Here is a 56,161-nt window from a genome sequence, read left to right as displayed (position 1 = left end):
GCAATAAGGCGCAGTTGTTCATGGAGGCCGTTCATCACTACGAGACCGTCTTTTGGGACGCGACGTGGGATGGGATGGATCAAGGGGCTGATGTCACGGAGGCTATAAGTGGCTTCTTCCATGACGCGGCCCGCATCCTGACCTCTCAAGATGCGCCATGTGGTTGCCTTGTCATTCTCGCGGCCACGAACGTGTCGGCTGAAGGCCGGGAAGTGAACGAGGCCCTAAAGGCGCTTCGCCATGAAGGTCGTAACTGCTTCCTCACACGGCTTGAGCGTGCAGTTGCAGACGGGCAATTGCCAAAGGCTACAGACACTGATGCGCTGGCGTCCACTCTCAACGCGATGTTGGAGGGGATGTCGCTGCTGGCGCGAGATGGAGCGTCGCGAGAGGAGCTGGATCGCATTGCGGCCACTGCGATGGTCTTGCTCCCGGCATCGCCCAGGCACTAACGCTCTTAGGAAACGCGAAGCAGGGACCAGCTTCCCTGCCGGACGGAACATTGGTTCTTGTGCCTCGCAGGCGCAGGACCAGCTGCCGTCGGCTTAGTCAGGTTCAAAATCTGGACTGGCCGGCTTGCGCCAGTCTCGAACGGCCAGATTTGGCGCCGTTCGCAATGGGAAATTGCATTTCACCTTCTCCCTCCGCTGAGTTTCTCCTCCCGTCGCCGTTTAAGGCTTGACTGTCAGTATCGTTCGCTACACAAATGAACTGTAGCAATCGCTACGGTTTGGGAGGTTCCGCGCGGCCTGGCTGACACCCGATTCGGGGAACTGGCTTTCAAAGCCCGTTTCGCGATCGGACGTGGACGGCTTTGTCCGAAGTGGGGTTCGGATGTGTAGGGGATGGAGATGGAGTTGAAAGACCAGGTAGCGGTGATCACCGGTGCCGCCAGCGGCTTCGGCGAGGCGATCGCTCGCAGGTTCGCTGTCTTGGGAGCCAAGGTGGTGGTAGCCGATATCAATGGCGACAAGGCGCGGGAGGTTGCCGCCTCCATCGGCCGATCCGCGATTGGCGTGAAGGTCGACGTTACGTCAAGCCAGGACATCGAGGCGATGGTTGGCCAGACAACCGCGCACTTCGGCGTTCCTGACGTGGTTGTCAACAATGCGGGCTACACACACCGCACCTGCTCGGTGCTTGATGTCGACGAAGCCAGTTTCGATCGCGTGTTCGATGTCAATGTGAAATCGATCTTTCACATGGTTCGCGCGGTCGTGCCTCTGATGCGCGACAATGGCGGCGGCGTGATGCTGAACATAGGTTCGACGGCAGGCATCCGTCCTCGACCTGGCACCACCTGGTACAACGCTTCGAAAGGTGCGACCAACCTGGCCTCCAAGGCACTGGCGATTGAGTTGGCGCCTTGGAAAATTCGGGTGAACGCCATCTGCCCGGTAATTGGCGCCACTGCCATGCTGGAGCAATTCCTGGGCGCTCCGGACACGCCGGAAAACCGAAAAAAATTCATCGACACCATTCCGATGGGGCGCCTGAGCGAACCGAGCGATGTCGCCGAGGCAGCCGTTTATCTCGCGACCGCGGACTTCATCACGGGCGTGCTGCTGCCGGTGGATGGCGGCCGCACCATCTGAGACCATGTCGCGTCTGGCGGAAATCGCCGCGCTACCGCTTTCCAGCAACGAGACTAACGAGGAGACCCATCATGGATACATTGCAAACATCGGCGACAGCCGATTTCGCTGCTCCCTATGGCCTGCTGATCGACGGCAAGATCGTCGTATCCAACGATACTTTCGATGTCCTCAATCCGGCCAACAACGAAGTCCTGGCCAAGGCGCCCGACGCCAGCACCGATCAGTTGAATGCCGCCGTCGCCGCGGCCAAGCGTGCTTTCCCAGCCTGGGCCGCGCTGAGTTGGGAGCAGCGCGAGGCCTTCCTCGTCAGGCTTTACGAAGCACTGGACGCCCAGAAGGAAGAGTTCATCACGCTGCTGTCGCTGGAGCAGGGGAAACCGCGCCACAGTCAGGCGGATTTCGAGGTCAATCTGGCAAACCCGTGGATCCCCAAGACGGTGAAGAGCAGGCTTGATGTTGAGGTTATCGAAGATACCGATGAGCACCGTGTCGAGGTCCGGCGTACGCCGCTTGGCGTGGTCGGAGCCATCATTCCCTGGAACTATCCGTACCTCCATGTGCTTTGGAAGTCGGTTCCAGCACTGATCACGGGCAATACGGTCGTGTTGAAACCTTCACCCTATACGCCTCTGTGCGCCCTCAAGATCGGCGAAATCGCGGCAAAGATCCTGCCGCCAGGTGTCTTCAACATCGTCACCGGGGGCAATGATCTCGGTAAGCTGCTTACCGAGCATCCAGATGTCGGCATGATTACGTTCACGGGTTCGACTGAAACGGGCAGGCGCATCATGGCTTCGGGCGCAGGCACCGTTAAACGGATTACGCTTGAGCTCGGGGGCAACGATCCCGCGATTCTTCTTCCTGACGCGGATTGGAAATCGATCGTGCCGAACGTGTTTTGGACCGCATTCGGCAATTCGGGCCAGTGGTGCATTGCCGCCAAGCGCATCTATGCGCATCGGTCCTTCCACGACGATTTCGTCAAGGCGTTCGCCGAATATGCCAGCCAGCAAAAGGTGGGCGACGGCATGGATCCGAGCAGCGCGCTTGGCCCGGTGAACAACCGGATGCAGTTCAACAAGCTGGTCGACATGTTCGCGGATGTGAAGGCCAATGGCTACAAGATCGCGGTCGGCGGCGACATCGACCCTAACTCGAAAGGGAATTTCGTCCCCGTTACCGTAATCGACAATCCTCCCGAAAACAGCCGCATCGTCCAGGAAGAGCCTTTCGGTCCGATTGTGCCGATCATCGCCTACGAGAGCGTTGAGGAGGTCATTGCCAAGGCCAACGACACGCCTTTTGGCCTGGGTGCCACCATCTGGGGCCGGGACCGCGTACAGGCGCAGGCCGTCGCCAATCGGATCGACGCGGGCAATGTCTGGGTCAACGAGGGGCAGAACCACCCGATCAACGCGCCATTCGGCGGCCATAAGCAATCCGGTCTCAGTGTCGAGCACGGTGGCGAAGGGCTTGCCTCCCACACCAACAGCAAGACCGTGATGATCCACAAATAGGGCGGTTGCGGCCGCCAGATCCAGGATCGGGCTACGCCGCTGCCCAGGTGAGACGATAGTTTTCCAGCGAAATCCAGACAAGGGAGAGAGTTATGCATCTGGAAGGGCAATGTAACTGCGAGGGGGTTCATTATCACTATGATGGTGAGCCGGATGTTGTCGGCTTTTGCCACTGCAAGGCCTGCCAACGCCAGGCCGGCGGCAGCGGCTCGATTTTTGTCTGCGTTGACGATGACGATCTGAAGATTGTCGGCGATACCATCAAGAAGTACATCACGCGCGCCGACAGCGGGCTCGACGTCAATCGCTTCTTCTGCGGGCGGTGCGGTTCGCCAATCGTCAGCCGTTGCGTTGGATTCCCTGGCAAGGCTTTCATCAAGGCAGGCACGCTAAACGACACCAGCATGCTCAAACCCACCGTGGAGGTGTGGTGTGAAGAAGCACAGCCATGGATGCCGCAGATTTCTGGCGTCGAACGCTTCGAGCGTGGCCCAGGCTGATCAACGTTTTCGCGGGCGGCGTCCACCCAGGGACGCCGCCTTAGGATAGCTGCCAAATCAGTTCGCTGATGCCGCGAGCCTGTCGCTGATTGTCAGATCAGCGAACAGGCCCTTGGTTCAGCCACGGGACGTCCGGACATTATGCAGCGAGCAATCGTTTTCCCCGCAATAGCGTGAAAAAAGCAATGAGTGGGTTCCAGAAGCGGCAGATCGGGACAACCGGTGTCGAAGTGACGTCGATAGGGCTGGGCACCGTGCCGCTGTCGGGATTCAAGACAAAAGTCAGCTATGCCGAATTCGAAGACGTCGTTGACACGGCTTTCAGGGGCGGCGTCAGGTATTTCGACTGCGCTCCGATGTATGGTTTCGGCAAGGCCGAATACTATCTCGGTCATGCGCTGCGGGAGCTGGGCGTCAGGAACGACGTCGTCATCAGCACCAAGGTCGGTCGCGTTTTGAAGCCGGTCAGCCGGGTCAAGAAGGTTGACACGGTCTACGGCATCGAGTGGATCGATCCGCTGCCCTTCCTTGATACTTACGACTACACCTATGACGGCTTCATGCGTTCGTTCGAGGATAGTCAGCAACGGTTGGGGGTCGATTATATCGACATCCTGCTCGTGCACGACCTCGGCCGCGCCTGGCACGGAGACAATGCTGACACTTACTGGCGTCAGATCCGCGACAGTGGCTACAGAGCGTTGGAGGAGTTGCGCCGCACCGGCGCAGTTTCGGCCGTGGGCCTGGGGGTGAACGAGACCGAATCGGTGGTAACGGTCGCCCGGGAATTCCGGATCGACTGTACGCTCATCGCCGGGCGTTACACGCTCCTCAACCAGGTCCCGCTGCTTGCCGATTTTGCCGAGTTGCAGGAAAGGCAGGTGTCCGTCCTGGCTGCCGGCGTTTTCAATTCGGGAATTCTTGCCGCCGGAACGAAGGGAAGCGGCAACACCTATGACTACCAGGCCGCACCCGCGCCGGTGCTGGACAAGGTCAAGGCAATTGAAGCGGTCTGCGACAGGCATGGCGTCGATCTTGCCTCCGCCGCGATCGACTTCGTCAGCATGCATCCAGCTGTCACGACCGTTGTGCTCGGCGCGCAAGGCGTGAAGGAGATCACCCAGAATTTAGCGACGGCATCGAAGAAGCCGCCGAGAGAGTTCTGGGTCGATCTGAAGGCCGCAGGCATCTTGCCGCAAAACGCGCCGGTTGACGCGCGCTGACTTCTGCCGGGGGCTGCTCTGGGGCAGAGCGAACGCCCAAGCGGAAAAGTGGACTCCTGTTCGGCGGGCATGGCTGAGTCAGTTTTATGATTGACAGATTGTCTGATAGGTGTTGAGTCTGGCGCTGAGGATCATAAGCGGCCCCCGCGCCTGGCGCTGGGAAAATGGCATGGATGAAAAACTGATGGATTTGCGGGGTAAGGTTTGCATCGTGACCGGGGGCGCGAGTGGCATCGGGCTCGCCACTTCGATGCTGTTCGCCAAGAACGGCGCCAAGGTCGCCATTGCCGACGTCAATCTGGAGACCGCCAACGATGCCGCCCGGCAAATCGGCGGCGATGCGTCCGCCTTTGCCTGCGACGTGTCGCAATCCGGGCAGGTGTCGGCGATGGTCGATGGCGTACTCGCCAGGTGGGGACGTATCGACGTCCTGGTCAACAATGCCGGTTTCGGCTTCACGGGCACCGTGGTGTCGATCGCGGAGGAGGATTGGGATCGCCTGATGGCGGTCAACCTCAAGGGCATGTTTCTGTGCAGCAAGTTTGTCGTGCCGATCATGCAGCGGCAAGGCGGCGGTACAATCGTCAACACCACGTCGTATACGGCGGTTTCCGCCATCGCCAACCGCGCCGCTTACGTGGCGTCGAAGGGTGGTGTTTCCGCACTGACGCGCGCAATGGCGCTCGATCACGCCAGGGACAATATCAGGGTCAACGCGGTCGCGCCCGGAACGATAGACTCGCCCTATTTCACCAAGATATTCCAGCAGGCCTCGGATCCGGAAGGCCTGAGGAAGCAATACGACGCGCGCGCCGCAATGCAGCGCATGGGTCAGGCGGACGAGGTCGCCGAAGCCATCTTGTTCCTGGCCAGTGATCGTTCGCGCTTCGCGACTGGAAGCATTTTAACAGTGGATGGCGGCTCCTCAATCGGCAATCATTTCGTCGCTTGATGCCCGGGTTGCCATCAAGAGCCTGCTCGTTTGAAACAGCCATCAAGGCGCTTCTATCCTCCCCAACTCAGGCGCAGGCGCAAGCCTGCGCCTTTTTTCTTTATCCGGCAGGGGACGAGGATACGTTTCGGCTGGGATCCGCGGTGCGCTGGTGGGAAGGTGCGAAATGACTTCGAAATGGCGCGTTGTGGCGATCAGATATGCAACCGCGCAGCTGTCGGCAGCGCATCTGGAGCTTGACCCCGATATTCACGATGCGATCGGCGCGCTCGACTACTTTATCTGGGTCGCTACCAAGGATGACAAACATGTCATCGTCGATACGGGCTTTGAGCCGGAGGAGGGAGCCCGTCGCGGCCGCAGGCTGATAATGCACCCCGTCGATTGCCTGCGGGAACTCGGCATCGATCCAAAAGCTGTGTCTGACGTGATCCTCACGCATCTTCACTACGACCACGCCGGCAATCTCGATGCGTTTCCGAATGCCAGGTTCCATCTGCAGGATGCGGAAATGCGCTATGCGACCGGGCGGTGCATGTGTCACCCCCGGATGCGCCGGCCCTTTTCGGTCAATGACGTCACCCGGGCCATTCGCCTCGTATATGACGACCGCATGGTTTTCCATGACGGCGATTTCCAGTTTTCCGCCGGCCTCAGCGTCCACAAGATCGGGGGACATTCGCGTGGACTGCAAGTGGTTCGCGTCGAAAGCAAGTCACGGGCTATCGTCATCGCCTCGGACGCCCTGCACCTAGAGCGTTATCTCGATGACGGCAAGGTCTTCCCGATGTTCGCCGACTATGAGGACGTCCTGGAGGGCTATCGCAGCCTGCGGCAACTCGCCGGTGCGACCGGCCTTATCCTGCCCGGCCACGATCCAGGTGTGATCTCCCGTTTTGTTCCCGTTCGCCGGGGCTGGGCCGACGCGGTGGAGATCGTCTGACGGGCGCTGCTTACAGACACGGTGATCGCGCAGGCCCATCCAGCAACGCGTGAATCCCAACTGAGGCAGATCCTAAAAAGGCTAGGCCGTCGATACCGACATTGACGCGGTCTGTAGTATACGATACAGAAAATTGTCGGATTAGCAGTCAATCTTACTAAGTCATTCTTCTCGCCCGCGATTGCGGGTCGGGACGGGCTCTGCTTACCGCCAGGGATGGAGATGTCTTTCGCGCCGCCGGCTGCGAAGGCAAAAAAGGAGGAATTTCAGATGAAGAACATGATCCGGGTGGTGCTCCTGGGCGCCGGTGCAGCGCTGCTTGCGGCACAAGCCAGCGCCGGTACTCTGGATGAGGTCAAGAAGAAGGGCTTCGTGCAATGTGGTGTCAGCCAAGGCACTGCAGGCTTCTCGCTACCGGATGCGCAGAACAACTGGGTTGGGCTCGATGTCGACTTTTGCCGTGCCGTGGCGGCCGGGATTTTTGGCGACGCGACGAAGGTAAAGTTCACGCCTTTGTCCGCCAAGGACCGCTTCACCGCATTGCAATCTGGCGAGATCGATATTCTCTCGCGCACGACGACCTGGACGATGAGCCGGGACACCTCGATGGGGTTCCTCTTCGCCGGCACGACCTTTTACGACGGCCAGGGCTTTATGGTGCGCAAGTCTTTGGGTGTGGATTCGGCGCTGAAGCTCGACGGCGCCGCGGTCTGTGTTGCGCCCGGCACGACGACGGAACTCAACGTCACCGACTATTTCAAGGCACATCACATGAACTACAAGGGCGTTGTCATCGAGGATCAGAACCAACTGCGCCAGGCCTATGACGAAGGCCGCTGCGACGTCCTTACCACCGACAGTTCGGTCCTCTACTCAGAGCGCAGTGCGCTGAAGTCTCCTGACGAGCATATCATCCTGCCTGAGATCATCTCGAAGGAGCCACTGGGGCCGGTGGTGCGACAGGGTGACGACGCCTGGTTCAGCGTCGTGAAATGGACCTATTTCGCACTGCTCGATGCCGAAGAGTTCGGCATCACTCAGGCCAATGTCGAAGACATGAAGAAGTCCGAAAATCCGGAAATCCGCCGCGTTCTCGGCGTTGCCGACGAGGGTGGCTCAGCGCCGGGCTTTGGTCCGGGAATCGGGCTCGAAGAAGATTGGGTCGCCCGCATCGTGAAGGGCGCCGGCAACTACGGCGAGATATTCGCGCGTAATGTCGGCCCCGGCACGCCGCTCAACATTGCACGCGGCGTAAACGCCCTGTGGAAGGATGGCGGCCTGCAATACGCCCCGCCAATCCGCTGAGAAACCATTCTGCGAACCCGAAGGGCGGGCCCTTGGTCTCGCCCTTCGTTCCGCACGCCGGCGGTACCCGGCGGCATGAGCCTTGGACATAGCCGGGGAGGGATCGAAAAATGGCGGATGTGGTCGAGGCTGATCGTCCTGGCGAAAAAGTACCGATCTGGAACGATCCGAAGGCAAGGGCCTTCCTGATCCAACTCGCCGTCGTCGCCGCCCTGTTGATACTGGGCTGGGGAATCGTCCAGAATACGATCTCGAACCTTTCACGCATGAACCAGGGCTTCGGATTCTCGTTTCTGGGCAGGAGTTCCGGATTCGACATCGTGCAGACGCTGGTGTCCTATTCCAGCAGTGCGAGCTACGGCCGGGCGCTTTTTGTCGGGTTTCTGAACACCGCCCTGATCGCTATCCTTTGCATCGTCGCATCGACGATTCTCGGCTTCGTGGTCGGCATCATGCGCCTGTCGAAAAACCGGCTCGCGGCACGCGTGGCGACGGTCTATATCGAATTCTTTCGCAACGTTCCCCTGCTGCTGCAGATATTCGTCTGGTACTCGCTTGTCGTCCTGCAGGTACTGCCGGCACCGCGCAATGCCTACGGCGTCGCCGATCTCTTTTATCTGTCCAACCGCGGCCTGATGCTGCCGCGGCCGATCTTCGGGGAGGGGGCGTCCTACGGACTGATCGGCCTGATCCTCGCTGCGGTCGCCATCCTGGTGCTGCGGCGCTGGGCGCTCGGACGCCAGGACGAAACGGGGCGACCCTTTCCGGTCTTCTGGACGTCCATGGCGGCTCTTGTTGTGCTGCCGCTCATCGGGCTCCTGGTAGCCGGCTTTCCCGTGACCTTCGAATTTCCGACCAAGACCGCCTTCAACTTCTCGGGCGGTCTCGTCGTCATGCCAGAACTCATTGCGCTCTTCCTGGCGCTATCCATCTACCAGGCGACCTACATCGCCGAGGCAGTGCGCGCCGGCATCAAGGCTGTGAAGCAGGGGCAGACGGAGGCCGCGGAAGCGCTTGGTCTGAGCCGACACCATACGCTGTCTCGCGTGGTCGTACCGCAGGCCATGCGCGTCATCATTCCCCCGCTCGCGACGATCTACATGGGCGTGATCAAGAACTCTTCGCTGGCCGTTGCGATCGGCTATCCCGATCTGGTCGCGGTGGGCGGCACGGTGCTCAACCAGACCGGGAAGGCTGTCGAGGTCGTGTCGATCTGGATGCTGGTCTATCTGTCCATGAGCCTCGTCACGTCGGCATTCATGAATTGGTTCAATGCTCGCGTGAAGCTGGTGGAGCGATAGTCATGGACAGACCTCACGGCCCGCCTGCGTTCGTGCGCACCGAAGAGGCGCCGCGCCTGCCACCGCCTGGCGAGATGACAGGCAAGTGGCGACAGCTTCAGCAGAACTATTTCAGCTCGGTTGGTAGCGGCATCGTCACAGTGCTGCTGGGTGGGCTGATCCTTCTGCTTGCCTGGCGCACAATCGAATTCGCGCTGATCGATGCTGCCTGGTCTGGAACAGACCGCTCGGCCTGCCTGCCCAACGAGGGCGGAGCCGCCGGCGCTTGTTGGCCTTTCGTCGCGGAGAAGATCGGCCAGTGGATCTACGGGTTCTATCCGATCCCGGAACGTTGGCGCATCAATGTATGCATGTTGGTCGGCGCGATCCTGCTCGTCCCCATGCTGATGCCAAACCTGCCCTACAAGTTGGCAAACGCGCTGGTCCTTTTGATCGCGTTCCCTCTGTTCACGTTCGTGATGCTAACGGGGGGGAATTTTGACTTCGCGCCGGCGAGCTACGCATCTGTGGTGGCCGTCATGCTTCTGGCCGCCGCCTTGATCCCGTTTTCCGCGTTGGGAATCGAAAAAGGCTTTGCCTCCAACAGGCTCGGCCTGTTGTTCGCGGGGATCGCCGCGCTCGTGTGGCTTGCCTCATACTTTGCCGGGCCGGCTTCGACATCTGGTGTGTCAGGGGCGGTGTCGCGATGGTCCGTATTTGCCTTGCTGAGCACATCCGCGTTCTTTTCGATCCGGGCGGCGATAGCGGCAGGCGGACGTCCCGGCAAAGCCCGATCCATCGGCTGGGGCATGCTGCTTGTCGGCGTCCTGGCGGCCATGCTGGTGCTTGAGCTGGATTTCGGACTGCTACCGGTCGGGACGTCGGAGTGGGGCGGCCTCTCGCTGACACTCGTGGTCTCAGTCACGGGTATCACAGCCTCGCTGCCTCTCGGTATCTTGCTGGCATTGGGGCGGCAATCCAGAATACCGATCCTGAGGATCGTCTCGGTCACCTTCATCGAGCTCGTGCGCGGCGTGCCGCTGATCACCGTCCTGTTCATGGCCAGTGTCATGCTTCCGCTGTTCCTTCCACCTGGGGTGAACTTCGACAAACTCCTGAGAGCGTTGGTTGGCGTGGCATTGTTCTCCGCAGCCTACATGGCCGAGGTGATACGCGGCGGGCTCCAGGCCATCCCCAAGGGACAGGAGGAAGGCGCCATGGCCCTCGGCATGTCCTATTGGCAGACGATGACCCACATCACCTTGCCGCAGGCCCTTCGGATCGCCATTCCCAACATCGTTGGCAACTTCATCGCGTTGTTCAAAGACACGACCCTGGTGCTGATCATCGGTCTGTTCGACCTTCTCGGCAACGCCCAGGCCTCATTGCGCGATGCCGCATGGGCGACGCCGGCGACCGCCCCGACCGGCTATCTTGTGCTGGCGCTGATCTACTGGGCGATCTGCTTCGGCATGTCACGCTATGCGATTTTCACGGAGCGCAGGCTCCACACCGGTCACAGGACGTAGAAAGTCATGGCAGAGCCAACCAAAGTCATTGTCGAGGGCGGCGACATCGCGGTTCAAATCTCTGGAATGAACAAGTGGTACGGCGCTTTTCATGTCCTGCGGGACATCAATCTCACTGTCAATCGGGGACAACGCATCGTGGTCTGCGGGCCGTCTGGCTCGGGCAAGTCTACGCTGATCCGCTGCATGAACCGTTTGGAAGAGCACCAGCGGGGAAGCATAGTGGTCGACGGCATTGCGCTGACCAACGATGTCAAACGCATCGACGAGGTTCGTCGCGAAGCCGGCATGGTCTTCCAACACTTCAACCTCTTTCCGCATCTGACGGTGCTCGAGAACTGCACGCTTGCCCCCATGCTGGTGCGCAAGATGCCGAGGAAGGAAGCTGAGAACACCGCGATGGGCTTTCTGTCGCGCGTGAAGATCCCGGACCATGCGCGGAAGTATCCTGGCCAGCTTTCGGGTGGCCAGCAGCAGCGCGTCGCCATCGCTCGGGCACTGTGCATGAACCCCAAGATCATGCTCTTTGACGAGCCGACATCGGCGCTTGATCCCGAAATGGTCAAGGAAGTTCTGGAAACCATGGTCGATCTCGCGCAGACGGGGATGACCATGCTCTGCGTTACGCACGAGATGGGCTTCGCGCGGCAGGTGGCGGACCGCGTCATCTTCATGGACCAAGGCCAAATCGTCGAGGAGAACGCCCCGGACGCTTTCTTCCGCAATCCCGGGACGGAACGTGCCAAGCTGTTCCTTAGCCAGATCCTGCATTGAGTCTGGCATCCGCTGAACAGCCATCATGAAACGAGCTCTCGTTCTACAGCATGCGACCTGCGACCATCCCGGCCGCTTCCTGGACTTCTTTGCGGAGGATGGAATCCTCCCGGAAACGGTCCGCCTTTGGGAAGGGCAGCAAATCCCCGGCTTGGCCTCGTACGATCTCCTCTTTGTGCTCGGTGGCCCGCAGGATACATGGCAGACAGCCGAATACCCCTGGCTCGCGGCGGAAAAGCAGGCCATCCGTGAATGGATTCTGGATCGAGCCAACCCCTTTATCGGCGTCTGCCTCGGCTATCAGCTCATGTGCGACGCGCTGGGCGGGCAGGTCGCCCTTGCCAGCGAGTCTGAAATCGGAGTTTTCGACATCGAGTTGACTGAGGCTGGCCTCGCTCATCCGCTCATGCGCGGCGTTCCGCAGAAACAAAAGGTAATTCAGTGGCATCTGGCCGAGGTCACTCGACTGCCCCCTGCTGCCGTTGGGCTTGCTTCGTCCCCCCGATCGGCCGTGCAGGCGGCGGCCGTCGGCAATCATGCGATCGGGACGCAGTTCCATGCCGAAGTCTCGCCTCAGACAATGGCCACCTGGGCGTCCATCCCGAATTATGCCGCGCTTCTAGAGAACTATGGCGGCCCGGACTTTTACCGGCAGTTTCTTGCCCAGGCTTATCCTCAGATGCCGCAGATGAATGCAGTGAGCAGGCGCATCTACGACAATCTCCTCAATGCCTGCGGTTTGAGAAAATAGCGCCGCAGGCAAACCTGCCCGATCAACAAGCGCGGCGCCGGGCCCATGCAACGGCCCGGCAATCCAGACCAAAGTGCGGGGTGCCCGCCGTCAGGGGTTGCCGTGAGGAAGCAGGATCTGCCGGATGACCTCCGCCCGATCGAGTCGATCGAACACGGCGTTGATATCCTCCAGCGGACTCGTGCCCGACAAGAGTTTTTGCACAGGGAGCCTGCCAGCCTTGAACATGCCGATATAGCGCGGGATATCGCGCGATGGGACGCAGGACCCCATATAGCTTCCCTTGATCGTGCGTTCTTCGCCGACAAGCGGCAGGGGTGATATCTCGAACCGGGAATTGACGTTGGCGAGGCCGGCGGTTGTCGTCATGCCGCCGCGGCCGGTAAGCCGGTAGGCAAGATCGAAGGCCCGGGCCGAGCCCGCCATCTCCAGGACATAGCGCCCCCCTCCCCGCGTGGCCTCCTTGACCTTCTCGACAATGTCCGGATCCGAGGCGAGAAAGGCGTGCGTGGCGCCAAGCTCCCTGGCGAGATCGAGCTTCGCCGGCAACATGTCGACTGCTACCAGCGGGGATGCACCGATTGCTGCGGCGCCCAGGATTGCCGCCAAACCCACGCCGCCCAGACCGACCACCACGGTGCTGTCGCCAGGCCTGATCTGACAGGTGTTCATCACCGCGCCAACCCCGGTCATGACAGCGCAACCGAACAGAGCGGCGTGCACCAGATCCAGATCCGGATCGATCTTGACGACTGATTTTCGAGACACGACAGCGTATTCGGCGAAGGCGGAGACACCGGAATGATGGTTGATCTCCACGCCTTCGCAGACGATGTGGCGCCGACCTGACAGAAGTGTGCCGGCCGCATTCGCCGCGTAGCCTGGTCCACACAGGCTGGCTCGGCCTTCGGCGCAGGCGGAGCACTCGCCGCAGATCGGCAAGAAGGACATCACGACGTGGTCGCCAGGCGCGACCGAGGTGACGCCCGGGCCGACTTCCTCGACAATGCCGGAGGCTTCATGGCCAAGGGCGACGGGGAGGGGCCGCGGCCGATCACCGTTGATGGCTGACAGGTCCGAGTGGCATACGCCGGCCGCCATGATTTTCACCAGCACCTCGTCGGGGCCGGGGGCGGTAAGCTCGACCTCGACGAGCTCGAGCGGGCGGGAGTCGGCATAGGGCTTGGCTAGGCCGGATTGGCGAAGGATGGCGGAGCGAATTTTCACGTCAAAAATCCTGTAGTGGCCGTCAAGCGGCGATCAGCTGCATTGAAGAGGGGAAGTAGCGGAAGCCGTCGCCTTCCTTGGCGACGTGGCCGGCCCCCGGCCAGGCGAAGTGATACGACATCACCTGGATGCCGTCGGTCGCCAGCATATCCAGCACGCGTGTACGCGACCGCGCCGATAATTTGGGGTCCATGTCGTATTTGAACTCCATCCACGGCCGCTCGAACAGCAGCACGTGATGGTGCGTGAGATCGCCCAGGAAACAAAACTGCTCGCGCCCGGATGTCACCAGGAAGCAATGGTGGCCCATGGTGTGACCGGGGGCATGGATGGCCTGCACGCCTGGCAGGAACTCCTCCGCATCTTGATAAAAGACGATACGATCACGAACGGGAAGCAGATTGCGTCTTGCATTTTCGACCTGGACGCGAAAGCCATCGCCCAGGGAGGAGCCGTCGGTCCAGTCCTCGAAATCGCGCTGGCTGATGTAGATTTGCGCGTTCGGGAAATTGGGCGTGCCGTCCTCTGCACAAACGCCACCGCAATGATCGATGTGGGCGTGAGACAGGACCACGGCGTCGATCTCGGCTGGATCTATGCCCGCTTCCCGCATGCTCCTCAGCAGGCGGCCCGTCGTCTGGCCGAAAATCTTGGACGTTCCCATTCCGGTTTCGAACAAAATGGTCCTGCCGTTCATCTTGATGATGGGCGCATTCTGTTCGAGCACGACGGTGTCGGTTCTGAGAAAGTTGCGCTTGAGCATGTCCTTGACGGTTGACGACGTCACACCGAGGAAGTTTTGCCCGGGGTCGCCAAGCTCCAGCGGCCCGTCTGAAACGACGGTGACTTCGGCGTCTCCGAACTGGAACGGATAGTAGTAGGGCAGCTTCGCTGCGTGCGGATCGCTATGTTCAGGTGGCAATTCTTCCTCCTCCTCAGACTAACCGAGCGTTGGCGAGTTCAGTTCATTGCCGAAACGGGAATTGAGCTCCTCGGCGGCTTTCGAAATTTTGACTCTCAGCCCGTCGCTGAGATTTTCGGGCGATTGAAAATCGGCGTCGGTCGCGAAAATGCCGGTAGGCACAATCCAGGAGCCGAAGAATGCAAAAAGCGGCCTGAATTGGTGATCGATCATCAGTGCATGGTGCGGCGCCTTGCCCGTGGCGCAGACAATGATGGGCTTGCCCGTCAAAAGCGTTGGTTCGAGCAAATCGAAGAAATGCTTCAAAAGCCCGGTGTAGCTGGCCTTGTAGACAGGAGAGCCGACGACGATCGCATCGCAAGCGGCAATCTTGTCCCAGATCGAGCGGTGCTCGGGCGCGGCGACCTCCTTGGAAAAGGTAGCGCCAAGTGCGGGGCCGGCGTCCAGCACGTCGAAACATTCGCTGCGCCAACCGCCGCGCGATACGACTTGCGAAGCGATGGCTTCGACCAGGACGCGCGTCCGGGACGGTCTATTGAGGTTGCCGCTCAGGCCCACGAGCAATCGCACTAAGAGTTCCTCCCAATTGGTAGGATTGTCTGATTATCGACCGAAAGGCAAGAGTCTTGTGGGCGTATGGTGTTGTCCTGGTCTAACAGTGTCGACCAGCGGACGGCCCCTGAGGCTTGCGCTGCAACTCGACAAGACCTCCTGGCACCTGGCGCGAAAGCCAGGTTCAAGATATCCCGCAGTCCCGGGGGGCGGGCCAGCCGGCTTTGCGATCGCCGTGCTTGCCGCCATCAGTTTCCAGGATTGGCGAGATATTCAATCAACGCTTTGCGATCATCGTCCTTCTTCACGCCAGGAAACGCCATCATTGTCCCCGGCACCATCGACGCTGGCCGCGTGAGGAACCTGTCCAGATTCTCCGGCGTCCAAGCCACGCCAAGCCCTTTCATTGCGGAGGAATAGCTGAAGTTGTCGATCGACGCAGAGTGTCGACCGACGACGCCAGCGAGGCTTGGTCCGATCTTGTTCTTTCCTTCTTCGACACTGTGGCAGACGCTGCAGTAGCGTTTGAAGATGGCAGAGCCGGAATCCGCGAAAGCGGCCGGGACAAACATGAAGCAGGCTAGCGTCGCCAACATGGGCGATGTCAACGAACGAGAATTGCGAAGGGACATCAGAAGCACTCCATTCCATCAAAGAACTCCGCCGGTGCAAAGCAGCAACCGGCGGAGGGGTCATCAATAAGAGATCCTAGTTCGGCAGCGCCAACACTATGACCGTGGGGTCGCCCAATTCACCGAAGGTGAGGCGGGAAACGTTGCCCGAGGTGAAGGCAACATACTGCTTCCCTTTGATGGAATAGGTGATGACGCCACCGGCGATCATCCCGGGAGTTTCCTGCGTGTAGAGCGGTTTGCCGTTTTCGCTATCGAATGCGAAAAATTTGCCCGACGTGTCGCCGGCGAAAACCAGGCCGCCGGCTGTGGGCGTGATGCCACTGACAACGGGCTTCTCGGTCTTGTACTTCCATTTGACCTTGCCATTGCTCGCGTCGACGGCGGTGACCCAGCCGGCTGCGGCTTCGTCCATGACTGCCTCGCCGCCGAAAAACAGGTCACCCTGAATGTATTTGGCTGGTCCCTTCTTGAAAACGGAACACCAGTCCACGGCGCCCGCGAACAACGTGTTCTGCTTCGGGTCGTAGCCGAGGCCATTCCATTCGACGCCGCCGTTGAGACCGGGGCAGACATGGACACCCTTCTCGGTAGCCACCGCGTCGATGTTCTCAACGGTGGTTACCGGGGTGGTGTAGATTTTCTCCTTTGTATTGCGATCGAGCGCGACCAGCTGCCCATCCTTGCCGGCATAGGCGATGATGTCACGAATGTTGGGATCGCGGAAGACTGTCGGTGCGGCACTCATGTCGTGATCGATACTGTCGTTCTTTTTGTGCTGGTGATGCCAAAGGAGTTTTCCGGTCCGGGCATCCAGCGACACGATCGAGTTCGTGAAAAGGTTGTCGCCGGGTCGATACTCGGCATTCATATCCGGAGCAGGGTTGCCGACCGGGACAAGAAGTTCGCCCGTGCCGACATCGAGCGTCATGGTTGACCACACGCCACCCCCGCCGGTCAGGGCCGATTTGCCGTTCTTCCAGGTGTCGGCGCCGAACTCGGAGCCAGTGGGGATGGTGTTGAAACGCCAGACCTCGCGGCCGGTTTCGGCATCGAATGCCATGATACGTCCGCGCACGCCCCAGTCGCCACCCGCGATGGCCGTGAACACCAATCCGCCCCAGGCTACCGGAGCAGCCGATACGAATTCGCCAATCTTGGAATTGCCGATCTGATCGATCCAGAGCTGCTTTCCTGTTTCGGCATCAATCGCGAAGAAAGCCCCTGTCGTTGTCCCCCGAAAGAGGCGGCCATTAGCGTAGGCGACGCCTCGATTGTTGGGAAAAACATCGTCGTCGGCCGAAAGGAACTTGTTGCGCCATTTCTCTTTGCAGGTTGCGGGATCAATCGCGACGGTGTCGCGCGCCGTCGTCACGTACATCGTGCCGTTCACAACGATTGGCGAGGCCTGAAACGCCCCACCTTCCTGGACTTTGATGGAGCAAACCTCCTTCAGGTTCGCCGCATTGGTCTTGTTTATCTCCTTCAAGGGCGAGAAACGCTGACCGAGCAAATCGTTGTTGTAGAACGGCCAGTCACGATCGACAGTCACCTCGTCTTGCGCCATCGCCGGCGCAGCCAAGCCGGACATCAAAAATATGAGCCCGGCGCTGAAGCCAAGAAAACTCTCTATTCGCCTAGAGTGCATCGGAATTCCTCCCTGTTGGATAATGGATGCTGGCAGTTTTTGTCCATCAAAGGTCATTTAATACAGCGGCGACGAACATAGATTCGACGAATACTGGACTGAATGCACTCAGCATACAGGCCAATCGCGGATCTTTTGCAGGTGTGTAGAATTGAACTGAGAGCAGGTCTCGTTTGCTTTGTGAACTGCCGACAGAGACTCCCCCGTTCGTTGACGCTGGGCGCAAAATGGATTATGTCTGATTTGCTGTCAATCTGATTGGCTGTGAATCAGACAATCTCAAAAGTTGACCACTGAAGTACGTCCTTAAGGAGGAGAAAACATGAAGCGTTGGACCAAGCCCACTGTCTGTCCCGTAGCCGCGGGATTTGAAATTTCGCGCTATCTGCCGGCTGAGCTTCCCGTTCGCCGATAGCTTTGCAATTACCCGCCCCCTCTATCGGGGCGGGTAATCTGCTCGGTGCCGCAGGCGCACAGTGCCTTCTGYGGCACCGTGAGAGTGCGTGGCGGCATTCCAAGCTTGGCTTCATCGACATCACACATGTTCGAGATGGCCGCGAGGCTGGTCTCGGTTGTCACCCCAGCCAATGTGCCAGACCAGCGGGGTCTGCGATGCCGCTCAACCCTTCCGCCGATGGTTCAAGATGGAGGACTGCGATGTTTCGGCTGTTTCTCGCGCTGCTGCTGACTCTAATCCCAGTTGCAGAAGGTTGGGCTGCCGAGACTATCCGCGTCGGCACATTGAAGTTCGGAACCGTCAACTGGGAGCTTGACACGATCAAGAAGAATGGTCTCGACGCCAAATACGGCATCGACCTCGAAATTATCCCGTTCGCCGGTGAAGACGCCTCAAGCATAGCGTTGCAGGCCGGTGCGGTGGACATGACGGTATCGGACTGGCTGTTTGTCTCGCGCCAGCGCAGTTCTGGTGATGATCTTGCGTTTGTGCCCTACTCGTCTTCAGTCGGCGCCATTATGGTGTCGCCCAATTCCAGCATCGAGAGCCTCGCGGATATCACCAAGAAGAAAATCGGAGTTGCCGGCGGCCCGCTGGACAAGAACTGGCTGCTTATCCAGGCGTGGGCAAAACGGGATGGATTGGATCTGGCGGCCGCCAATGAAGTCGTCTACGGGGCACCACCGCTGCTTGCCGAAAAACTCAGGCAAGGTGAACTCGATGCAGTGCTGAATTACTGGCAATTCAACGCTCGCCTCCAGGCTGAGGGATATCGCCAGGTCGTCAGCGCCCAGGACGCCGCCAATGCCTTGGGAGCAAGTGGGCCAGTCTCGGCGATAGGCTATGTCTTCCATGAAGCCTGGGCGAAGCAGCACAAGGACGCGGTGCTTGGATTCGTCAGAGCATCGCGCGATGCCAAGGCTCTTCTGAAAAATTCGGACGAGCAATGGCAGCGGCTGCACGCCGACGGCTTAATCCAAGATGAAGGCAAGTCGCTCGAGGCGCTGCGCGAAAACTATCGCAAGGGTATCCCATTCCGCCCGATCGCGGAGGAGGAGGGGGATGCGGCCAAACTCTACCGGGTGCTCGCCGCACTGGGCGGCGAAAAGCTCGTGGGCAGCGCCAAGGCCATGGCGCCCGGCACATACTGGGTAGAGCTGAAGCATGGCCTTTGAGCACCCCAAGCCTGAATCTAAGGCTTCGACGGGTGCTTTCGGGCCATCGTTGGTCGTCTTGCTTGCAGTTTGGTTTGTCGCCGCCCGTCTCGTGGATTCGCGCGCCCTTCCCGGACCGGAAGATGTCGCTTCTTTCCTCGTGCACGAGGCGATTGCCGGCCCGTTGTTCTCGGAATTGGGAGTGACGCTGCTTCGTGTCGCCGTTTCATTCGCCATATCGATGGTGATCGGCTCGGCTCTAGGGATCCTGCTCGGCCTCTTTCCCGCGGTCAATCTTTTCTTTGACCCGTGGCTGACGGTGCTGCTGAACATACCGGCCGTCGTTTTCATCGTACTGGCCTACATCTGGCTCGGCCTGAACGAGACCGCGGCCATATGCGCGGTCGTGTTGAACAAGTTTCCGAATGTTGCCGTCACCTTGCGCGAAGGGGCTTGTGCGCTCGATACCTCCTACTCTGATATGGCAACAGTGTTCCGCTTTTCGCGGCTCAAGACGCTGAAGCACGTCATCCTTCCGCAGCTCGAGCCGTTCTTCGCCGCCGCTACACGCTCCGGCATAGCGTTGATCTGGAAGATCGTTCTGGTCGTTGAACTGCTCGGCCGATCGAACGGCGTTGGATTTGAGATCCATCTCCATTTTCAGATGTTCGACCTGTCAGCCATTCTCGGCTACACGATCGCCTTTGCCGTCGTCATCCTAGCAATCGAATTCTGGGCAGTCAAACCCATGGAGCGCCGCAGCCGGCGTTGGCGTGGACGGCATGCTTGATGTCGACATCCGCGAAAAAACATTCGCCACCGCGCACGGCGTGTCCTTGCCTGTCATCCGCGATCTTGCTTTCCGAGTTGAAACGGCTCGCTTTACCTGTCTCGTTGGCCCGTCCGGTTGCGGCAAGACCACAACGCTGCGCCTGATACTTGGCCTGGATCGCGCCTTCGCGGGTTCGATCAAATTGGCCGATGGCGATGGCCGCGTCGCCGCGGTTTTTCAAGAGCCCTGCCTGTTGCCATGGCGCTCAGCCGAAGCCAATGTGCGTCTGGCATTGCCGGATTCGCTGAAGGACAGCGACCTGCAGCTGCTTTTTTCAGCCCTTGGCCTTGATGGTCTTGAGCGCTTGTTTCCAGGAGAGCTCTCGCTGGGATTGGCACGACGTGTCGCCATTGCACGCGCCTTTGCCATTGAACCTTCCTTGCTCGTGCTGGACGAGCCCTTCGTGTCCTTGGACGATCCAACAGCGAGTCGTTTGCGAAGTCTGTTGATCGACTTATGGAGCGCGCGTCCAACCACCGTTCTCATGGTGACCCATAACCTGGCTGAAGCCGTCGAGCTGGCGGACGAAATCGTCGTGCTTACCGCGCGGCCCACCACGGTGGCTGGCGTCGTGAAGCTCGATACGCCGCGCTCCCAGCGCGACCAGGCGATGAATGCTGAAGCTGTGCAAGCAATCCAGCAAAGCTACCAGCTTGCCTCCGAGCCCAGGGTTTCTGCACCATGATCGCTGATTTTAGAGACGCCGTCGCTGTCGTGCTCATGTCCATCGCCTGGTCGTGCATGACGGGGAACGGCGCCTTTGCCCAATCATCGGCGCCGTTGGCCGAAGTCCACATCGGCTATCTGCGTACCCATGCGCCAAAGCTGGCTCTTTCGTTGCTCGACATCCCGCCTGGTGATGAAGGCATTGCAGGCGCCAAGGTTGCGATTTCCGACAACAACACGACAGGCAAGTTTCTCGGTCAGCATTTCACCCTCGATGAACGCCAGGTGGGACACGACGAAGGTGTCGCCGGTGCATTCAACGAACTGGTCGCGGCTGGAAATCGATACATTGTCGCTGACCTTCCAGCGTCCCAACTGCTTGCGATAGCTGATCTCGCGCGAGATGATGGTGTCCTCGTCTTCAACGTCGGCGCAACAGATGACAGACTGCGTGAAGAAGAGTGTCGCATCAACGTTTTCCATATCGCGCCGACACGCACCATGCTTGCGGACGCATTGGCCCAATACCTCATCTGGAAGAAATGGCCGAATTGGGCGCTGCTCTATGGCTCGCATGATGACGACCGATCGTTTGCGGATGCGCTACGCCGCGCAGCCACCCGCTTCGGCGGCAATATCGTTGCGGAAAAGGAATTCACGGACATTGGCTCAGCCAGGCGAACCGACACCGGGGTCACGCAAATACAACAGCAGATCAGCACTTTCACGCAGGATCTCCCGGACCATGACGTAGTCCTGGTTGCCGACGAAAGTGAGGTCTTCGGAAGCTATGTGCCTTATCGCACCTGGATGCCGCGTCCCGTTGCCGGTACCGCCGGCCTGGTGCCGTCGGCATGGCACCCTGCCAGCGAGCAATGGGCAGGTCTGCAGATGCAGAATCGCTTCGCGAAGTCTGCGGGGCGGCAGATGCTGTCGAAGGACTGGGCCGCCTGGACGGCAATCCGCGTCGTCGGCGAGGCAACCACCCGTACCCTAAGCACAGATGCCAAGAAGGTTGGAGACTATATACGCTCCGACGATTTCTCCGTGCCCGGCTTCAAGGGCCAGAAGCTGACATTCCGCAAATGGAATCTGCAACTGCGTCAACCAATCTTTCTGGGCGATGCGAAGTCGGTTGTATCGGTCTCCCCTCAAGAGGGCTTCCTGCACCAGTCCTCGGAGCTCGATACGCTCGGTGTCGACCAACCCGAAACAAAATGTGAGCTCAAATGATCTTGCGAGGAGGGCTGTTCGTGCGGAATGCCATGTTTTTGCTTGCCGGCCTGGCTGCGGGACTTTCATCCCCCGCGTCGGCAAACATGATCTATGTCTCGAATGAGAAGGACAACACGGTCAGCGTTGTCGATTCGACGACGATGAAAGTCCTCAAGACGGTCGAGGTTGGTCAGCGCCCAAGAGGGATCGACATCTCAAAGGATGGAAAGTTCCTCTACGTTGCAGCCAGTGATGACAACACAATCCACGTTGTCGACACCGATACGCTGCGCATTGTTGGCGACTTGCCTTCGGGAGACGATCCGGAGCTGTTTGCGGTGTCGCCAGACGGATCGTCGCTTTACGTGACGAACGAAGACGACAATCAGGTTACGGCAATCGATCTTTCGACGAGGAAGGCAGTCGCCGAAATCCCGGTCGGCGTCGAGCCGGAGGGCGTCGCTGTCAGTCCTGACAACAAGACAATTGTCAGCACCTCCGAAACGACAAGCATGGCGCACTTCATCGATGTGTCCTCCCAGCAGGTGACGGCCAGCGTGCTTGTAGGGTCGCGTCCGCGCTTCGCCGCATTCACCCCCGATGGTTCGCACGTCTGGGTGAGTTCGGAGGTTGGCGGAACCGTCAGTGTGATCGATGCAGCCAGCCATTCGGTCGCCAAGACGATCAAGTTCGAGATCGCTGGGTTGCGCTCCGAAAAGATCCAGCCAGTTGGGATCAGCATCACCAACGACGGCAAGAAGGCCTATGTGGCGCTAGGCCCGGCAAACCAGGTCGCGGTCGTCGATATCGCCAACTATAGGGTTGAAAAGTATATTCTCGTTGGCCAGCGGGTGTGGCACCTCGCCTTCACGCCGGATGAAAAGACGATCATCAGCGCCAACGGAAACTCGAACGACATCACCTTCATCGATACGGCGACTGACGAAGCCGTGCAGTCCGTCACCGTGGGCAAACAGCCTTGGGGACTGGCCGTCTCCCCAAATTGAACGCCTGTTGGGAAACGATACGGGATCGCGCCGAGATCCCTGGGGCGTCGACCTTGCCAGCCCGGGGTATTGATCTTGACTTTGTGGAGGTTCAGTTGACGCATGCCGCGGAACAGGTGTCAGCGCTGGAGGTTCGCTCCCTGAGCCACCTCTACGGCGCGAAATCCGTCTTGAACCAGGTGTCGTTTTCCGTTCCGCGAGGCAGTTTCACTGTGCTGCTCGGCCGCAACGGAGYTGGGAAGACGACTTTGTTTTCGTTAATAACAAGGTTGTTTTCGACCAGCCAGGATGCGATCCGCATCTTCGGCATCGATGTAAACAGGACACCGTCCGAGGCTCTGAAGCGTCTCGGCGTGGTTTTCCAGGCTCGGACGCTCGATCTCGATCTAACCGTTCGCCAGAACCTTGCCTATCACGCGTCGCTGCACGGGATCGGACCGGTCCACGCGAAGTCCCGCATTACCGAGCTTTTGCAAATTGTGGAAATGAGTGATCGCCGGAATGACAAGGCGCGCAGCCTGTCGGGTGGTCAGATGCGCCGTATCGAGATTGCTCGCGCCCTGCTGCATCGGCCGCCGCTGCTGTTGCTCGACGAGGCGACGGTCGGCCTGGACGTCCAGTCGCGTGCCGGCATCCTCGCAACGATCAGGCGTCTCGTGAAAGAAGACGATATCGGGGTGCTTTGGGCGACCCACCTGATTGACGAGGTGATTGAGAGCGACAGCGTCGTCATTCTGGAGAAGGGCGACGTCCTGGCCAAGGGCGCGGTTTTGGAGGTCGTTCGTCAATCGGGCAGCAAATCCATAGGGGAGACGTTCTCACAGTTGACCGGCATTTCTCAACCGCGGAGCGTGACGTCATGAACTCCCCGGTGTCTGTCGCCGCCCCGCAAGCCGGCGTAAGCGAGAGCTTCACGCCGCTGCAGTATTTCACTTGCCTGAAGGGAGTTTTGGTCCGCGAGTGGCTGCGCTTTCTGCATCAGCGTGAGCGTTTCGTCTCGTCCCTGGTGCGGCCTTTGCTCTGGCTCTTCATCTTCGCCGCCGGTTTCCGCCAGGTGCTGGGTGTGTCCATCATACCCCCATACAAGACGTACGTTCTCTACGAGGTCTATATCACCCCAGGTCTTTGCGGCATGATCCTGCTGTTCAGCGGTATGCAGACATCGCTGTCCATGGTCTACGACCGAGAAATGGGCAACATGCGCATCCTGCTCGTCAGCCCTTTTCCACGGTGGTTTCTCCTCATCTCGAAGCTGCTGGCCGGCGTTGCTGTCTCGATCGCACAGGTTTATGTCTTCCTGCTGGTGGCCTGGCTGTCAGGCGTCAAGGCACCACCCTGGGGATACCTTACCGTTCTTCCGAGCTTGTTGCTGGCCGGCCTGATGTTGGGCGCCCTCGGCATGCTGTTATCATCCGTGATAAAGCAGCTTGAGAACTTTGCCGGCGTGATGAATTTCGTGATTTTCCCGGCCTATTTCGCTTCAGCCGCCCTCTATCCGCTGTGGCGCGTTCAGGAAGCGAGTCCGCTGCTCTATAGAATCTGCCTGACCAATCCGTTCACCTATGCCGTGGAATTGATCCGCTTCTCCTTCTACGGCCAGATCGACTGGGTCTCCCTCGCGGCCGTTTTGGGTTTCACCGGCTTGTTTCTCGGTGGCGCTGTCGTTGCTTATGACCCAGTGCGCGGGCTGATGACGCGTAAGCATGAGGGAAATGGCTAGTCTTTTTTGCGTTGACGCAAAGTGAGACGACGCGCTAGTCTCGGCAGACAATCAGACGATCGTACAAATGACGGTTAGCGACGCCTCTGGAAGGTTGACGAATGCGTGCCAAGGTAATCGGATCCGCCGCGGGGGGCGGTGTTCCGCAATGGAATTGCAGATACGATTTCAGCCAACGGGCGCGTGAAGGCGATCCAGCCGTTGCGGCCCGCACGCAAACCAGCCTTGCCGTCTCGGCGGACGGGACCGATTGGCTGCTGCTGGATGCCTCACCCGACATCAGGCAACAAGTCGCCGAGAACATGGAACTGTGGCCTGCGGCAACGGGTGCTCCGCGCTCGACGCCGATCGCAGCGATCGTAATCACCAGCGCCGAGGTCGATCATGTCGCTGGGCTGCTCAGCCTCCGCGAACGGCAAGCATTCAATTTGTACGCCACGGAGCAGACGCTGGCGACGCTCGAGGCGAACGCGATTTTTTCCGTTCTCGATCCTGTCCTGGTCAAGCGGATTCCCCTGCCGTTGGGCAGCCCGGTCGAAATCATGGGGCCGGATGGGCCTCTCGGGCTGACTGTGCAGGCTTATGCGGTGGCCGGAAAAGTAGCCCTGTATCTGGAGGGCCAAGCTGCCGATGGTGAATTTGCGTCCGACGACGGCACGATAGGCGTCCGTGTCAGCAGCGGCGAGAAAGTCATCCACTATGTCCCCGGATGTGCTCATATCGACGATCAATTGAGGGCCAGGATCGACGGCGCCCAATGCCTGTTCTTCGATGGCACGGTCTATACGGACACCGAGCTTTTCGACGCCGGCGTTGGATCCAAGACCGGGCGGCGCATGGGCCATCAACCGATGTCTGGCGCGGATGGGTCAATCGCGGCGCTGGCAGCGACGCCGCTAGGCCGGCGCATTTTCCTGCACATCAACAACACCAACCCTGTTCTTGCAGCTGATTCATCAGCGCGCGCCGCCGTTGGTTCGGCCGGTTGGGAGGTCGCCCACGACGGAATGGAGATCGTGCTGTGAACACGCATCCCACCATTGGGCTTCAACTGCTGTCCGCAGCGGAACTGGAAAACATCTTCCACGAAATAGGGCGCGAGCGTTACCACATCAGGCACCCGTTCCATCGGTTGATGGTATCTGGAGCTCTCAGCAAAGGGCAAATGCAAGCTTGGGCCTTGAACCGCTACTGTTATCAGGCGGTCATTCCCCGCAAGGACGCGATCATTCTCTCCCGGTCGCAAGACAGGGAATTCCGGGTTGCCTGGCGGGCACGAATCTTCGACCACGATGGTGCGAGCGGGCAGGAGGGTGGCCTGGAGCGCTGGATGGGGCTGGCGACCGCCTTGGGTCTCGACGATCCGGCGGTGAGGTCGGAAGCGCTCGCGCTGCCGGCCACACGCTTCGCCGTCGGAGCCTATGTCTCACTTGCGCGAGATTGCTCCTTGCTGGAGGCGGTCGCCTCGTCGCTTACCGAGCTCTTCTCGCCCGCGGTGATTGCGGAGCGCGTACCCGCAATCCTGGCCAAATACGACTACATCACCGAAGATACACTCTCCTATTTCAAGCCGCGCCTTCACCAGGCACCACGTGATGCCGAATTCGCGCTGGCATACGTCAAAGAGCATGCGACCACGATCGAGATGCAGACCAAGGTGATTTCCGCGCTTGTTGCCAAGTGCGATATCCTGTGGTCGATGCTCGACGCGCTTTATTTTGCCTATGTCGATCCGGGCTTTATTCCGCCTGGTGCGTTTGTACCGGCGGATCACCCGGTATGAGCGACGCGCGGCAGCGAACTGTTATTGATGGTGGATCACGGCCTCGTCTGCCGCGACATGTTCGCCTCAAGTTTGATCAGTTGCGGGTCCGCTATGCCGTGCTGTCGCCGGAAAAGGTCTTTTGGCCTGACGATACAGCTCTCGAAATCCTGCAGCTTGTCGACGGCACACGCACTGTCGCCGACATCGTCGACACCCTTTGCACCACCTACGACGCGCCACAGGAGGCGATAGCCAGTGACACCATCGAGTTCCTTCAGGATTGGTGCGACCAGTTGTTGATCCGCGCATGACGGCACCAGGCCCTCCCATAGGCATGTTGGCGGAGTTGACCCATCGATGCCCTCTGCAGTGCCCTTACTGCTCCAATCCCTTGGAACTTCTGAAGGCAAATTCCGAACTCACCACGGAGGAATGGTGCTCGACATTCGAGCAAGCCGCCGAGATCGGGGTGCTGCAKGTCCATTTGTCCGGCGGTGAGCCGACCCTTCGGTCCGATCTCGAACAGATGGTTGGAGTGCTGGCAAAGCGTGGCGTTTACTCCAACCTGATTACGGCCGGTGTGACGCTCACAGCTGACCGGATACGGGCGCTCGCGGAGAGCGGCCTGGATCATGTGCAGCTCAGCTTTCAGGGAGCGTGCGCCGAAACCACCGATCGAATTGGGAAAATGCGGGGCGCCCACGCAAAGAAGCTGAGGACAGCTGAATTCGTTCGGGAAGCCGGCCTTCCGCTTACGGTCAATGCTCCCATCCACCGCGACAATATTCATGAAGTTCCGGATTTCATCGAATTGGCGCTTGCGCTTGGTGCGGAGCGCCTGGAGATCGCAAACACGCAGTACTACGGCTGGGCATTGCTCAACCGCGATCGTCTGATGCCGGATCGGGATACTGCGCTGCGTATGGCCGATTACGTCCAGCAAGAGCGCGCACGGTTGGTAGGGGTGCTTTCAATCGACTTTGTCACACCGGACTACTATGCCGAATTCCCCAAACCGTGCATGGGCGGATGGGCGCGTGATGCCTTCATGATCACCCCGGACGGGAAGGTGATGCCTTGTCATGCGGCGGCCACCATTCCGCATCTGACGTTCGACAATGTTCGAGATGTTGCCTTGGGCCGAATCTGGGAAGAGTCCATTGCCTTCAACGCCTATCGCGGCACAACTTGGATGCAGGAGCCCTGCCGAAGCTGCGAGCGGCGCGAGATCGATTTTGGCGGCTGTCGCTGCCAGGCACTGGCGATCACTGGAGAGGCTGGCGCGACGGATCCAGCCTGCTCACGCTCGCTGCATCATCAACGCATGCTTGCCATAGCTGAATCTGCTTCCGCCGCCGGCGGAAAGGGTGACTACAAGTACAGGCGGATTTCCTAGCCGATTCCATACCGCCAGCCGCCCATGGAGCCAGTGGTGCGCCAGGCGCGCGCCGTCTATGGGTCGGCATGTCCCATTGTTTTGGCGACGCACGAGGCCGCAACGAGCAGAGGTGCTTGCGCGACGAACTGGGGGCATCGCGATCTGGCAAGCTTGGCGCGCTGCGCGTTAGCAGGCTTTGTGCCAAGGCACGGCGTTACGATAAATCTCTCCCATTGGCCTGCGCATTCCGAAGGCGCCGGTTGATGGAATCCTCAAAGGCTTGTATGATTGTCGCACAGGTTGTTCGACTCATCGCGCTGCGAAGATCTTATCGCGCGAAACAAGTCTCTCCCAAAAGCAATTGCTCACGGATTTTTGCAATGAACGAACATGATCTTCATATCCCGAAGCAAAGCGCCACACTTCGCATGGCGGTCGAGGAAAAGATTCGGCAAGCCATCGTTTCGGGCGTGTTCAAACCCGGCCAGCGTCTTGTCGAACGGGAACTCTGCGAGATGATCGGCGTCGGAAGGACCTCGATCCGTGAAGCTCTACGGCAGTTGGAAGCCGAAGGGCTGATCACGACCTATCCGCACCGCGGGCCAGTCGTGAGTGCGATCACCTATGAGGAGGCTGAACAACTCTACAAGGTTCGCGCGTTGCTTGAAAGTTTCTCCGGCCAGGAGATGGCTGAGAAGGGCTCGCTCGAAGACATTGCCAAGTTGGAAGCGGCGGCATTGGCGTTCGATCAGGCAGCGCGCGAGAGTGACAAGACGGTTCTGATTGAAGCCAAGACACGGTTCTACGGCTGTCTTATGGATGGCGGTGGCAACATGTTCGTCCGCCAGATGCTGACACTGCTGCACAACCGGGTCACGATTCTTCGCGTAACCTCGATGACCCAGCCGGGACGGCTGCAGCACAGCCTTGAGGAAATCAAGGATATCGTTGCCGCCATAAAAGAGCGCAATGGTCCGCGCGCAGCGGCTGCCTGCAAATACCACATCGAGATGGCATCCAAGACCGCGCTGGAATATCTGCGCAAGCTTCCTCCGTCGACCGAAGCATAGAGCTCGACATTTCCGCTTCGCGAATGCGAGGCTTGAATTGTCAGATTGTCTGAGACATAGTCTCCTTCACGGYGCGGCCTGTCGCTGCCCGTGAGAGGAGTGAATTGTGACCCAGCAACCGCAAGCACGCACCCTAGCCTTTATCGGCCTTGGTCAAATGGGACTGCCGATGGCGCGAAGGCTGCTCTCGGCTGGGCATGCCGTCCGAGGCTTTGACGTATCGAGCGAAGCCAGGGCGACCCTTGCGCAGGCAGGCGGGGTGCCTTGCGCTTCGGCCGCTGAGGCGGCGTCTGGTGCCGACGAGGTCATAACGATGTTGCCGAGTGGCGCAATCGTGCGCGCAGCGCTTTTGGGCGACAATGGAGCGCTCCTCTCGCTAGCCCAAGGCGGGCTCGTCGTTGACATGAGTTCCTCGGCGCCCACGGATACTGTCGCGCTGGACAAGGATTTGCGGAGCCGCGGCTATCGGCTCGTCGATGCGCCGGTTTCAGGCGGCGTTCGGCGCGCCATCGACGGGTCGTTGACGATCATGGCGGGTGGCATCGCGGACGACATCGAGGATGCGCGTCCGTTGCTGGAAGTGATGGGATCGAAGATATTCAAGACTGGCGGGCCTGGTACTGGTCACGCGATGAAGGCCTTGAACAACTATGTATCCGCCGCAGGTGCTGTCGCCGCCATGGAAGCGGTCATCGTCGGCAGCCGGTTTGGCCTTGATGCAGAAACGATGGTTGACATACTGAATGTGTCGACGGGCCGAAACAACACGACCGAGACCAAGCTGAAGCAGTTCGTGCTTTCGGAAACCTGGGGTTCGGGGTTCGCCCTGGCGCTCATGGCGAAGGATGTCGGCATAGCGGCCGGGCTTTCACGCGCCCTCGATCTCGAAACCCCCGGGTTGGCGTCCGCAGCTCTCCTCTGGGGCAAGGCCGCGCAGGCGCTCGGGCAGGGCGCGGATCATACCGAAATCATGCGCTTCCTCCAAAGTCAGTCGCGCGGCGTCGATGACTGATTGGGGTGTCCGGCAGCGCATACTCCGGCTGACACGAATCCATGGAATATGAGGCTACGATGTCGACGACCACTGATGACCTGCGCCGCAGGATGACCTCCGCTCTTCAGGATGGCGAACTCGTCCGTCTTTCTCCGGGTCTTGAGACGGCAGTCGTGATAGCCGTCGGCGGGGAACAGTTCAGTCTGGTTTTCCGTGACGGGGGCGCCTTTCTCGAAGCGGAAAAGACTGCTGAACTTCGTCTTTCCGCATCGGATGACGCGTGGGCGCTTACGCTCTCGTCGCCGCCGCCGCCGCGATATCACGCCTTTACGGCCTTCCAGCTTGCAAACGAGGAATTCAGCTTTGCTGGCGATCCCAAGTTATGGGCGCAGGCGCGTCCTGCGCTGGAGCGCCTGTTCGAACTCGTGGTTGCCTGTCCACCTCACGCAGCACCGTTCGTCCAGCGAGACCTTTCCCATATCTCCGGCCGCTACGAGACCATCCATGTCGAAGGGATCGCATACGACGTGTTTTGCGAGGAAGCGGGCCAGGGCATTCCTGTGTTGTTTCTCCATACGGCTGGCGCGGACGGGAGGCAGTATCTCGGCCAACTCGCCGATCTGGAACTGGCCAAACGCTTCCGTCTGATTGCGGTCGACATGCCCTTCCATGGCCGATCCCTGCCACCGCGTACCTGGCAGGGGAACCCCTACAAACTGACCACCGAACTTTATCGGAGCTGGTGTTCGGCGATCCTCGACAAGGTCGTTGGCGAACCCGCGATCGTGGTTGGTGGGTCGATGGGCGCGGCGATCGCAATGGTGCTTGCAGCCGACTGTGCCGAGAAGGTGCGCGGCATCGTCGCGGTCGAACCGCCTTACCGCTCCAAGGGACGGCGCAACCCGTACCAAAATCATGTTGAGGTCAATGGCGGCTTGCACAATTCGAGCTTCGTGCGGGGACTGATGAGCCCAACCAGTCCCGAGGCGGACCGGCGCAGGGCAAGCTGGATCTACGCGCAGGCGGCTCCCGGCATCTACAACGGCGATCTGTCGTTCTACAGCGACGAGTTCGATGGCGAACTGGTCGCGCCGCGCATCGACAGTGCGCGGACACCGGTCGCTCTTCTGTCTGGAACATACGACTATTCAGCCACTCCGGAAGACGGGGCTCGGCTGGCGAAGTTGATCCCGGGCTCCCTGTTCGTGACGATGGATGGCCTGGGGCATTTCCCGATGTGCGAACATCCCGATCTCTTCCGTGGGTATCTCCTTCAAGCTCTCGATTTCATTCTCAAGGCGGGCAGGCACTAGCCAGCCCAATTGGTAACCGACTGTCCTTACGCTGTCCGTAGTATCCTACCCGCCCCGTCGGAAGCGATAGCGGCTCACACACACCAGGCCGAAGGGTGGTGAAGTCGGGGTATTCGACGTCATGATCAGCTGCCTGGTTCGTGTCAGGTGCATTGGCCGGGCTCTATGGCGAGCAATCGCGTGAAGGGATGTTCCCGGCCGAAAGCTGAGCGATTTGGGCTGCTTCAAATCTAGCGATGGAGGCGCGCGCAACCGTCCCGGCTATCGAACCCGAGACGGCAGTTGCAAGTTAAAATACCACGTGGTATCTAAAGTACTTATGGTATCTCAGCGATGTTGGAGATGCTGATCCGAGGGGAGGAATCAGTGATCAATCCGAAGTACGGCTCCACAAGTTAATTCGGGGCGCCACGGGCGCCGCAGCGATCAAAGTCGTCCAGTCGAACCGGAAGGGGATCGCATTTGCCGATCGCTCGAGGGTTTTGGTTTCGGCGGCCGACAGTCGTTGCCGGTCGTAGCTCCAGGGGACGAAGGTTCTTTTTGAACGGCAAAAAATGACAGCAGCAGGGACATCAAGTTCCGGCTGGCGGTGAAACTTTGTCTGGCGCCTGCCTTCTGAAGCGCGGCCATTCGCAACATCTACCAGGGGAGGAAAAATATGGTTCTATCGATGAGGAATGGCCTGAGCGTCGGGGCGGGAATGCTCATGACGGTCGTTGCAGCGCACCAGACGGCCAGCGCTGCGGAAAACGGCCTGACGCACTATCCCGTGGGCGTCAACACCATCCTTCCAGGCATCCTGCCAGCGCCGGGCGACACCGAAGTCTACAGCTATACCAAGTACTATCAGTCCACGCGACTCAATGGCGCGAACGGACAGTCGATCGACCCCACATTCGATCTGAGCGTCCTGGCCGAGGCGGTCAAGGCTGTTCATACATGGGACTATACCGTTGGCCCGTTCACCCTTTCCTCATCCGTGATCGTACCCTTTACCTACGTCAATATCACGGCGTTCGGCTCCCGCGGTACCAGCTTTGGCATGGGCGATCCGGTGATCTCTCCAGTCTACCTCGGTTACGCCAGCCCTGACCACAAGTTTTTCTCCTTCATCGGCGTGGATATTTATGTGCCGCTCGGAAAATACGACAAGAACGACATAGCCAATAATGGTCTCAACTACTGGACCGTCTCACCTAGCATCAACGTGACCTATATGCCGACGCCGCAATGGGAGATCTCGGGCACGGCGCTTCTCGAATTCAACTCGGAAAATCCAGCAACCAACTATCGTTCAGGCACGGATTTCATTTTCGATGGCGCGATTGGCTACTATCCCATGCCGCAGACAATGCCCAAGCTGAAGGTCTCGCTGCAGGGCTATGCGCTGCAGCAACTGAGCGATGACACGCAAAACGGCGTCTCTGTCGGAGGCAGGGACCACGCATTCGGCATCGGTCCACAGGTTTCGTACGACATCATTCCAGGCGGTGGGCTGGTGCTGAAATACCAGCGCGACTTCGACGCCAGAAATCGCCCCGAAGGCGACAGTGCATGGCTTCAGTTTGCGATGCCCTTCTAGACAGAGAATCTTGCGGACCGGGCGTGAACCCTGCGCAGCAAAGCCGCGCAGGGGGCTCCCGTTGCTCCGAAATGTTCTAGTGACGAAACAACGTTCGGCAGGGTCGCACAGGCGCGCTGCATCGCCTGCTCGTCGGTTGCGCAACCGGCTAGACGAACCCTATTCGTAGATGAGGCCCTTGCGCTGCAAGCGCTGGCGCATGTCGTTGACGTCGAGACTCAACTTGCCCGCGGCATAGAGGCCTCGCTTTTCTTCTTCCATCGACTCGCGCTTGCGGGCGATTTCGAGGATCTTTGCAGCGGATTCGCGCGGCACGACGCACACGCCGTCGTCATCGGCCACGATCACGTCGCCCGGCCGGATGTGGGCACCGGCGCAGACGATCGGCACCTGGACGTTGCCGAGCGTCTCCTTGACGGTTCCCTGTGCGCTGATCGCCTTTGACCAGACCGGAAAAGCCATGGAACGCAGGGTCGAGACATCGCGCACGCCCGCATCGATGATCAGGCCCCTGATGCCTTGCGCCTTAGCCGACTCGGCCAGCAGGTCGCCGAAATAGCCATCCTCGCAAGGCGAGGTCGGGGTGACGACAAGGATGTCTCCCGGCCTTGCCTGTTCCAGCGCGACATGGATCATCCAGTTGTCGCCCGGCGCGACTTCGCAGGTCAGCGCGTTCCCTCCGATCCTCGCGCCGTCGTAGATCGGCCGCAGCCGAGTGGCGAGCAGGCCTGTCCGGCCCTGTGCCTCGTGGACCGTGGCCACGCCAAGCTGGCCAAGGGCCTCGCAGGTCTCGATCGGTGTGCGCTCGGTTCTCGTGACGACTCTGGCCATGGTTTTTCTCCTGGAAAGATGAGGTGCCGCGTTTGGCCCCACGTCCGAAGGGTGCTCACTGGGTGGCCTAGCGCCCTTGCGCCTTCAGCCGCCTGTCGAGCCTCGGATAGACCTTGCGGGCATTGTCCTCGAACACGGCCTTCCGCTCTGCCTCGCCGAGCGAAAGCGCCTCGATGTAGCGCCGCGTGTCGTCGAAGCTGAAGCCGGTCTCTGGGTCGATGGCCTTGACCGCTCCGAGCAACTCGGACCCAAACAGGATATTGCCCGGGCCAACGACGCGAAGCAGCGTGTCGATGCCTGCCTGGTGATAGACGCAGCTGTCGAAGTACACGTTGCGCAGCAGATGCTCGCCCAGTCCGGGCCTGTCCAGCATCATCGCCAGGCCGCGATAGCGACCCCAGTGATAGGGCGCCGCACCGCCGCCGTGCGGAATGATCAGCTTGAGATCGGGAAACGCGCTGAACAGGTCGCCCTGGATCAACTGCATGAACACCGCGGTGTCCGCGTTGATGTAATGCGCGCCGGTCGTATGCAAGCATAGGCTGCAGGAACCGGAGACATGGATCATGGCCGGCACCTGCAGCTCGACCAGCTTTTCGAAGAGCGGATACCAGTAGCGGTCGTGGATCGGCGGCGCCGACCAGAAGCCGCCGGACGGATCGGGATTGAGGTTGCAGCCGACGAAGCCGAGTTCGACGACGCAGCGCTCAAGTTCTGCAAGGACCGGTTTCAGGTCGCCGCTCATCGATTGCGGCAGCTGGCAAACGCCGGCGAAGTTGGAAGGGAACATGTCGACGATACGGGCGATCAAGTCGTTGGAGATGCGCGACCACTCGGCATTGGCGTCGGCGTCGCCGAAATGGTGGCCCATGCCCGAAGCCCGCGGCGACAGGATGGTCAGGTCCGTGCCTCGCTCGCGCTGCAGGCGCAATTGGTTCTGTTCGATCGTTGCCCTCAGCACCTCGTCTGCAATGCCGGGATAGGCGGGCATTGCGTCCCGCGTGCCCTCGACGAACTCGACCTGAGCCTTGCGAAAGGCATGATGGTCCTGCGGCTCGCTCGTGTAGTGGCCGTGGCAGTCAATGATCATTTCGGTTCTCTTCGCGACGCGATCCGGTAAGCGTCGGACTCTGAGGTCCGCCGATGCCGATTTGCTGTGCCTACGGTTCGAGCACGTAGTTGGTGAAGCCGCCGTCACCGGAAGCGACGCCGTTGATGGCCTCGTTGATCTGCTCGAGGGGATACGTCCTGGCCTCCAGCACCGAGAGATCGATCGTGCCGGAACGAACCATCTCGGCGATCTCCATGCCCTCGGCCGTGGTCAGCCAGGCCGAGCCGATCAACTCCATCGAATTGTCCATCCACCACTTGGTGTTGAACAGCATGTCGCTGCCAGTGCCGCCGATGTTGACGATGCGGCCGCCGCGCCTGACGCCCATCATGGCGTCCTTCATGGCATTGACGTCGGCGACCGCGCCCAAGCAGTCGAGCATGAAGTCGGCGCCAAGTCCGTCGGTCTGCGAGCGGACCCAGTCTGCGACCTTGCCGTCCTGATTGGAGAAGGTCTGGATCCGGTTCGGGGCAAGCTGTTTCAGCCGCTCGAGCAGGGGCTTGCCGCGGGCCACCGCGTAGACCGTCGAGACGCCCATGGCGAGTGCGAAGAGGGTGGCGCCGACACCCAGCGTACCCGTCGCGCCGTTGACGATCAGCGACTTGCCGGTCGGTATGCCGAACTTCTTGATCGCGGAATAGGAGGTGCCGAGGTAACCCATACGGGCGGCCTGCGGAAAAGTCATGTTACCGGGGATCTTGACGATCGCATTCTGCGGCGCGCGCATGAACTGGGCGAAGCCGCCTCCTGGATAACGTTTGTAGATTTCAAGGCTGTTCGTGTTGAAGCCGAAATAGCCATTGAAGGTGAAGTACTCGCACTTGGCCTGATGGCCGCTGACGCAGGCATGGCATGCGCCGCAGGAGCGCAGCGGATTAACGTAGACGCGGTCGCCGGGCTTGATCGCCACGACCTGGTCGCCGACCTGGTGCACGATGCCCGCAGGGTCGAGGCCGAAGATTGCCGGCTTCATCGGCAGCGGCTGATGCGGATACCAGGTTTCCCAGTTGTTCAGCACGTTTGCGAGGTTGGGCACCATCCCGCAGGCCTTGACCTCGACGACCACATCCGTGCCGGACGCCACCGGCTTCGCCACGTCTTCGACACGCATCGGCTCGTTCACGGCATGCAGCCGCGCCGCCCGCATCATGATCGTCATCGTCTTTTCCTCCCAATATGTCGGTTCGGGAGACGCCTCATTGACATTCCCATTGGACTACAGATACCGTATAGTATCTGGATTGGATGACGCAAGAGCGATTTTCACTGACGACAGCATTTGCAGGAGATCTCGGCGCACACTGTGCCGGTTGCGATCCTGCGACGACCTTTCGCCGCACGAAACTTTCGATCGCTGAGCGTCGCTCCATCCAGCCAATAAGGGCAGATGACGGCATCGACGGCTCGTTCATCGTCCTACAGGGAGGGATCAGTGCCGGAGTTTACGCTAACGCCAATCGATCTGCTGCGCATTCTTTGTGGGCTCTGGTTTCTTCCGCATCTGGTCGGAAAGATCAGGAACTTCGAAAAGGCGACGAAGACGTTCGAGGCCGCTGGGCTGAAGCCCGGAAAGCCCTTCATCGTGTTGACACTTGCGCTGGAGTTTCTTGCCGCCGTTGGAATGGTGTTCAACATCCATCCGCGCTGGGCCGCAGCATGCGCCGTGGCTGTCTTGCTGGGGGCGGCCTTTGCGGTGCTGCGCATCAATGGCCCGCGCTGGCGCTGGCAGCTGATGGGTCCCGAATACCCGATTTTCTGGGCGCTTGCCTGTGTTGTTTCGGCCTTCTAACCTTTGCGCGATTCGGATACCAAAGGTATCCTGATAGTGGACTGGAAGGACAGCAGATGGCACGACTGACACGCGAACAGAGCCAGGCTCTGACCCGCGAGAAGCTTTTGCTGTCGGCCAGCGAGGTCGTGGCGCGTGACGGCTACTCGGGTGCGACCATCGAACGCATCGCGGAAGAAGCCGGATATTCGAAGGGCGCCTTCTATTCGAACTTCGCCACAAAGGAAGAGATATTCCTTCAACTGCTCGAGCGCCATGCCGGCGGCGACGTGGTCGAGCTTACTGGCCTTCTCGATGGCCATGATGACCCGAAAGAGATCATCGACGCGATGTGCAATTGGGCCAACCAGCGAGCGAAGGACAAGCGGTGGGGAACGCTTGCCATCGACCTACTGCGGATCGCCCGCCGGGACAACACACTGGAAGAGCGGCATCTGCGCCTGTTCAAGGACCAGTGGGTGGGTCTGGGCAAGTTGCTGTCCGGAAAGCTTTTCCCCTACGGCGGTTCCGATATCGAACCACTCTACGTCGGCGGCGTGGTTCTGGAACTCATTTACGGCGGCCTCTCCAGTTTCATGAAGGACGACTCGCCGGGCGAAATGGTGAGGGCCACGCTCACCTCGATGCACGAGGCGCATCTCTACAGGCACATGAAGCAGCCGGCCGCCCGTTGACGGCGCCTGCGGCTGTCGCGCGGCGTCACTGCAGGAAAGCCGGCACCGCGAGCCCCAGCCGAACGGCCGCATCGGCTAGATTCCCCGCAGTGCCCTTTGCCAGCGGGATGCCATTGGCCATGCGCTCTCGCTTGGTCTGAAAGCCGCGTTCGCCGGGTAGTCTCACGCCATCGGAGCCGGCTGCCGGATCGAGCGTATGGATCGCGCCGGCGAGGCTTTCGACCGAGGCGAGAAAGGACGGTGTGTCGCCGAAGGCCGCCGGATTGATGGCAAGCATGAGGCCATTGAAGCCGCCTTTCTTCTCGCCCCGCAGGAACGGCGCGATGATGGCGTTGCCCACCAGCACGCTCGACAGAACTTCGATCATCAACGACAGGCCGGATCCCTTTGGGCCGGCCATGGGCAGTATGGCTGCCACCTTATGCGGATCCTGCGTTTCGACGCCGTTGGCGTCGATCGCCCAGCCCTTGGGGATCGGGTTGCAGGAATCCTTCGCAGCCATGATCTTGCCGAGTGCGACAGCGGCCGTCGACATGTCGAGCACGATCGGATCGGCGCCATCAGGCCGCGGAACGGCGACCGACAGGGGGTTCGTCGACAGGGCCTCGCCCTTGGCGCCGAAGTAGCTCATGAGCGGCCGCGACGCGGTCATGGCGATGCCGATCAGGCCGCGGCCGGCCAGTTGGGTGGTGAAGTAACCGATTGCGCCGGCATGCGATATCGCGCGGGCGCCGCACCAGCCGATACCGAACGTTTCCGCCAGATCGCCGGCCTTGCCAGCCGCGTGCATCATGGCGACGGCGCCCGGCGCCTTGCCGTAGTCGAAGACACAGGTCGCTCCGAATTCCCGGATCAGCTTCGGCTGTTGCCCGGTCCGGACGACAGCCGTCTTGATCATCTCGATGTAGCGCGGGATCCTGAGAACACCGTGCGACTCCGCGCCGCGCAGATTGGCCCACACCAGCAGCCGTGCGGTCTGTGCCGCCTCGTCCGGCGTGTAACCGGCGGCGTGCAGGAGCGCAGCGGCAAAATCGGTCAGTTCGGTTTCCTGGGCGACGGGCATGCCTGATGTCTCCTGGTCTGGCTGCGCTGACCTCAAGCGGCCGGGGTCGCCGGGAAGAATTTGTCGAGCCAGCCCTTGATCATCACCTTGGTGCGCGGCGCGTCCTCCGGGGCGAGCGGGAAGTGGGCAGTGCCCGTGATCAGCATCAGCTCGGCTGGCTGCCCCGCCTTCTCGAACAGGCGGATGGACTGTTCGGTCGGCGTGATGATGTCGTCGGCGGTGTGGAAGAACAGGGCCGGCCGCGGCGCGATGTTGGCCACCACGTCATCCGCCCTGAAGTTCATCATGCTCCATGCCGTCTCGGTAGGGATTTCCATGATCGCCTTGGGCGACAGGTTCTTGCGCAATTTTTCCGGAATCGGCACGGCGTCGAAGCGCGAGATCCACAGGCTCTCGCCCGTCGTGCGTTTGTGCTCGCGTCCCTTCTCGAGCAGGCCCATGAACCGCTCCCAGGCCTCGGGCGTCGGGTGCTGGCCACGGAACTTCCGTTCACCGTGACCCCAGCCGCATGAGGAGATGACGCAGGCGAACCGCTCGTCGACCCCGGCCGTATAGACCGAAACCGCGGCGCCGAAGCTGTGGCCGGTGATACCAATTCGCTTCGTGTCGATCTCGGGACGTTTGGCGAGGAAGGTCAGCGCGTTCTTTGCGTCAGCGACCTGATCGAAGCAGCGCACCTGGGCGCGCTCGCCCTCGCTCTCGCCACAGCAGCGGAAGTCGAAGCGCAGCGCGGCATAGCCGAACGCCTCCATCATCTCCGCCTGGATTTGGGCGTGCGACTCGTCCTTGGAACCGACGAAGCCGTGGCAGACGATGAACGCCGGCAGCTTCTGTCCCGGACGGTGACTGTCGGGAATGTGCAGAATGGCCGACAGTTTCAGGCCGTCGGATTCGAAGGTCAGTTTTTCCTGCATGGCAATCTCCTATCGGAAGCAGCGGCCCCACTCGGTCGAGCTGCTTTGCCTCCTTGCGCCGAAGCGCGACCTGATCAGTTGACCCTGGCGAAGGGAAAATGGTGCTCGCGCCATTCCTGGGGGGCGGGAGACCCCCAGACATTCATCTGGCGGACGTTTCCCGGGCGCTCCAGATTGGTGATGACGTTCGGCACGAAGTGGGCATCGTCGGCGACCGTGTGCATGGCGCCGGAGCACTCGACCATCGCTCCGCTGGCATCCAGGTAGTAGGCGTAGGTGTTGTCGCCCGGACGATGGCGGCCCGGCCCCCAAAGGACCTGGCGGTCGAACCCGTCGAGAATGTCGCCGAGCCGGCAGTAGTCGCTGAAGTGGCTGAATTCGAAGGAATAGTGGTGAAGCCCGATCGGGCCCTTCACCAGACCCAGGATGTGATGCTGGCGGTTGCCGCCATGCATCCAGCTCAGCGCTTCGTTGACCATGCGCTCGGTGAGCTGCATGCCGCAGATCGCGGAAAGCTGCCGCCTTGTGACGACCGGGTCGGGCGTGATGAGATTGATGTGGTCGAGCCGCCGCGGCTTGATGCCGTTAGTCGGGTAGCGCGGATTGTACATGTCGTCGCGCGCCGGGGTATGAACCTCGAAGCGCAGTCCTTCAGGCGTTGCGAAGGTCACGCCGGCATCGCAGCAGGCCAGGCTGGGTTCGCGCGAAAGAATCCGGCAGCCGGCGCCCTCCACACGCGAGGCGGCTTCCACGACAGCCTCGGCGGTCAGGGCTTCGAGCCCGATCGTGTGGCAGGAATTCTCATCGGATTGGAGAAGCACGAGTTCGGCCTTGCGGCCGTTGGAGCTTAGCCATGTCTCGCCCGCCGGCTGCCTGGTGACGCGCAGCCCGAGAATCTCCGTCGAGTCATGGATCACGGCCCCTACGTCACGGACATTCAGCTTTATGTGACCGACCCCATACACCAGGTGCATCACTATCCTCCTCTTGCGGTCGCAGCATGGCCTTGGCGACCTCCTTAGAGCAAACTCGGCTTGACGGCAACAATTTTCGAAAAAAAGATATTATTACGAAATCTCTTCCGAATTGTCCGCGACCACTGTGTTTCGCAGCGTTCCAATACCCAGGATCTCGATCTCGACCTCATCGCCAGGGAATAGGAACTCCGGCGGATTGCGGCTTGCGCCGAAGCCCGACGGCGTGCCCGAAACAATAACGTCGCCAGGGTCGAGTGGAGCGAAAGTCGAGATGTAGGAGATCAGCCAGGGGATGTCGAAGATCATGCGGTCGATCGCGATCGACTGCTTGGTGACGCCGTTGACCCGGCTCTCCAGAAAGAGCCGCGCCGGGTCCGGGATCTCGCGCGTACAGACCATCCAGGGGCCGAACGCGCCGCTTTGATGGAAATTCTTGCCGGGCGTGAACTGGCTCGAGTGTTTCTGCCAGTCGCGCACGCTCCCCTCGTTGAAGCATGCATAGCCGGCGACGTAAGCCATCGCTTCGGCGCGCGCTATCTTGTGCGCGCGGCGCCCGATGATCACCGCCAGCTCGCCCTCGAAATCCAGCTTCTCGGAAACTGCCGGTTTCAGGATGGAACTGCCGTGTCCTGTCTGGGCTTCGGCGTGACGCGTGAAAAGGAGCGGGAACTCAGGCACGGGCTTGCCGTCCTCATGGAAGTTCGTGGCCACGCAGAAGATCTTGCCCGGGTTGGGGATCGGAGGGAGCAGGCTGACTTCGGCCAGCCGCACGACTTCGAGATCGCGCCCGCTGGGCGCGAGGTTGGGAAACCGGCTGCCGAGATAGGCCTTGAGATCCGGCGGCGCCCCGGGACCGGAATCCAGGCGCAGGATCGTTTCATCTTCGACGATTCCATAGCCGGCACCGGAGCGATCAACGAAAGAAGCGAATTTCAAAGGCTCACCCATTTGGGACGTGCCATGAAGGCAGGCACCTCTGGCCCAGAGTAGATCGGATTTTCGAAAATGCGCAAGCCATCGGAAGGCGGGGCAAAGCGAACCGATCCCAAAAAGGAATTGGCCTGATCATTGGTTGGGAACATGGTGCTCGATTTCGTTCGTCAAAGTTACGAAAAATGATTGATATTTCGAAAAAAATGTGCGACCACCGACTTGGCCTCGGGAGGAGGCCCAGGTGTGCGCCGAAAAGCTCGGCATGCACTGGTTCGAGCGAACGGGAGGTATCGACGTGACAGCAATTCCGCAGACGATGAAGGCCGCACGCATGCACGAGATCGGCGGCCAGCTGATGATCGAGGAAGTGCCGGTCCCAAAGCTTGGCTCGATGGATGTTCTCGTGCGAGTCCGCTCGTGCGGCATCGTTCCGAACCTGGCCAACATCCTGGCGATGTGGCCGACCTGGTTCCCCCACATGCCGCAACCGCCGCTGCCGGCGATCTTCGGCCTCGACCCGGCCGGTGAGATCGCGGCGGTTGGCAGCCAGGTCCATAATCTGAAGCCCGGCGATCGCGTCTATGTCAATCCGGGGCGCTCCTGCGGTTCTTGCCGCCATTGCCGGCGCGGCGACACCATCTCCTGCCGCCACTACGCCTTCCAGGGCTATTTCGGCTTCAGCCACGACGCCCTGCAGACATTCGAAGACTACGCGGTCGGCGGCATTTCCGAGTACATGGCGGCGCCGGCATCGGCGATCGTGTCGCTTCCCGACAACATGAGCTTCGACCAGGCGGCACGGCTCGGCTACATGGGCACCGGCTATTCCGCCCTGAAGAAGGCGCAGGTCGGCCCCGGCGACACGGTTCTTGTCAACGGTATCTCCGGCACGCTCGGCATAGCGATCGCGGTGTTCGGTCCGTCCTTCGGGGTCAAGAAGATTCTCGGCACCGGTCGCGACAGGAAGCTGCTGAAGGAGATCGAAGCGCTCGCCCCCGGCATCATCGAGACGCATTCGCTGGAGGACGGAATGCCCGACGAATGGGCCCGTTCCAGGACGGCGCATGGCGAGGGGGTCGATGCCTTCATCGATTGCAACGGTCCCGGCACGTCGCATGAGCCCTTCCTGGCGGGCCTCAAGGCACTGCGCCGCGGCGGTATCGCCGTCGACATCGGCGCCGTCATGGGAGCGGTTTCCATCGACGTGCACACAATGATGGATCGCAACCAGCGGCTGATTGGTTCGGCATGGCTGACGACCTCGGAGGGCCAGGAAATGGCTGACCTCGTCGGGATCGGCAAGGTCGACCTGGGCCTTCTGGAAACCCATTCGACACCGATGGAGAAGGTCAACGAGGCGATTTCGGGCATCGCCGTGCGTCATGGCGGCTTCTCGAATTTTGTGATCCATCCATAGTTGAATGCATCATAGTATGCTGATACCGAATGGTATTCGAATTTGTTCAGGGAGGATAGAAACATGAGCACTCGCCGCGTCGTCACCGGAAAGAACGCCGCAGGAAAATCGGTATTCATCAGCGACGGCACCTCGCCGCGCGAGATGGCGCTGCAGCACACGCCCGGTTTCGTTTCTGCCCCGCAGTGGAAGGTCGACGGGACACCGGATCTGGCCAAACGGGATGGTGCCGATCCGATGGCGAGCGAGGGCACGATGCTGGCTTCGGTCGGGGGATCGGTGTTCTGGATGATCACCTTTCCACCGGATAGCGTGATGATGTCGCCCGACTGGAAGCCTGAATTGGCGGGTCCGGAGCATCTGAAGGCCGCGCCCGGTATCGCCGAGTGTTTCGAGATGGACAGTCCCGGCATGCACCAGACGCCGACGGTCGACTACGTGACCGTCGTCAAGGGCCGGCTTGTCCTCGAACTCGACGACGGCAAGACCGTTGAGCTGAAGCAGGGCGATACGGTCGTGCAGCAGGGCGCGCGTCATGCCTGGCGCAATCCCTTCAACGAGCCCGTGACGGTCTCGGTCGTCATGCTCGGCGCGAAGGCGGCATAGGCCGCGTCGCATACCCCGCCCACCGGCACTCCGTTGGGCGGCGCCAATTTTTTCGCGCCGGGCCTACTGTCGGCCCGGTAGGTGGTCGCCTCTTCCTGCCTCGTGGTCGTCCCCGCCGCCGAGGTTTTTCTCGGCGACCTCGGCCAGTATCTGGCGGGCCCAGCGGTGCAGTCCGGAGTGGTGCGTACGCTCGGTCCAGTAGATGTCGACCTGGATGAAGACCTCCATCGGGAAAGGGCGCAAAGCGAGCCTGTCAGACAGGCGCCGCGCCAGCCGATACGGGATTGTCGCCACCAGTTCCGAGCCTGGAATAAGCCGCTCCAATATGTCGTGGCTCGACACGGTGACCTCCGGCTCCATCTCGATGCCCTTTGCGCGCAACGCGGCGAAATAGAGCGCCTCCCAGCGTCCGTTGTGCGTGACCGCGACATGCCGCGAGCCGCAGTAGCGGTCGAGCGTCAGCTCTCCCCCCGCCAGCGGGTGCGCCGGGTCCATGACGCAGGCGTAGTGATCGGTGAACAGTTTCCTGCGGTAGTAGATGTCGCCGAGGATCGCGACCGGGCCAAGCACGATGTCGCATGTGTTCTGCTTCAACTGCTGCTTGCCGTCGACAGCGGATTCGAAGATGTGGATCGTCGCTTTCGGCGCTTCCTTCTGTGCCCGGCGCACGAAGTCGGGGATGACGAACATGCGCTCATGGTGGTTACAGGAGACCGTCACGCTTCCCTCGGCCGTGGCCGGGTCAAAACCCGACGGCGAAGAAAGTGCGGCCATCTGCTCAAGGATGCCGCGCGCCTGCTGGGCGAGCTGTTCGCCTTTATCGGTTGCCACGATCGAATTGCCCTGGCGGACGAACAGCGGATCGTTGAAGGCATTTCGCAGCCGCTTGATGGCGTAGCTTATGGTGGACTGGTTGACGCCGAGCAGTAGCGAGGCGTCGGAAAACGAGGCGCGGTCCTGCACTGCGACAAGCGTCTGCAGCGTGGCGAGGTCTACACTGGCAAGTTCGTCGGAGAGCATGACCGTCACCTCCATGCAAATTTTCGATGACCTCTATCTAACCCATCGCATTGCTGAATACACGTCGATTTCGTACCTCGTCTGCCGACAGGGAGGAAATCATGAGCGAAGCGGTGAAAGTGGTCGACGACGTTGCGTTCGAAGAGCTGCTGGCCAATCCGTATCCGGTCTTCAAGCGCGTTCGCGACCTCGGGCCGGTCGTCAAGGTCGAGGCGGCGAACATCATGATGGTGACGCGCTTCGACGACATCATGGCAATCGAACGCGACCCCGAGACGTTTTCCTCCATCAATCCGCAGTCGCTGCTGAACACCGTGATCGGGCCGAACCTGATGCGCAAGGACGGCGAGGACCATGCCCACGAAAGGGCGGCGATGGATCCGAGCCTGCGTCCCGGTATCGTCAAGCGGTGCTGGGCCGAGCCCATGCAGGCCATCTGCGGCGACGTCATCTCGCAGATCGAGCACAAGGGTGAGGCCGAGCTTTTCGAGGACCTCGCCGCGCCGATCGCGGCGCGCGCGCTGGCCGACATATTGGGTTTCGACGGCGTCGACTGGCGCACGATGGCACTGTGGTCGCAATCGCTCATCGACGGTTCCGGCAACTATTCGCACAACCCGGAAATCGCGCGCAAGGCGAAGGAGGCAGCCAGCGGCGTCGAGAGCGCCGTCGACAGGATGCTGCCCCATCATCGTGAAAATCCAAATCCTTCGATGCTGTCATCAATGCTCCAGGCTGATCCTGCGCAGACGGTCGAGCAGATCTACGCCAACATCAAGGTCGCGATCGGCGGCGGGCTGAACGAGACCCGGGACTCGATCCTGACACTGATCCTGGGCCTGCTGCAGAACCCGGACCAGCTCGCACGCGTTCGCGCCGAGCCTTCTCTCTGGGGGCAGGCATTCGAAGAAGCCGTGCGCTGGATCTCGCCGATCGGCATGTATCCTCGCCGCTTGACCCGCGATGTCGAGATCTCGGGCACGCTGGTCCACAAGGGCGAGCAGGTGGGTCTGTGCGTCGGCGCCGCCAACCATGACGACCGCCGTTTCAGCGATCCGGAGAAGTTCGATGTCTTCCGGGAAAAGAAATCCCACCTGGCGTTCGGCGCCGGATCGCATTTCTGCGCCGGCACTTGGGTGTCGCGCGCGCTGGTGAGCCAGATCGCCGTGCCGATGGTGTTCGAGCGGCTGCGCAATCTCCGGCTCAAGGATCCGGAACTCGTCCGCGTTCGTGGCTGGGTGTTTCGTGGCCCCACGCACATGCCTGTTGTCTGGGACGCTTGAGGGAGAGAGTCATGCCAACAATCAGGTTCCTTTCCGCGGACGGTGCGGAGCTCACCGTTGAGGCCCAGAACGGCCGCACCTTGATGGAAACCGCGCTTCAACACAGCGTTCCGGGCATCATCGCCGAATGTAATGGCTCGGCGGCCTGCGCCACATGTCATGTCGTGCTTCCCGAGGAAATCATGGTGGCGCTCGGACCGATCAGCGAGCATGAAAACGACATGCTGGACTTCGCCGACGCGCCGCGCGAACCCGGAAGCCGGCTGAGCTGCCAGATCAAGGTCAGCGACGCGCTGGACAATATTTCCGTCCGCGTTCCGACCGCCTAGCGGTTGAGCCTGATCATGTCCCTTGACGCCGATCATCCCGCCGCGGCCAAGCCTGGCAGCGAAAGCAGCATCGTTATCGTCGGTGCCGGACAGGCCGGCCTGTCCACGGCCGAGAAGCTGCGGGCAAACGGCTTTTCGGGATCGATCACTCTGATCGGCGAGGAGCCGGATGCTCCCTACCAGCGTCCCCCGCTGTCGAAGGCTTATCTTCTCGGCGAACTCGAGCGCGACCGGCTGAAGCTGAAAGCGGAGGACTGGTACGCAAAGAACCGGATCGCGTTGCGATTGGGAACGCGCGTTGCATCCATCGAGCGTGCACGGCGGCGCGTGTGTCTGGCAGATGGCGCCATGCTTGACTACGATCGGCTGGTGCTCGCAACCGGCGCGACCGCCCGAAAGTTGCCGCCGGCGATCGCGCGCGGCCTTGCGGGCGTCTTCACTATCCGCACGCTCGCCGACATCGATGCATTGCGGCCGACGCTCGAAAACCACGGCAAGCTCCTTGTCATCGGCGGCGGCTACATCGGGCTTGAGATCGCCGCCGTCGCATGCGGGCTCGGCATGATGGTGGATGTGGTGGAAGCCGCCGATCGCCCGCTCGCCCGGGTGGCCTCGGCGCAAACGGCTGAGGCAGTCGCAGCGCTCCACCGCTCCAGGGGCGTGACCTTTCATCTCGGCAAGGCGGTGAGCGAGTTGCTCGGCGCGGACCGCGTTGCCGCCGCCAGGCTCGGCGACGGCACGATCGTCCAGGCCGACGTCGTCGTGGCGGGAATCGGCGGCATGCCGGAAACGGCGCTGGCGGCTGAGGCAGGTCTCGCCATCGACAACGGCATCGCCGCCGACGCCTATGGGCGCACGGACGACGCGTTCATCTGGGCCGCAGGCGATTGCGCGAATTTTTCCTTGCCCGAAGGCGGGCTGCGGATGGAGAGCGTCGGCAACGCCATCGACAGCGCCGACCTGGTCGCCCGCAACATCATGGGCGCGCTTCAGCCCTACAGGCCGAAGCCGTGGTTCTGGTCCGATCAGTTCGATCTCAAGTTGCAGATCGCCGGCCTGTCCAGGCCGGACGATACGGTGGTTATCAGGCAGGGCGCGGGACCAGGTCGTTCGCATTGGTACTACCGCGAAGGGCAGCTCGTGGCGGTCGATGGGCTGAATGCGCCGCGCGACTACCTGATCGGCAAGCGCCTGCTCGCCATGTCGGCCAGCCCCGATCCCGCTCAGGTCGCGGATCCGGTGCTGGCACTCGAGGCTCTGGCCAATGCCGCGAAATGAGGCTGTGCGTGTCGCCTGCGGCGGACAAACAGGACAAACCGGCAGGCTTCTCTCGGTGTTGACATTCGTAAGAGTATTTGCATACTATAAAGTATCTTAAATGATGCAGTGCGGAACCGGTTTTCCGCAGTGCGACCAAATCAGCTACGTTCGGGGGCCCACGTCGGCACCCGAGACCGTCACGAATATCGTCACTACGAGAAAATAACGAAAATACGGAAGTTTACGAAATTCGCTGGATCATCGGAGGAAAATGGCCTAAGCAATTTCGCTAGGGGATCGGTCGACCAACTCGCTGGGAGGCGAGGGGAGGCCAACAAAACCAGACCTGGGAGGAATTTCGATGTTGCGACGCAGTTTCAACGCACTCATGCTTTCGGCGGCCCTGGCAGCCGGCACGTTCAGCACGGCCTTTGCGCAGGACCCGGTCAGGATCGGGGTGAGCGCATCCAAGACAGGACCGCTTGCGGGGGGCGCGTCAGGTGTGCTCTGGCCCAACATCAAGCTGTGGGCCGAGAAGGTGAACAAGGCCGGTGGCCTCAAGGTCGGCGATCAGATGCGGCCGATCGAGATCGTCGAATATGACGACAAGTCGTCGCCGGAAGAGGCGGTCAAGAACATCCAGCGTCTCGCCACCCAGGACCAGGTCGACCTGATCATCCCGCCCTATTCGACAGGCCTCAATCTCGCGACCGCTCCGTTGATCGCGAAATATGGCTACCCGCAGATCGTCTCCACCGGCAATGCCAACGATCTCGATCAATTCGTCAAGCGCTGGCCGAACACCTTCTGGCTGCTCGGCCCGGCGCAGGGCATCGCCAACGGCATAGTCGGCACGCTCAAGGATCTGCGCGACGCCGGCAAGATCGGCAACCGGGTCGCGGTGGTCAACGTTTCGGATGCCTTTGGCCTCGAGATGATCAAGACCGGCAAGCCCGCACTCAAGGAGGCCGGCTTCGATATCGTCTACGAGACCTCCTATCCGCTCGGCAATCAGGACGTCGCTCCGGTGATCGCCAGCGCCAAGGAGGCCAACCCAGACGCCTTCATCGCCTATTCCTATCCGCCGGACAGCTTCGCTCTCACCGAGCAGGCGCAGGTGCAGAAGTTCGACGTCAAGGCGTTCTTCGTCAGCGTCGGCGGCAATCTCGACGAATATGGAAAGCGCTTTGGCGCCGCTGCCAACGGCATCCTGATCATGGGCGGCGTCAATGCGAGCGATCCCGTCTTCCAGGCCTATCGCAAGGAGCATATCGCGGTGACCGGCCAGGAAGCCGACTGGTGGGCGAGCCCGGTGGCCTATGCCAGCCTGGAGATCCTGCAGCAGGCCGTCGAGCGGGTCGGCAGCCTGGACAAGCAAGCGCTCAACAAGGAAATCCAGTCGGGTACCTTCAAGACCGTGCTCGGCGATATCCACTTCGAAAACAACATCAACAACAACAACTGGACGGTGGGCCAGTGGAGCGATGGCGTCGTGCACGGCGTCAGGGCGACAGGGAATATCCAGGGCGCGCAGCCGCCGGTGCTCAAGCCCGCCTGGCCCAGCAACTGATCCGATCCTCCCCAGGGGCCTGGCGTCCTCATGACGCCAGGCCCGTGACTGCGAGAGTACAATGCTCATCCTGCTGACAGGCTTGCTCCTTGGGGGCACCTATACGCTCATCGCGCTCGGGCTTACGCTCCAGTACGGCGTGGCGCGGATCATGAACCTCGCCAATGGCGAGACGCTGGTTGCGGCGTGCTTCGCTACCTTCTGGCTGTACACGGGCTTCGGGATCAATCCGCTGGTGGGGCTGCTGGTGATCGGCCCCGGCGCCTTCGTCGTCAACTGGCTGATCTATACAAGGCTGATGCAGCCTCTGGTGAAGCGGGCCAGGAATCGCGGCATGCTCGAGGTCGATTCCATCCTGGCGACCTTCGGGCTGTTGTTCCTGTTCCAGGGCCTGATGCTGCAGGCGTTCGGCGGGTCCTATTTCAACTACGAGTTCCTCGCCCAGCCATTCACGATCATGGGCAACTCGTTCGGCTTGAACCGGGTCGTGGCCTTTGTCGCCGCCGCCGCAATCGCCACGGCTCTCTACATTTTCCTCTACCACACCGACCGCGGCACGGCGGTTCGCGCCGTCGCCGTCGATCCGCGCGCTGCAAGGCTGGTGGCGATCGACGTGCGCAAGACCGCGGCGTTCGCCTTTGCGCTCGGAGGAGCGATCACGGCCTGCGCCGGCACGCTGCTGTCGACCTTCTACACGTTCAACACCTCGATGGGCGTGATCTTCACCATGAAGGCGCTGATCATCGTCATCATGGGGGGCGTCGGCGACGTGCGCGGCGCGGTTCTCGCCGCTCTCGTCCTCGGCGTGACCGAGACGCTGGTTGCCAGCCTGCTGGATCCCGGACTGACGCTGGCGTCCAACTACGCCCTCTTCATCGTCGTTCTGCTGTTCCGGCCGCAGGGCATTTTCGGAAAGCGGCCGGCATGATGAACATCCCGCGCAACGAACTCCTGGCTCTTGGTGCCGGCCTTGCCGGCGCGGCTGTGCTGGCCTTTCTCCCTCTGGTCACCGAAGGGTTCTGGCTGTCGCTCAGCGTGAACATCATGCTCTATGCCGCCATATGCACGGCCTGGGCGCTCTTTTCCGGGCCGACGCATCTTGTCTCGCTGGCGAGCGCCGCCTTCTTCGGCGTCGGAACCTATTCGGTCGCGACCTTCATCGACGTCCTGCCCTTCCCGGCGCTTATCCTCATCGCGGTCGTCGCCGGCGCCTTGCTGGCCACACTGGTCGGATTGGCGACCCTCAGGCTCTCGGGGGTCTATTTCGTGATCTTCACCCTCGGCCTTGCCGAACTCCTCGGCCAGATCGTGACCTGGGTGCAGACCAATTTCGGCGGTACGATCGGGCTCTACGTCTTTACCGATTTCACCGAGGCGCATCTCTACTGGATGCTGCTGGCGCTGACGGTGATCGTGTTCGTGACCGGATGGCTCATCAACAGATCCCGGCTCGGCCTGGCCTTGCGCATCATCGGCAATGACGAGGCCGTGGCGCGCCATGTCGGCGTCGATACCGCTCGCACCAGGGTCATCCTGTTCGCCGTCTCGGGAGCCTTCATTGCCGTCGCTGGCGCCATCATGGCACCGCGCTACGGCTACATCACGCCGGACGCGGCGTTCAACCCGATGACGTCGTTCCTCGTGGTCATCATGGCATTGCTCGGCGGGACTCGCCGCCTTTGGGGCCCCCTGGTCGGCGTTGTTCCTTTCACCGTGGTGATGGACTTTATCTCGGGCCACTTCCCGAACCAGACGGCAGTGATCATGGGGCTGGCATTTCTGGCGATCGTCTATGTGCTTCCTGACGGCGTCACGGGCCAGCTGGAAACCCTGTTCCGCCGCCGCCGCTCCAGCGACAAAAGCCCGCTGGCAACGACCGCCGAGGAGGGCAGATGAGCGTTCCTCTGTTGACCATAGATCGGGCGCGCAAGGCCTTCGGTGGTCTTGTCGCCGTCAACGACGTGAGTTTCGAAGTCGCCAAGGGTGAGTTGCTGGGACTGATCGGACCGAACGGCTCGGGCAAGACCACGATGCTCAACCTGATATCGGGGGCGCTGTCGCCGACATCGGGCAATATCCTGCTGTCGGGTCAGAATATCAGCGGACGCCCGGCCCACAAGATCGCCCGCATCGGGGTCGCCCGAACCTTCCAGCTGGTGCGCGTCCTGCCGTCGATGAGCGCGCTGGAGAACGTCGTCGCCGGCGCCGTCTTCGGGCACAACCGGCTCTGGGGCGCCGAGGCGCTGGCGCTGGCCCGCGATCTGCTGGAGCGGGTCGGGTTGAAAGGCCGCGAGGAGGTTCCCGTCGCGGCGATGACCTACATCGACCAGAAGAGAATCGAGCTCGCCCGGGCCCTTGCGGGAAACCCGCATGTGCTGCTGCTCGACGAATGGCTCGCCGGCCTCAACCCGAGCGAGTTGAGGGGCGGCATAGAACTCATCCGCGAGATCAGCGCACAGGGCCGGACGATCATCATGGTCGAGCACGTGATGGATGCCATCCGTTCGCTTTGTTCACGCTGCGTGGTGATGAACTCCGGCACGAAGATCGCCGATGGCAGGTCGGCCGATGTCCTGGCCGACCCGGAGGTGGTCCGCGCCTATCTGGGAGACGACGATGCTTGAGGTGTCCAATCTCGGCGTCCGCTACGGACGGCACGTCGCGCTCGACGGTGTTTCCGCACGCGTTTCCAAGGGCGAGATCTGCGTCATCCTTGGCGCCAACGGCGCTGGAAAATCCAGCTTCCTCGGCGCCGTCGCCGGTCTTGTCGGGACGGAGCCCGGCACCAGCATCGTCATGAACGGCAAGGATGTCACCAAACTCGACGCCCATCTGATGGTGGAGGAGGGGATCGCGCTGGTTCCGGAAGGCCGAGGCATCTTTGGCGAACTCACCGTGGCGGAAAATTTGCGGCTTGGAAGCCATGCCAGGCGCGCGAAGGCCGATGCGCGCCGGATGCTCGACTTCGTCTATGGCCTGTTTCCCCGGCTTGCCGAACGCCCTCGCCAACTGGCGCAGACCATGTCCGGCGGCGAACAGCAGATGGTCGCGATCGGCAGGGCGCTGATGTCCAAGCCGGATATCCTGATGCTGGACGAGCCCTCGCTCGGGCTGTCGCCGCTGCTGTCCAAGGAGCTGTTCAAGTCACTGGCCATCATCGCCGGCGAGGGCTTCGGCATCCTGCTTGTCGAGCAGAACGCGCGCCTGAGCCTCAAGACCGCCGATCGCGGTTACCTGATCGAGACGGGAAGGATCGTCGGCGAGGACACCGCGCCGAACCTGCTCAACGACGCAAAGGTCATGAGCGCCTATCTCGGCGCCGTCGCGCATTAGCGCGCTGCCGCACCCCAAAACATAAATCTGGTCCAGGAATGAGGATGCTCCATGCGCTTGCTTGAAACCGAGATCGTCATCGACGCGCCGCCGCAGACCGTGTGGGCCGTGCTGGACGACATCGGGCGCTACCCCGAATGGAATCCGGCCCTGCCGGCGCTGCGCGGGCGCACGACCGTCGGTCAGCGGGTCGTCGGAACGCTGCGCCAGCCCAATGTTCCCGAGCGCGAGGTCACGCCGACCATCACCCGCATCGTCGGGGCGCGGGAACTGCGCTGGCTGAGCCAGGCGCCCGGCGGCGTGTTCAGTGCGGAACATATTTTCATCCTGGAGCCGACCGGGAATGGCGGCACGCGGGTGCGCCACAACGAGATCTTCGATGGCCCGATGGCAGACGAGCGCTGGCCCAGCATCGATACCAATTTGCGAACCGCCTATCTCGACTTGAACCGCGCGCTGAAGGCGCGGGCGGAGGCCTTGCGCAACGAGACGGCGGTGCTGCACCCGGCCGTCGAAAGAGGTGCATCGGCTGCGCCGGTCGGGGCATTCACCGCGCGTTGCAAATGTGCCAGCGAGCCGGTGGAGATCGCGGTGGATCAGGCTGTGGCGCACAACCACCTGTGCGGCTGTTCGAAATGCTGGAAGCCTGCTGGTGCCGCCTTCGCGCAGATCGCGGTCGTGCCGGCGGGCTGCGTCGCGGTGAAGGCGCATGGCGACAAGCTCGAGGCCGTGGACGCCACGCAGAAGATCGAACGCCACCGCTGCCGGTCCTGCGGGACGCATATGGTCGGCAAGGTGTCCGATCCGGACCACCATTTCTACGGCCTCGAATTCGTGCATCCCGAACTGGCGACGGATGGGCACCAGCCGAAGATCGAGTTCGCGGCCTTTGTGTCTTCGCTCGTCGAGACCGGGACGCCGGCGACCAGCATGGCCAGTGTGCGCGGCGCGCTGGCCCAGGCCAGGATTCCCGCCTATGACGCATTCTCGCCGGAACTGATGGACATCATCGCCTGGCACAAGGTGAAGCTCGCGAAGCCGGCCGTCTAGCGGTCGCCGTGCCGCGAGCTCTGGAGAACCGGCCTGTCGTCGCAGGCCAGTGTCGATCGAAATTGGAGAACACACATGAAAACCCGCGCCGCTGTCGCTGTCGCTGCTGGAAAGCCGCTGGAGATCATGGAGGTTGACCTCGACGGTCCGCGCGAAGGCGAGGTGCTGGTCGAGATCAAGGCAACCGGCATCTGCCACACCGACGAGTTCACGCTATCGGGCGCCGATCCCGACGGCCTGTTTCCGGCCATCCTCGGTCATGAAGGCGCCGGTATCGTCGTCGATGTCGGCAAGGGTGTCACATCGGTCAAGAAGGGCGACCACGTCATCCCGCTCTACACGCCAGAATGTCGGCAGTGCCCGTCCTGCCTGTCGCGCAAGACCAATCTGTGCACCGCCATCCGCGCCACGCAGGGCCAGGGCCTGATGCCGGACGGCTCGTCGCGCTTCTCGATCGGCAAGGACAAGATCTTTCACTATATGGGCTGTTCGACCTTCTCGAATTTCACCGTGCTGCCTGAGATCGCGTTGGCCAAGGTCAACCCGGACGCCCCCTTCGACAAGATCTGCTACATCGGCTGCGGCGTCACCACCGGCATCGGTGCCGTCATCAACACCGCCAAGGTCGAGCAAGGCGCGACCGCCGTCGTCTTCGGCCTCGGCGGCATCGGCCTCAACGTCATCCAGGGCCTGCGCCTCGCCGGCGCCGACATGATCATCGGCGTCGACCTCAACAACGACAAGAAAGCCTGGGGCGAGAAGTTCGGCATGACGCATTTCGTCAATCCGAAGGAGATCGACGGCGATGTCGTGCCGCATTTGGTCAACATGACCAAGCGCGGCGCCGACCAGATCGGCGGTGCCGACTACACATTCGACTGCACCGGCAACACCAAGGTGATGCGCCAGGCGCTTGAGGCGTCGCACCGCGGCTGGGGCAAGTCGGTCGTCATCGGCGTTGCCGGCGCCGGCCAGGAGATTTCGACACGGCCGTTCCAGTTGGTCACCGGCCGCACCTGGATGGGCACCGCCTTCGGCGGCGCGCGCGGACGCACCGACGTGCCGAAAATCGTCGACTGGTACATGGACGGCAAGATCGAGATCGACCCGATGATCACCCATACGCTGAAGCTCGAGGACATCAACAAGGGCTTCGACCTCATGCATGCCGGTGAGAGCATTCGCAGCGTTGTGGTCTACTGATCGTCCGAGCCACGCGTCGCGTTGAACGCTCCCCCAAAACGGTGCTTCCCGGACGACCTGCCACGCGGGCATTGCTGGCTATCCGTTGGTCGGTCCACCAAGCTTGCTGCGATCACAAACGCTGCGTAGATAGCCCGGCCATGGTTCGCGTTTGGCGGAGAAGGAAGACATGCCGCAACAGATGAAGCTGATTTCCGCCGCCAAATCCCATGGCGGTATCCAGGGTGTCTATTCCCACGCTTCGGATGCCTGCGCCTGCGAAATGACGTTTGCCGTTTTCGTACCCCCTCAGGCGGCGCAAGGTCCGCTGCCTGTCGTCTGGTACCTGTCAGGGTTGACCTGCACCCATGCCAACGTGATGGATAAGGGCGAGTACAGGCGCATGGCCGCCGAACTCGGCCTGATCGTCGTTTGCCCTGACACCAGCCCGCGCGGGGCCGACGTTCCGGATGAAAAAGACAACTGGCAGTTCGGCTGTGGCGCCGGCTTCTATGTCGATGCGACGCAAGAGCCCTACGCCTCGAACTATCGCATGTATTCCCATGTCACCGAGGAATTGCCGGCATTGATCGCACGGGAATTTCCCGCCGACATGACGCGCCAGGCGATCTTCGGCCATTCAATGGGCGGGCATGGCGCCCTGACGATTGCGCTGAAGAATCCCGCCCGCTTCCGAAGCTGTTCGGCGTTCGCGCCGATCGTGCAGCCGACCACCGCCGGCTGGTCGCGGCCGGCGTTCGAAAAATATCTCGGCGGCGACGAAACGGCATGGCGCGGGCATGATGCCTGCGCGCTCGTCGATGACGGTGCGCGCTTCCCGGAGTTCCTGGTCGACCAGGGCACAGCCGATGGGTTTCTGCAGGACGGCCTGCGGCCGTGGCTGTTCCAGGCGGCGTGCGACCGGGCGGGCATCAGCCTCGTCCTGCGCATGCAAGAGGGCTACGATCACTCCTACTTCTTCATTTCGACCTTCATGGACGATCATCTGCGCTGGCATGCCGAGCGCCTGTCGTCCGTCCGCTAAGTTCAATACGTCCTGTTCTTCACCTGCCGGACGGTGGGTACCCGCTACAGGTTTGATTATTTCGAAAATCCGCAGTAATCTCCGCGCTAATTCAAATGCGGAGCAGTATGCATGAGCACCACCCTAAAGCCCGCCGGAGAGACACGCGCCGGGGATGTGCTGGCGCGCATGCGAAGCGACATCATCAGCTGCGCCTTGAAGCCGGGAACCAAGCTGCGCTTCGAAACGCTGAAGGAGCTGTATGAAGTAAGCTTCTCCACCTTGCGCGAGGCCCTCTCGCGGCTGGTGGCCGAAGGTCTGGTTGTCGCGGAGGGGCAGCGCGGTTTCCTGGTCGCGCCGGTCTCGCTGTTTGATCTGAATGATCTGACGGATGTCCGCGTGCTCATCGAACGGCAATGCATCAAGCTGGCGATCGATCGTGGCGACGATCGATGGGAGGCGGACATTATGGCCAACTTCCATCGGATGGATCGCCTGCAGAGCCGGCTCGGCGCAAGTTACTATCTCTCCGACGACTGGGCTGCGCTGCACGGTGCGTTCCACTTTTCCCTGGTCGTTGCATGCGGCTCGCCGAACCTGCTTGAAATCCGCCAGAAACTCTTCGAGCGCGCCCATCGCTACCGCAGGATGTCCTCGCAGTTTCGCCCGCAATGGCGGGCAAAGGATGTCGAGCACAAGATGATCATGGATCGGGTCATCGCCCGCGACACGGCCACGGCCCAGGATCTGGTCGACCGTCATATCCGCGAGACGACCGAGAATGTCATCGCCCATGCAAGCCACCTTTTTGCCCTAGGTGGCGTGGGCGATCCTTTCAAGCGCACGGATTCCGTGGCGGCCGAATAGCCACGGCAAGTCTCTCCGGCGCAATCCGTCGGCGAGAACTTCTCAATTGGCCGGAAGGAGGCGGACCGCGCTGATGCGCTCCGCTTCTCGCCATTGTGCGGAACCGAGGTGCCTGTCGCCTGCTGGGAAGGTCACCGTTGGCTTACGAACGGGCACGTCCTTCAACTTGAATGACGAGGCTCACATCGTCGCCGATCATTCCAAGCGCGGCTTTCATGCCGAAGTCGCTGCGTTTGATCGACGTGCGCGCGCTGAAGCCGACAACATGGCTCTTGTCCCACGGATTCTGGCCTTCCTTGTTGAAGGTGACGTCCAGCGTGACGGGTTTGGTGACACCGGCGATGGTGAGATCGCCAGATATCGTGCCGGTCTTGGCGTCGGCCGCCTTGAATTCATGCCCGACAAAAGTGATCTGCGGGAAC

At 61.1% G+C, this 56,161-nt stretch carries 57 protein-coding genes (2 of these 57 only partly in view); 43 read left to right on the top strand and 14 right to left on the bottom strand.

Annotation, left to right across the window (positions count from 1 at the left end):
• The 12 genes from AC1DPX_RS22455 to AC1DPX_RS22400 all read left to right on the top strand — a co-directional run.
• Window positions 1–452 carry the 3' portion of a TetR/AcrR family transcriptional regulator gene (locus AC1DPX_RS22455; protein WP_477239659.1) on the top strand. Its footprint begins 172 nt before the window's first position, so 452 of the gene's 624 nt are visible here — the last part of the coding sequence; the start codon falls outside the window, past its left edge; its stop codon occupies window positions 450–452.
• A 399-nt stretch (window positions 453–851) separates the two neighbouring features.
• The gene (locus AC1DPX_RS22450) at window positions 852–1,595 is read left to right on the top strand and encodes a glucose 1-dehydrogenase (RefSeq protein WP_477239658.1); all 744 of its coding nucleotides are present in this window, start codon (window positions 852–854) and stop codon (window positions 1,593–1,595) included.
• Between the two features lie 71 nt (window positions 1,596–1,666).
• Window positions 1,667–3,115: an aldehyde dehydrogenase family protein gene (locus AC1DPX_RS22445; RefSeq protein ID WP_477239657.1), complete on the top strand. Its 1,449-nt coding sequence runs from the start codon at window positions 1,667–1,669 to the stop codon at window positions 3,113–3,115.
• A gap of 92 nt (window positions 3,116–3,207) precedes the next feature.
• Complete coding sequence (locus AC1DPX_RS22440; protein WP_477239656.1) at window positions 3,208–3,615, top strand: GFA family protein; 408 nt, start codon at window positions 3,208–3,210, stop codon at window positions 3,613–3,615.
• 185 nt (window positions 3,616–3,800) lie between these two features.
• Window positions 3,801–4,838, top strand: a complete 1,038-nt coding sequence (locus AC1DPX_RS22435; protein ID WP_477239655.1) for an aldo/keto reductase — start codon at window positions 3,801–3,803, stop codon at window positions 4,836–4,838.
• A gap of 169 nt (window positions 4,839–5,007) precedes the next feature.
• Window positions 5,008–5,790 carry an SDR family oxidoreductase gene (locus AC1DPX_RS22430; RefSeq protein ID WP_477239654.1) on the top strand — a complete coding sequence of 261 codons (783 nt, stop codon included), beginning with the start codon at window positions 5,008–5,010 and terminating at the stop codon, window positions 5,788–5,790.
• A 166-nt stretch (window positions 5,791–5,956) separates the two neighbouring features.
• Window positions 5,957–6,733, top strand: a complete 777-nt coding sequence (locus tag AC1DPX_RS22425; protein ID WP_477239653.1) for an N-acyl homoserine lactonase family protein — start codon at window positions 5,957–5,959, stop codon at window positions 6,731–6,733.
• A gap of 270 nt (window positions 6,734–7,003) precedes the next feature.
• On the top strand, window positions 7,004–8,038 hold the full coding sequence (locus AC1DPX_RS22420) for an amino acid ABC transporter substrate-binding protein (RefSeq protein ID WP_477239652.1): 1,035 nt from the start codon (window positions 7,004–7,006) through the stop codon (window positions 8,036–8,038).
• A 110-nt stretch (window positions 8,039–8,148) separates the two neighbouring features.
• A complete protein-coding gene (locus AC1DPX_RS22415) occupies window positions 8,149–9,339 on the top strand; it encodes an amino acid ABC transporter permease (protein WP_477239651.1) in 1,191 nt (396 codons plus the stop codon).
• A gap of 32 nt (window positions 9,340–9,371) precedes the next feature.
• Window positions 9,372–10,847, top strand: a complete 1,476-nt coding sequence (locus AC1DPX_RS22410) for an ABC transporter permease subunit (RefSeq protein WP_477239650.1) — start codon at window positions 9,372–9,374, stop codon at window positions 10,845–10,847.
• Between the two features lie 6 nt (window positions 10,848–10,853).
• Window positions 10,854–11,621 carry an amino acid ABC transporter ATP-binding protein gene (locus AC1DPX_RS22405; protein WP_477239649.1) on the top strand — a complete coding sequence of 256 codons (768 nt, stop codon included), beginning with the start codon at window positions 10,854–10,856 and terminating at the stop codon, window positions 11,619–11,621.
• Between the two features lie 25 nt (window positions 11,622–11,646).
• Window positions 11,647–12,372, top strand: coding sequence for a type 1 glutamine amidotransferase (locus tag AC1DPX_RS22400; protein WP_477239648.1), 726 nt, complete (start codon window positions 11,647–11,649; stop codon window positions 12,370–12,372).
• Window positions 12,373–12,462: 90 nt separating this feature from the next.
• Here AC1DPX_RS22400 and AC1DPX_RS22395 read toward each other — a convergent pair whose 3' ends face one another.
• From AC1DPX_RS22395 to AC1DPX_RS22375, 5 genes are all read right to left on the bottom strand, one after another.
• Window positions 12,463–13,599: a zinc-dependent alcohol dehydrogenase family protein gene (locus tag AC1DPX_RS22395; RefSeq protein ID WP_477239647.1), complete on the bottom strand. Its 1,137-nt coding sequence runs from the start codon at window positions 13,597–13,599 to the stop codon at window positions 12,463–12,465.
• A 22-nt stretch (window positions 13,600–13,621) separates the two neighbouring features.
• Complete coding sequence (locus tag AC1DPX_RS22390; RefSeq protein ID WP_477239646.1) at window positions 13,622–14,521, bottom strand: MBL fold metallo-hydrolase; 900 nt, start codon at window positions 14,519–14,521, stop codon at window positions 13,622–13,624.
• Between the two features lie 18 nt (window positions 14,522–14,539).
• Window positions 14,540–15,091 (bottom strand): NAD(P)H-dependent oxidoreductase, encoded by a 552-nt coding sequence (locus AC1DPX_RS22385; RefSeq protein WP_477239645.1) that lies wholly within the window; start codon window positions 15,089–15,091, stop codon window positions 14,540–14,542.
• A 230-nt stretch (window positions 15,092–15,321) separates the two neighbouring features.
• Window positions 15,322–15,705 carry a c-type cytochrome gene (locus AC1DPX_RS22380; RefSeq protein ID WP_477239644.1) on the bottom strand — a complete coding sequence of 128 codons (384 nt, stop codon included), beginning with the start codon at window positions 15,703–15,705 and terminating at the stop codon, window positions 15,322–15,324.
• A 76-nt stretch (window positions 15,706–15,781) separates the two neighbouring features.
• Window positions 15,782–17,410: an outer membrane protein assembly factor BamB family protein gene (locus tag AC1DPX_RS22375; RefSeq protein WP_477239643.1), complete on the bottom strand. Its 1,629-nt coding sequence runs from the start codon at window positions 17,408–17,410 to the stop codon at window positions 15,782–15,784.
• Window positions 17,411–18,010: 600 nt separating this feature from the next.
• Here AC1DPX_RS22375 and AC1DPX_RS22370 point away from each other — a divergent pair.
• The 15 genes from AC1DPX_RS22370 (at window position 18,011) to AC1DPX_RS22300 (ending at window position 32,506) form a co-directional block, all read left to right on the top strand.
• Window positions 18,011–18,985 carry an ABC transporter substrate-binding protein gene (locus tag AC1DPX_RS22370; RefSeq protein ID WP_477239642.1) on the top strand — a complete coding sequence of 325 codons (975 nt, stop codon included), beginning with the start codon at window positions 18,011–18,013 and terminating at the stop codon, window positions 18,983–18,985.
• Complete coding sequence (locus tag AC1DPX_RS22365) at window positions 18,975–19,754, top strand: ABC transporter permease (RefSeq protein ID WP_477239641.1); 780 nt, start codon at window positions 18,975–18,977, stop codon at window positions 19,752–19,754. The genes AC1DPX_RS22370 and AC1DPX_RS22365 overlap by 11 nt, the downstream gene beginning before the upstream one ends.
• Window positions 19,747–20,481 (top strand): ABC transporter ATP-binding protein, encoded by a 735-nt coding sequence (locus tag AC1DPX_RS22360; RefSeq protein ID WP_477239640.1) that lies wholly within the window; start codon window positions 19,747–19,749, stop codon window positions 20,479–20,481. The genes AC1DPX_RS22365 and AC1DPX_RS22360 overlap by 8 nt, the downstream gene beginning before the upstream one ends.
• Window positions 20,482–20,537: 56 nt before the next feature.
• Complete coding sequence (locus AC1DPX_RS22355) at window positions 20,538–21,695, top strand: ABC transporter substrate-binding protein (protein WP_477239826.1); 1,158 nt, start codon at window positions 20,538–20,540, stop codon at window positions 21,693–21,695.
• Window positions 21,692–22,684: a PQQ-dependent catabolism-associated beta-propeller protein gene (locus AC1DPX_RS22350; protein ID WP_477239639.1), complete on the top strand. Its 993-nt coding sequence runs from the start codon at window positions 21,692–21,694 to the stop codon at window positions 22,682–22,684. The genes AC1DPX_RS22355 and AC1DPX_RS22350 overlap by 4 nt, the downstream gene beginning before the upstream one ends.
• A gap of 95 nt (window positions 22,685–22,779) precedes the next feature.
• A complete protein-coding gene (locus tag AC1DPX_RS22345) occupies window positions 22,780–23,547 on the top strand; it encodes an ATP-binding cassette domain-containing protein (protein ID WP_477239638.1) in 768 nt (255 codons plus the stop codon).
• Window positions 23,544–24,404 carry an ABC transporter permease gene (locus tag AC1DPX_RS22340; protein ID WP_477239637.1) on the top strand — a complete coding sequence of 287 codons (861 nt, stop codon included), beginning with the start codon at window positions 23,544–23,546 and terminating at the stop codon, window positions 24,402–24,404. The genes AC1DPX_RS22345 and AC1DPX_RS22340 overlap by 4 nt, the downstream gene beginning before the upstream one ends.
• A gap of 101 nt (window positions 24,405–24,505) precedes the next feature.
• Window positions 24,506–25,429 carry a pyrroloquinoline quinone biosynthesis protein PqqB gene (gene pqqB / locus AC1DPX_RS22335; protein ID WP_477239636.1) on the top strand — a complete coding sequence of 308 codons (924 nt, stop codon included), beginning with the start codon at window positions 24,506–24,508 and terminating at the stop codon, window positions 25,427–25,429.
• Window positions 25,426–26,187 carry a pyrroloquinoline-quinone synthase PqqC gene (gene pqqC, locus AC1DPX_RS22330; protein WP_477239635.1) on the top strand — a complete coding sequence of 254 codons (762 nt, stop codon included), beginning with the start codon at window positions 25,426–25,428 and terminating at the stop codon, window positions 26,185–26,187. Before pqqB ends, pqqC begins: the two co-directional genes overlap by 4 nt.
• Window positions 26,184–26,480: a pyrroloquinoline quinone biosynthesis peptide chaperone PqqD gene (gene pqqD / locus AC1DPX_RS22325; RefSeq protein WP_477239634.1), complete on the top strand. Its 297-nt coding sequence runs from the start codon at window positions 26,184–26,186 to the stop codon at window positions 26,478–26,480. Before pqqC ends, pqqD begins: the two co-directional genes overlap by 4 nt.
• Window positions 26,477–27,565 (top strand): pyrroloquinoline quinone biosynthesis protein PqqE, encoded by a 1,089-nt coding sequence (gene pqqE, locus AC1DPX_RS22320; RefSeq protein WP_477239633.1) that lies wholly within the window; start codon window positions 26,477–26,479, stop codon window positions 27,563–27,565. The genes pqqD and pqqE overlap by 4 nt, the downstream gene beginning before the upstream one ends.
• Before the next feature lie 362 nt (window positions 27,566–27,927).
• The gene (locus AC1DPX_RS22315; protein ID WP_477239632.1) at window positions 27,928–28,617 is read left to right on the top strand and encodes a GntR family transcriptional regulator; all 690 of its coding nucleotides are present in this window, start codon (window positions 27,928–27,930) and stop codon (window positions 28,615–28,617) included.
• Between the two features lie 106 nt (window positions 28,618–28,723).
• On the top strand, window positions 28,724–29,629 hold the full coding sequence (locus tag AC1DPX_RS22310) for an NAD(P)-dependent oxidoreductase (RefSeq protein ID WP_477239631.1): 906 nt from the start codon (window positions 28,724–28,726) through the stop codon (window positions 29,627–29,629).
• A 59-nt stretch (window positions 29,630–29,688) separates the two neighbouring features.
• Complete coding sequence (locus AC1DPX_RS22305) at window positions 29,689–30,924, top strand: alpha/beta fold hydrolase (protein WP_477239630.1); 1,236 nt, start codon at window positions 29,689–29,691, stop codon at window positions 30,922–30,924.
• 706 nt (window positions 30,925–31,630) lie between these two features.
• Window positions 31,631–32,506, top strand: coding sequence for a SphA family protein (locus AC1DPX_RS22300; protein WP_477239629.1), 876 nt, complete (start codon window positions 31,631–31,633; stop codon window positions 32,504–32,506).
• Window positions 32,507–32,665: 159 nt separating this feature from the next.
• Here the strand turns inward: AC1DPX_RS22300 and AC1DPX_RS22295 are convergent, their stop codons facing one another.
• From AC1DPX_RS22295 to AC1DPX_RS22285, 3 genes are all read right to left on the bottom strand, one after another.
• Complete coding sequence (locus tag AC1DPX_RS22295; protein WP_477239628.1) at window positions 32,666–33,337, bottom strand: 4-carboxy-4-hydroxy-2-oxoadipate aldolase/oxaloacetate decarboxylase; 672 nt, start codon at window positions 33,335–33,337, stop codon at window positions 32,666–32,668.
• A gap of 67 nt (window positions 33,338–33,404) precedes the next feature.
• Window positions 33,405–34,427, bottom strand: a complete 1,023-nt coding sequence (locus AC1DPX_RS22290; protein ID WP_477239627.1) for an amidohydrolase family protein — start codon at window positions 34,425–34,427, stop codon at window positions 33,405–33,407.
• A 70-nt stretch (window positions 34,428–34,497) separates the two neighbouring features.
• Window positions 34,498–35,607 (bottom strand): alcohol dehydrogenase catalytic domain-containing protein, encoded by a 1,110-nt coding sequence (locus tag AC1DPX_RS22285; RefSeq protein WP_477239626.1) that lies wholly within the window; start codon window positions 35,605–35,607, stop codon window positions 34,498–34,500.
• A gap of 228 nt (window positions 35,608–35,835) precedes the next feature.
• Between AC1DPX_RS22285 and AC1DPX_RS22280 the strand changes: the two genes are divergently transcribed.
• Entirely contained in the window at window positions 35,836–36,237 is a 402-nt protein-coding gene (locus AC1DPX_RS22280; RefSeq protein ID WP_477239625.1) for a DoxX family protein, read from the top strand.
• A 56-nt stretch (window positions 36,238–36,293) separates the two neighbouring features.
• Entirely contained in the window at window positions 36,294–36,911 is a 618-nt protein-coding gene (locus AC1DPX_RS22275; RefSeq protein ID WP_477239624.1) for a TetR/AcrR family transcriptional regulator, read from the top strand.
• Window positions 36,912–36,936: 25 nt separating this feature from the next.
• On the opposite strand, the gene AC1DPX_RS22270 is transcribed toward AC1DPX_RS22275, so the two are convergent.
• The 4 genes from AC1DPX_RS22270 to AC1DPX_RS22255 form a co-directional block, all read right to left on the bottom strand.
• Window positions 36,937–37,974, bottom strand: a complete 1,038-nt coding sequence (locus tag AC1DPX_RS22270; protein WP_477239623.1) for an Ldh family oxidoreductase — start codon at window positions 37,972–37,974, stop codon at window positions 36,937–36,939.
• 32 nt (window positions 37,975–38,006) lie between these two features.
• Window positions 38,007–38,888: an alpha/beta hydrolase gene (locus tag AC1DPX_RS22265; protein ID WP_477239622.1), complete on the bottom strand. Its 882-nt coding sequence runs from the start codon at window positions 38,886–38,888 to the stop codon at window positions 38,007–38,009.
• Between the two features lie 74 nt (window positions 38,889–38,962).
• Window positions 38,963–39,862 (bottom strand): VOC family protein, encoded by a 900-nt coding sequence (locus AC1DPX_RS22260; RefSeq protein WP_477239621.1) that lies wholly within the window; start codon window positions 39,860–39,862, stop codon window positions 38,963–38,965.
• A 93-nt stretch (window positions 39,863–39,955) separates the two neighbouring features.
• The gene (locus AC1DPX_RS22255; RefSeq protein WP_477239620.1) at window positions 39,956–40,801 is read right to left on the bottom strand and encodes a fumarylacetoacetate hydrolase family protein; all 846 of its coding nucleotides are present in this window, start codon (window positions 40,799–40,801) and stop codon (window positions 39,956–39,958) included.
• 259 nt (window positions 40,802–41,060) lie between these two features.
• Between AC1DPX_RS22255 and AC1DPX_RS22250 the strand changes: the two genes are divergently transcribed.
• Window positions 41,061–42,215, top strand: a complete 1,155-nt coding sequence (locus AC1DPX_RS22250) for an alcohol dehydrogenase catalytic domain-containing protein (protein ID WP_477239825.1) — start codon at window positions 41,061–41,063, stop codon at window positions 42,213–42,215.
• A gap of 63 nt (window positions 42,216–42,278) precedes the next feature.
• A complete protein-coding gene (locus AC1DPX_RS22245; protein ID WP_477239619.1) occupies window positions 42,279–42,821 on the top strand; it encodes a cupin domain-containing protein in 543 nt (180 codons plus the stop codon).
• 63 nt (window positions 42,822–42,884) lie between these two features.
• On the opposite strand, the gene AC1DPX_RS22240 is transcribed toward AC1DPX_RS22245, so the two are convergent.
• Window positions 42,885–43,841 carry a LysR family transcriptional regulator gene (locus tag AC1DPX_RS22240; protein ID WP_477239618.1) on the bottom strand — a complete coding sequence of 319 codons (957 nt, stop codon included), beginning with the start codon at window positions 43,839–43,841 and terminating at the stop codon, window positions 42,885–42,887.
• A 101-nt stretch (window positions 43,842–43,942) separates the two neighbouring features.
• Here AC1DPX_RS22240 and AC1DPX_RS22235 point away from each other — a divergent pair, with 101 nt between their 5' ends.
• The 12 genes from AC1DPX_RS22235 (at window position 43,943) to AC1DPX_RS22180 (ending at window position 55,739) form a co-directional block, all read left to right on the top strand.
• A complete protein-coding gene (locus AC1DPX_RS22235; protein WP_477239617.1) occupies window positions 43,943–45,124 on the top strand; it encodes a cytochrome P450 in 1,182 nt (393 codons plus the stop codon).
• Window positions 45,125–45,135: 11 nt separating this feature from the next.
• Entirely contained in the window at window positions 45,136–45,453 is a 318-nt protein-coding gene (locus AC1DPX_RS22230) for a 2Fe-2S iron-sulfur cluster-binding protein (RefSeq protein WP_477239616.1), read from the top strand.
• Between the two features lie 15 nt (window positions 45,454–45,468).
• Complete coding sequence (locus AC1DPX_RS22225; protein WP_477239615.1) at window positions 45,469–46,731, top strand: NAD(P)/FAD-dependent oxidoreductase; 1,263 nt, start codon at window positions 45,469–45,471, stop codon at window positions 46,729–46,731.
• A gap of 343 nt (window positions 46,732–47,074) precedes the next feature.
• On the top strand, window positions 47,075–48,283 hold the full coding sequence (locus AC1DPX_RS22220) for an amino acid ABC transporter substrate-binding protein (protein WP_477239614.1): 1,209 nt from the start codon (window positions 47,075–47,077) through the stop codon (window positions 48,281–48,283).
• Between the two features lie 61 nt (window positions 48,284–48,344).
• A complete protein-coding gene (locus AC1DPX_RS22215) occupies window positions 48,345–49,211 on the top strand; it encodes a branched-chain amino acid ABC transporter permease (RefSeq protein WP_477239613.1) in 867 nt (288 codons plus the stop codon).
• Entirely contained in the window at window positions 49,208–50,179 is a 972-nt protein-coding gene (locus AC1DPX_RS22210) for a branched-chain amino acid ABC transporter permease (RefSeq protein ID WP_477239612.1), read from the top strand. The genes AC1DPX_RS22215 and AC1DPX_RS22210 overlap by 4 nt, the downstream gene beginning before the upstream one ends.
• Window positions 50,176–50,907 carry an ABC transporter ATP-binding protein gene (locus AC1DPX_RS22205; RefSeq protein ID WP_477239611.1) on the top strand — a complete coding sequence of 244 codons (732 nt, stop codon included), beginning with the start codon at window positions 50,176–50,178 and terminating at the stop codon, window positions 50,905–50,907. The genes AC1DPX_RS22210 and AC1DPX_RS22205 overlap by 4 nt, the downstream gene beginning before the upstream one ends.
• The gene (locus AC1DPX_RS22200) at window positions 50,900–51,616 is read left to right on the top strand and encodes an ABC transporter ATP-binding protein (RefSeq protein WP_477239610.1); all 717 of its coding nucleotides are present in this window, start codon (window positions 50,900–50,902) and stop codon (window positions 51,614–51,616) included. The genes AC1DPX_RS22205 and AC1DPX_RS22200 overlap by 8 nt, the downstream gene beginning before the upstream one ends.
• Window positions 51,617–51,667: 51 nt before the next feature.
• A complete protein-coding gene (locus AC1DPX_RS22195; RefSeq protein WP_477239609.1) occupies window positions 51,668–52,666 on the top strand; it encodes an SRPBCC family protein in 999 nt (332 codons plus the stop codon).
• 75 nt (window positions 52,667–52,741) lie between these two features.
• Entirely contained in the window at window positions 52,742–53,869 is a 1,128-nt protein-coding gene (locus tag AC1DPX_RS22190; protein WP_477239608.1) for an S-(hydroxymethyl)glutathione dehydrogenase/class III alcohol dehydrogenase, read from the top strand.
• A 169-nt stretch (window positions 53,870–54,038) separates the two neighbouring features.
• Window positions 54,039–54,893 (top strand): S-formylglutathione hydrolase, encoded by an 855-nt coding sequence (gene fghA / locus AC1DPX_RS22185; RefSeq protein ID WP_477239607.1) that lies wholly within the window; start codon window positions 54,039–54,041, stop codon window positions 54,891–54,893.
• Between the two features lie 156 nt (window positions 54,894–55,049).
• Window positions 55,050–55,739 (top strand): FCD domain-containing protein, encoded by a 690-nt coding sequence (locus AC1DPX_RS22180; RefSeq protein WP_477239606.1) that lies wholly within the window; start codon window positions 55,050–55,052, stop codon window positions 55,737–55,739.
• Between the two features lie 142 nt (window positions 55,740–55,881).
• On the opposite strand, the gene AC1DPX_RS22175 is transcribed toward AC1DPX_RS22180, so the two are convergent.
• Window positions 55,882–56,161, bottom strand: the end of a protein-coding gene (locus AC1DPX_RS22175) for a YceI family protein (RefSeq protein ID WP_477239605.1). It continues 386 nt past the right edge of the window; the window shows 280 of its 666 coding nt (coding positions 387–666); the start codon falls outside the window, past its right edge — the gene reads right to left on this strand; its stop codon occupies window positions 55,882–55,884.

The organism is Mesorhizobium sp. 01N446, from assembly GCF_056399285.1.
Note: the sequence above shows the minus strand (reverse complement) of the source record. Positions and strands in the feature narration are given on the sequence as shown.

What these genes read in the sequence shown, in the direction of transcription:
- AC1DPX_RS22450 (WP_477239658.1), top strand. Translation starts at nt 852, where the DNA reads ATGGAGTTGAAAGACCAGGTAGCGGTGATCACCGGTGCCGCCAGCGGC.
- AC1DPX_RS22445 (WP_477239657.1), top strand. Translation starts at nt 1,667, where the DNA reads ATGGATACATTGCAAACATCGGCGACAGCCGATTTCGCTGCTCCCTAT.
- AC1DPX_RS22440 (WP_477239656.1), top strand. Translation starts at nt 3,208, where the DNA reads ATGCATCTGGAAGGGCAATGTAACTGCGAGGGGGTTCATTATCACTAT.
- AC1DPX_RS22435 (WP_477239655.1), top strand. Translation starts at nt 3,801, where the DNA reads ATGAGTGGGTTCCAGAAGCGGCAGATCGGGACAACCGGTGTCGAAGTG.
- AC1DPX_RS22430 (WP_477239654.1), top strand. Translation starts at nt 5,008, where the DNA reads ATGGATGAAAAACTGATGGATTTGCGGGGTAAGGTTTGCATCGTGACC.
- AC1DPX_RS22425 (WP_477239653.1), top strand. Translation starts at nt 5,957, where the DNA reads ATGACTTCGAAATGGCGCGTTGTGGCGATCAGATATGCAACCGCGCAG.
- AC1DPX_RS22420 (WP_477239652.1), top strand. Translation starts at nt 7,004, where the DNA reads ATGAAGAACATGATCCGGGTGGTGCTCCTGGGCGCCGGTGCAGCGCTG.
- AC1DPX_RS22415 (WP_477239651.1), top strand. Translation starts at nt 8,149, where the DNA reads ATGGCGGATGTGGTCGAGGCTGATCGTCCTGGCGAAAAAGTACCGATC.
- AC1DPX_RS22405 (WP_477239649.1), top strand. Translation starts at nt 10,854, where the DNA reads ATGGCAGAGCCAACCAAAGTCATTGTCGAGGGCGGCGACATCGCGGTT.
- AC1DPX_RS22400 (WP_477239648.1), top strand. Translation starts at nt 11,647, where the DNA reads ATGAAACGAGCTCTCGTTCTACAGCATGCGACCTGCGACCATCCCGGC.
- AC1DPX_RS22380 (WP_477239644.1), bottom strand. Translation starts at nt 15,705, where the DNA reads ATGTCCCTTCGCAATTCTCGTTCGTTGACATCGCCCATGTTGGCGACG.
- AC1DPX_RS22375 (WP_477239643.1), bottom strand. Translation starts at nt 17,410, where the DNA reads ATGACCTTTGATGGACAAAAACTGCCAGCATCCATTATCCAACAGGGA.
- AC1DPX_RS22370 (WP_477239642.1), top strand. Translation starts at nt 18,011, where the DNA reads ATGTTTCGGCTGTTTCTCGCGCTGCTGCTGACTCTAATCCCAGTTGCA.
- AC1DPX_RS22365 (WP_477239641.1), top strand. Translation starts at nt 18,975, where the DNA reads ATGGCCTTTGAGCACCCCAAGCCTGAATCTAAGGCTTCGACGGGTGCT.
- AC1DPX_RS22360 (WP_477239640.1), top strand. Translation starts at nt 19,747, where the DNA reads ATGCTTGATGTCGACATCCGCGAAAAAACATTCGCCACCGCGCACGGC.
- AC1DPX_RS22355 (WP_477239826.1), top strand. Translation starts at nt 20,538, where the DNA reads ATGACGGGGAACGGCGCCTTTGCCCAATCATCGGCGCCGTTGGCCGAA.
- AC1DPX_RS22350 (WP_477239639.1), top strand. Translation starts at nt 21,692, where the DNA reads ATGATCTTGCGAGGAGGGCTGTTCGTGCGGAATGCCATGTTTTTGCTT.
- AC1DPX_RS22340 (WP_477239637.1), top strand. Translation starts at nt 23,544, where the DNA reads ATGAACTCCCCGGTGTCTGTCGCCGCCCCGCAAGCCGGCGTAAGCGAG.
- pqqB (WP_477239636.1), top strand. Translation starts at nt 24,506, where the DNA reads ATGCGTGCCAAGGTAATCGGATCCGCCGCGGGGGGCGGTGTTCCGCAA.
- pqqD (WP_477239634.1), top strand. Translation starts at nt 26,184, where the DNA reads ATGAGCGACGCGCGGCAGCGAACTGTTATTGATGGTGGATCACGGCCT.
- AC1DPX_RS22315 (WP_477239632.1), top strand. Translation starts at nt 27,928, where the DNA reads ATGAACGAACATGATCTTCATATCCCGAAGCAAAGCGCCACACTTCGC.
- AC1DPX_RS22305 (WP_477239630.1), top strand. Translation starts at nt 29,689, where the DNA reads ATGTCGACGACCACTGATGACCTGCGCCGCAGGATGACCTCCGCTCTT.
- AC1DPX_RS22300 (WP_477239629.1), top strand. Translation starts at nt 31,631, where the DNA reads ATGACGGTCGTTGCAGCGCACCAGACGGCCAGCGCTGCGGAAAACGGC.
- AC1DPX_RS22295 (WP_477239628.1), bottom strand. Translation starts at nt 33,337, where the DNA reads ATGGCCAGAGTCGTCACGAGAACCGAGCGCACACCGATCGAGACCTGC.
- AC1DPX_RS22290 (WP_477239627.1), bottom strand. Translation starts at nt 34,427, where the DNA reads ATGATCATTGACTGCCACGGCCACTACACGAGCGAGCCGCAGGACCAT.
- AC1DPX_RS22285 (WP_477239626.1), bottom strand. Translation starts at nt 35,607, where the DNA reads ATGACGATCATGATGCGGGCGGCGCGGCTGCATGCCGTGAACGAGCCG.
- AC1DPX_RS22280 (WP_477239625.1), top strand. Translation starts at nt 35,836, where the DNA reads ATGACGGCATCGACGGCTCGTTCATCGTCCTACAGGGAGGGATCAGTG.
- AC1DPX_RS22275 (WP_477239624.1), top strand. Translation starts at nt 36,294, where the DNA reads ATGGCACGACTGACACGCGAACAGAGCCAGGCTCTGACCCGCGAGAAG.
- AC1DPX_RS22270 (WP_477239623.1), bottom strand. Translation starts at nt 37,974, where the DNA reads ATGCCCGTCGCCCAGGAAACCGAACTGACCGATTTTGCCGCTGCGCTC.
- AC1DPX_RS22265 (WP_477239622.1), bottom strand. Translation starts at nt 38,888, where the DNA reads ATGCAGGAAAAACTGACCTTCGAATCCGACGGCCTGAAACTGTCGGCC.
- AC1DPX_RS22260 (WP_477239621.1), bottom strand. Translation starts at nt 39,862, where the DNA reads ATGCACCTGGTGTATGGGGTCGGTCACATAAAGCTGAATGTCCGTGAC.
- AC1DPX_RS22250 (WP_477239825.1), top strand. Translation starts at nt 41,061, where the DNA reads ATGCACTGGTTCGAGCGAACGGGAGGTATCGACGTGACAGCAATTCCG.
- AC1DPX_RS22245 (WP_477239619.1), top strand. Translation starts at nt 42,279, where the DNA reads ATGAGCACTCGCCGCGTCGTCACCGGAAAGAACGCCGCAGGAAAATCG.
- AC1DPX_RS22240 (WP_477239618.1), bottom strand. Translation starts at nt 43,841, where the DNA reads ATGCTCTCCGACGAACTTGCCAGTGTAGACCTCGCCACGCTGCAGACG.
- AC1DPX_RS22235 (WP_477239617.1), top strand. Translation starts at nt 43,943, where the DNA reads ATGAGCGAAGCGGTGAAAGTGGTCGACGACGTTGCGTTCGAAGAGCTG.
- AC1DPX_RS22230 (WP_477239616.1), top strand. Translation starts at nt 45,136, where the DNA reads ATGCCAACAATCAGGTTCCTTTCCGCGGACGGTGCGGAGCTCACCGTT.
- AC1DPX_RS22225 (WP_477239615.1), top strand. Translation starts at nt 45,469, where the DNA reads ATGTCCCTTGACGCCGATCATCCCGCCGCGGCCAAGCCTGGCAGCGAA.
- AC1DPX_RS22220 (WP_477239614.1), top strand. Translation starts at nt 47,075, where the DNA reads ATGTTGCGACGCAGTTTCAACGCACTCATGCTTTCGGCGGCCCTGGCA.
- AC1DPX_RS22215 (WP_477239613.1), top strand. Translation starts at nt 48,345, where the DNA reads ATGCTCATCCTGCTGACAGGCTTGCTCCTTGGGGGCACCTATACGCTC.
- AC1DPX_RS22210 (WP_477239612.1), top strand. Translation starts at nt 49,208, where the DNA reads ATGATGAACATCCCGCGCAACGAACTCCTGGCTCTTGGTGCCGGCCTT.
- AC1DPX_RS22205 (WP_477239611.1), top strand. Translation starts at nt 50,176, where the DNA reads ATGAGCGTTCCTCTGTTGACCATAGATCGGGCGCGCAAGGCCTTCGGT.
- AC1DPX_RS22200 (WP_477239610.1), top strand. Translation starts at nt 50,900, where the DNA reads ATGCTTGAGGTGTCCAATCTCGGCGTCCGCTACGGACGGCACGTCGCG.
- AC1DPX_RS22195 (WP_477239609.1), top strand. Translation starts at nt 51,668, where the DNA reads ATGCGCTTGCTTGAAACCGAGATCGTCATCGACGCGCCGCCGCAGACC.
- AC1DPX_RS22190 (WP_477239608.1), top strand. Translation starts at nt 52,742, where the DNA reads ATGAAAACCCGCGCCGCTGTCGCTGTCGCTGCTGGAAAGCCGCTGGAG.
- fghA (WP_477239607.1), top strand. Translation starts at nt 54,039, where the DNA reads ATGCCGCAACAGATGAAGCTGATTTCCGCCGCCAAATCCCATGGCGGT.